A 49,978-nucleotide genomic window follows, 5' to 3' on the forward strand; every position below is an offset into this window, starting at 1 on the left:
AGGACCACGGCAGAATTCTGACTTTTTCTGGTTAGGACTGTAATAAATGGTTAAATTGCCGGCGGCAAAATAATCTTCTCGCTCGCGCCACCACCATTCTAAACACTGAATTAATAAAATAATTTGTTGTAGATGTAGGTTACTTTCCAAAGGGGGTTCATCACTCCAAAATTCGCCTTCTGGGAAGATTATCTCAGGGTTTACATGGGACTCGACTAGGGGTAAGCTTTCAGCGATAGTCATGGTTTGTCCAACAGAGATAGGTTGATAATTAATTAGGGTCTGCTGAAAAAGTTTTTCCTGGGGGTAGGAGTCAGGAGTTAGGAGTCAGGAGTCAGTAGCCGGTCGTTTCAGGCTTTGTTGCCCTTGTTTTTTGTACCAAGCGATGTACCACAAGAAGGATAATGCAAGGTTTTTGAAAGTCCCAATCCTATTTTCGCAGCATGAACATCGGACTTTAACAGGTCAAAAGCCTTATTTTAAAAGGTTTTTACCATTATTCAGCAAACCCTAATTATAAATTACAGTGTTTCTCATAGAAATGAAGTACGGCGGTATTTGTCATCATCTCTAGACTACCCCGAAAACCAGAGACTTTTGACCTCACCTAACCCGCACCGCTGCCCAATAAAAATAAACTTAACAGGGTGCCACCATTCCAGAGACTATGAACCAACATCGAGGATAATAAATTTTTCGAGCGGGTGTAAACAAAGCCAAGAACACAACCTAGGACGGTTAAAGGCAGCACTTCTGACAAATTTTGGTGAGCAAGGGCGAAAATCAAACTACTAAGAGCAATAGCACCCCAGACAGGCAGATAACGAGTCAAAGAAGCTAGTAAAAAGCCGCGAAAGACAATTTCCTCGAAAAAAGGAGCGGCAAGGGAAGCAGTAAAGCCAAAACAGATTAAAGCGAAGGTATTCTGGGATTCTAGGGCTAAAGTCAGCAGCGGGTTACTGCCTCCTTGTCCTTGCCAAATTAGTTGATTGAGCAAAGAAACGATAATAACCAGGGGTAAAGCGACAAAATAGCCGGCTAATCCCCAGAGAAACCAAGGACTAAAGAGTTTAAAACGAAACCAATCGGGAGGTAAAGGGCGAAAAGGCTTAATCGCTAGGTATAAAACCGATAAACTGCTCACTGTTAAGGCTAAATAACTAACTACAACGTATATTGCTTTAGCTTCTAGATTGAATTTTTCGGGATTGAGACTCAAGAAACTCGATAAAATCCCGAAAATTACCGGTAAAACAATTTGTCCGACGAAAAAGAAACCGATAATTATTCCCCACCAGAGGGTTTCTCCTCCCCACTTAGTTTGCCAAGCGAGACTATCATCTAAAAAGAGCAGCGATCGCTGTTGGCGGAGCAGCCACTGCACTAATAAAAAGATCAACAGCACAACACCGATTAAACCGCCGATAAGAGGCAAAAAAGCCAATAAAATTAGTTTAATTAAGGCATTAGCCGCCACTTCACTCTGTTCTTCCTCTAAAGCGAGTAAATCCTCTTGACGATTTTCGAGACTATATAATTTTTCCAGAATGGTATAACGAAACCATCCTTGAAAATTGCGCTCGATTCTCGCTTCAGCATCGGCAGCAATTTCGGGGGGTTCACTGTACAATCCCTCTAACAGCAGCGCATTTTGTAAAATAGCAGGTTTATAGTTCTCAAATGCTGATTTTTCCTTGATGTCTTGCCAGATTTGCCGTGCCGAATCCAAGTCACCTTGACTAGCTTGAATGAGACTTAATTTTAGCTCTAAATCTTTTAAGGAATTGATGTCGCGCTCAAGAGATTTTTTTTGTTCGGGATTAACTGCTGATTTTTCTAGTTCGGTGATTGTTTTTTTGGCACTTTTCTGGGCTGATAAATACTGTTTCTTGGCAGTGGTATAAGGATCTTCACCAATCAGGGAAGTTTGAATTAATTTAAGATTAGCAAATTCTTCGCTATTAGGATCAGCATCGCTGCTTAGAGTCGTGGCTTGTAGATTGAGATTGGTTTGATATAGTTGAATATTCGATTGGATTTGGGGCTGATTAACACTAGAAATTAAAGCTGTAACTACTGGAGTTAAGGCAATAATTGTTAAGACAAAAGCGAGTGCTTGTTTGAGACTTTGCCAGGGGAGTTTTTTTGAGAAATTATCGAACATGAAAATAGTTAAGTGGGAGTTAGGGGTTAGGTGTTGGGGTTTTAGGGTGTTAGGGTTTTAGTTGAAATTCCCCTATTCCCTATAGGTAGGTATTAAAAATTGTCAGATACCCCCCTTATCAAGGGGGGATTAAGGGGGTATCTATCTTCAATTTAATTATAACTACTTACCCTAATTATTAACTAACTACTTGAGAAAAAAGATTTTCGTATTGATCCAAAGTCTTTTCAAAGGCATAATTTTCCTCCGCGTATTGTCGTCCCTTTTCTCCTAGTATAGTTGCTAAATCTGGGTTTTTATATAGCTTTAAAATAGCCGTAGCTAATGCCTCTGGATCTTCAGGAGTAACCACCAAACCACCACCACTGCGCTCGATCGCCCTAGCAGCAGTTCCATCGGCGGGAACAGAAGCAATAATAGCACGACCACTAGCTAATAATAGCTGAATTTTGGACGGCATATTAAAGGAAATAACGTTATGTTTTTGCATCACCATACCCACATCGGCGGCTGCCAACATTTCCGGTAATTTTTCCCGGGGTTGAAAGGGTAATAAAAGCACATTACTGGCCCCCTGTTGTTGGCGATACTTTTCTAGGCGATCGAGTGCTTCTTTTTTACCAACAATTACCACTTTAATCTCAGGGATGTCAGCTAAGTAAACTGCAGCATCGATCAGGGTTTCTAGGGGTTGGGTTAGGGCAATATTGCCAGAATATAAAACAACAAACTTGCCCTCAAGATGATTTTCTTGGCGAAAATAATTATGGTTTTTCGGCAGAGGTTTAATAAAGCTGACATCGACCCAATTAGGAATTTCAATAATTTTCTCACTCGGCACATTTTTAGTTAAGAGATTTTTGGTAAAACCATCGGCAATAACTGAGATTTTGCTGGCAGTTTTGTAGGCAAATTTTTCGAGACGACTAAAAACCTTAATCATTTTCTGATTAGTTAATAATCCCACATGAACTGCCGCATCGGGCAAAATATCCTGTAAATTTAGAATAATCGGCACCCCATATAATTTACTCAATAAAGCGGCGGGAACGCAAACGGGTAATCCGGGGACAGTTAAGAAAATTAGATCTGGTTTTTCACCTTTAAGAGCCTGAAAGAAACTCAAAAAAACAAAGCTCAACTCAAAGAAAATTCGATTTTTTAAACTTCTTTGGGGGCGGGCCCAAACGTAGGAACGTTGAATTTTAACACCATTTCGTTCTTCTTCTAGATAGATTTTTCCTCGGTATTCGGGATCGATTTCACTATTAGGATACCAAGGAAAAGCCGTCAAAACCCTGACTTGATGACCTCTTTTAACCAATCCTTCCGCCAATTCTGTCATCAGGGGAGCGATGCCGATCGGTTCGGGATAATAGTTATAAGAATAGAGCAAAATTCGCATAGGGAGGGCAATTTGGTTGGGCGATTCAGTTTCATGATTTTATCAATAGTTACTGGTTTTTTGACAAATCGGATGCGCTTTTGTCAGGGATTACCCTAGAAAGAGGTGAGGATTAGCGGTGAGAGATGCGGAAAAAAAGGGAAATTGGCTAATAAATTAATCCTCAAAACCCATAACTATTACCCTTTACTCCGGCCTAAATACTGACCCTTATTTTTCGCGTACCCGGTGGCCGATATCACGACGATAATAGATACCCTCAAAGTGTATCCTTTTCACCGATTGATAGGCAAGTTCGATCGCCTGATTAAAATTAGACCCCATAGCGGTGACACCCAAGACGCGGCCGCCATCGGTGAAGATATCGCCGTGTTTTAAAACCGTGCCGGCGTGGAAAACGAGCGCCCCTGCGGTTTCAGCGGTCTTAATTCCAGTGATTAACTGGCCCTTTTCGTAGTGGTCGGGATAACCGGCAGACGCAGCCACTACACAAACGGCACTACCGGAGCGCCATTGTAAAGAGGGAAAATCAGTTAATTTTTGTTGAGCGCAAGCCAGCAGCAGCGGTGCCAGGGGAGTTTCCAGTAGGGGTAAAACCGCTTGGGTTTCGGGATCGCCAAAACGACAGTTAAATTCGAGAACTTTTGGCTCTCCGGCGGGGGAAATCATTAAACCGGCGTAGAGGACTCCCCGATAGTCAATGCCGCGTTTTTGTAGGGTGGCGACAATGGGGGCGAGGATGTCTCGGTCCACCGCTTCGATAATGGCGGCGGTGGCTATGGGTGCGGGGGCATAAACTCCCATACCGCCGGTATTTTTGCCGGTATCACCTTCACCGATGCGCTTGTGATCTTGGGCGGGTAGCAGGGAACGAAAACTGATCCCATCGGTGAGGGTGAGGATAGACACTTCTTCCCCTTCTAGGAATTCTTCCACCACGACTTTAGTAAAGCCACTGGTAAACAGATCATCGATCGCTTCTAGGGCTGTATCTACGGTTTCGGCGACAATTACCCCTTTTCCTGCGGCTAATCCGTCGGCTTTCACCACGATGGGCGCTCCTTGCTCTCGGATATAAGTTTTTGCTAATTCTGCATCGGTAAAGGTTTCCGAGGCGGCGGTGATCACTCCGGCTTCGCTCATTAATTCTTTGGCCCAGGATTTGCTCGATTCAATTAAGGCCCCGGTTTGTGTGGGACCAAAAACGGCAATTTCTTGGGACAGAAGATGATCGGTAATACCGAGGGAGAGGGGATATTCTGGCCCGACAACCACCAGATCGACGCAATTTTCTCGGGCAAAGCGGCTAATTTCGGCAAAATCCTCCATTGCTAGGGGGATATTTTCACATTGAGGTAAAATTGCCGTTCCCCCATTACCCGGAATACAGAACAGTTGTTCAACTTCGGGTGATTGCAGCAGTTTCCAAGCCAAGGCGTGTTCTCGACCACCACTGCCGATAACGATAATTTTCACGGATAAACGCAGCCTAAATGACGATGGTTTAATTATCCCCTAGCTCCGGGGTGTCATTGCCTAGAAGTTGAGATTACTTAACTTTTTAATCCTCGCTCCCCACCTGTTGAGCAATAACCCTTACCCTAGTCCTACGGAGGTGATCAGATAACTGCTGTAAAGGAGTCAATTGTGATTAGATAGTAGATGCTCCCTTCTTAGGCTGTCCCTATTTTGGGTCATTCTACTGCATTGAGTTGGCTCTCTCGGACATTGGCTGAAAAATATTCACAATATTAGATTATGGGCGCAAGCAGTTCGATAAACTCACTGACCACCTTGCGTCCCTACATTGCACCTCGTGCGATTGAGAGGGCCAAGAAAAATCGATTTTATCTGATCTAAGTCCCCGTTAACCCTCAATCTATCTTCTAGATTATCCAGAATTTACTCTAAGTATTTTTATTGTCTATGCCCTGTCATTTATCCCTCAATCAACTAGCTCAATTATTATCCTTGCAAGATAAGGTTGACATAAGTTTTAGTCCCGATAGTTTAGTATCTGGCATTAATACCGATAGCCGTAGTATTGAGTCAGGTCAAGCATTTTTAGCCTTAAAAGGTGATAATTTTAATGGTCATGATTTTATCGATATGGCTATCGAAAGAGGAGCGGCGACCTTGATTGTTGATCAGCCAGTTTCGGTAAATTCCTCTAGTAATATTCCTGTATTCCCAGTCCAGAATACCCTAGAAACCTATCAGCAATTAGGCCATTGGTGGCGGAATCAATTTACTATACCCGTGATTGCTATTACAGGATCGGTGGGAAAAACCACCACTAAAGAATTAATCGCCTCCGTATTAGCAACCCGGGGAAAGGTACACAAAACCCTGGCTAATTATAACAATGAGATCGGAGTGCCGAAAACTCTCCTCGAACTGGATGAAACTCACGATAGTGCCGTAATCGAGATGGGAATGCGGGGACGGGGAGAAATTGCCCTGCTGGCTCAAATCGCCCAACCGACGATCGCAGTGATTACTAATGTGGGAACCGCTCACATCGGTCGTTTAGGGTCGGAAGCAGCGATCGCAGAGGCGAAATGCGAGTTATTGGCCGAGTCTCCTTCTGGTAGTATCGCTGTTCTTAACTACGATCACCCTTTACTTACCGAAACAGCTAAACAGGTATGGCAGGGGGAAACAATTACCTATGGCTTCTCTGGCGGCGATATAGTCGGAGAATTACTGGATTTAACTACTTTACGAGTCAATGGACTAGATTTTAACTTACCTTTATCCGGTCGTCATCATGCTTTAAATTTTATGGCGGCCTTGGCCGTAGCGAAAATTTTAGGCATCGATTGGACTTCTTTGCAACAGGGAATTAAGGTTAATTTACCCAGTGGTCGGGCTAAACGTTACCAATTAGCAACCGATATCCTACTCCTCGATGAAACCTATAACGCTGGTCTAGAATCAATGTTAGCGGCCTTAGATTTACTAAAAGCTACCCCTGGCCAGCGTCATATTGCTGTTTTAGGCACGATGAAGGAGTTAGGGTCTTTTTCGGAGCAATTACATCGTCAAGTGGGTGAGAGGGTGCAAAAACTAGGCATAGATCGCTTGTTTGTCTTGGTGGACGACCCCGAAGCTAAGTTTATTGCTGAGTCCGCTACTGGAGTCAATTGCGAATGTTTTCAAACTCACGCAGATTTAATTAATCGTTTAAAGGAAGTGATCGATTCAGGCGATCGCATTTTATGCAAGGCTTCCCATTCCGTCGGTTTAAATCGGGTGGTGGAGGAGTTAATCAGTGATAAGCTCTTCGTAATTTAAATTGCCTGTTGAGATGAGGCAAGAGGCAACAGGCAAGAGGCAACAGTAAAGGGATTGGGGGAGATTCGGCTAATCTAAGAATAAGCGGTTTAAATACGTCTTAGCTGATTGGGGGTTAGGGAATAGGTGTTAGAGAATAGAGCTTTTTTTAGCAAGAATAGCCGATTAAAAACTGTTTTTTCGGGGATTTTAGTCCTAGTTTTCTTTTTTTCGGCCGCTCAAGTCTCTTTTGCTCAAGAATCGAGACGACTGGAGACTTATCTCCCAGATCTCAGTGGTTTAGCTTGGGTAGAAGCGGATATTTTTCTAGGGGTTCACGATGCCAAAAATAAGGGCAAAAACAGTGATCCATCTCAACCAAGACTGAGTCTTTTACAGCTACCTACGCAGGAAAAACCCCTATTATGGCAGGTTTTAAGGGTAGATTGGCCAAATCCAGAGGGATTGAGTAACGATCTCGAAAGTATTACTTCTATCCCAGAAACTAATTTATTTTTGTTGGCTGAAAGTGGCGAGAAAAAACCTTTTCAAAGACTGTTTTTAGCAGCATACAACCAGCAACAAGTCAAGATAGTTGAGCAAATAAATTGGCCGATCGCGGTGGAAAATGTAGAGGCGATCGCTGTTAGTCGGCAAGGCGATCGTTATCTATTTATCTACGCAGAACGGGCCGATAGTCAAGAGAGTACAAAAATTCGCTGGACGGATATCTCCTTCAATCCCTTAAAATTCGGGGAATTTCAGTCGGTAACTTTTCGGAGTCCTTTTGGTAGCGGTAAAAATATTCGCCTCATCTCCGATTTAGCCGTAGATAAGCAAGGTAATATCTACATAGCTTCCGCTGACGATCCAGATAGTGCGGGAGTGTTTAGAAGTGCTGTTTACCGTATTGGTCAAGTTACAGCCGATAATAGCCTAATTATTGCCCCTAATCCCCAAAAAATTGCAGAAATCGACGGCTCCAAAGTGGAAGCGGTGACTACCAGAGAATCTCCTAGAGGTAAAGTAGAAGTCTTTATCGGTACAGATGATGAGAATTATGGCGGTTTTATGCGACCTTTGCTCTTAGATAATTAGCTATCGGTCGTCAGTATTCTCCGAGTAAGGAGTCGGTCGTCAGGAGATTATTTTTATTTATTCTTCCCACTTCATAATTCATAATTCATAATTCATAATTCATACTTTGTGCTTTTTGTCAAAAAAACTTTTTTTTTGCAATAAAACTACACAAAAAAAAGATCATCGTTATGGGTGAAATTGACTCATTTACCTGTCTTGATTAGGATCACCTTCTAGGTGTGGTAAGGGTTTCAACCGTTGCTGCCCAAAAAAGCACAAAACAACCCATTATGAAATTCAGTAAAATCGCTGTAACTAGCATAACATCGTTGTTAAATAAAAATCTTTCTCAATTAATTCTTAAGAATTTGTAAATATTGCGGAATATTAATTTAAATATTCTCAAGTTTTGGGATTCAATCAATAGTTTTTGCTTATCTTTGTCCAACATTGGGTTAGGAGACAGTATTCAGGAGCTAGGGTGGTCCACTCCCCACTCCCCCACTACCCCACTTCATAATTCATAATTCATAATTCATAATTCCCACTCCCCGCAACCCCTATTTTCCGTCTAAACTTTTGTATAGGGATAGTCTGGGAAAGTATGGATAACTCTTAGACTAATTAATTCGGGACTCACATCACAATATAGACTATGGCTTACTATTGGTTTAAAGCATTTCACCTGATTGGGGTAGTTGTTTGGTTTGCGGGACTATTTTATTTAGTACGTTTGTTTGTCTATCATGCGGAGGCAGCAACACAAACCGAACCCGCACAAGCTATTCTGAAAGCACAATACGAGATCATGGAGAAGCGACTCTACAATATCATTACCACACCGGGGATGATTGTCACCGTGGCCATGGCGATCGGTTTAATCTCCACAGAACCGGAAATTTTAAAATCGGGATGGTTACATATTAAATTATCCTTTGTGGCTCTTTTACTGCTCTATCATTTCTACTGTGGTCGCATCATGAAAAAGCTAGAAAAAGGAGAATGTAATTGGACGGGACAGCAATTTCGGGCCTTAAATGAAGCACCAACCCTGTTATTGGTAGTTATTGTCCTTTTGGCAGTATTTAAGAATCAATTACCCCTCGATTTGACCACTTGGTTAATTGTAGCTTTAGTGGTATTAATGGCAGTGACAATACAACTTTATGCTAAAAAACGTCGCAAAGATCAAGAAAAACTTCAGCAAAATACTCTCCAAAAAGAAGAAGTAGCGACCATGTAAATTATCCTAATCCTTGCCTAGGTTTCTAGGATAACAGTTAAAAGTGGTTTGACAGCTGTGGGATGGTCTTTTTAGTCCATCCCAATTGTATAGGTAGCAACCTTTAGTCTTTATATTTTTAGCTTTCTGCTATTTTTGAGCTTAAATCTCAAGGCTATAATCAGCAAGGGAGATTGATTAATTACCCAAATTTAATTAGATACCAGTTTTTAGCCGATAACAATTTTTACTTATCTATTATGAATAGTTGCTGGATAGATTGGGAAAAAATAACTAGAGATTTTCTGAGTTCTCGCAAGCTCAAGCAAGTGGCTGAATTGCGAGGATTCTATCGAGTTAATCCCTCTGGTATTCCTAGGATTCCTCCCGATTTGGAATTGAGAGACTACCAAAATACGGCGATTATCAGTTGGTTTCGTAATCGGGGACGAGGAACTTTAAAAATGGCCACCGGCAGTGGTAAAACTATTACTGCTTTAGCTATTGCTATGGAACTTTACCAAGCGATAGAACTGCAAGTATTATTAGTAATTTGCCCCTATCGTCACCTAGTCAATCAATGGCAACGAGAAGCGGAAAAATTTAATCTTAAACCGATTTTAGCCTACGAAAGTGTCCATACATGGCAAAGTCAACTAGCCACAGAATTATATAATGTGCAAGCGGGTAATCAAAAATTTGTCACTATTTTAACTACTAACTCAACTTTTATTAGCGAGGGGTTTCAATCACAAATAAAATTTTTTCCCGATAAAACTTTAATCGTTGGTGATGAAGCACATAATTTAGGTTCCCCCCGATTAGAGGAATTATTACCCCGTTCTTTAGGTCTAAGATTGGCTTTATCCGCCACTCCTGAAAGATATTTTGATGAGGAAGGAACTGACGCTATTCTTGATTATTTTGGACAAATTCTACAACCAGAATTTACCCTAGCTGATGCTATTAACAAAGGAGCTTTAGTCAATTATTTTTATTATCCAGTCTTGGTTGAGTTAACCGACGGTGAGGCTTTATTATACGCAAAATTAACCCAAAGAATCGGCTGGACTTTGCAGAAAAATAGTAATTTAAACGGCAATGAAAATTTAACAGCACTATTAATGCAAAGATCGCGATTAATTGGTTCAGCGAGTAATAAATTACAGGCTTTACAACAACTGATGCAAGAGCGTTTAGATACGGATCATACTTTATTTTATTGTGGGGATGGTTATGTAGAAAATTATACGGCTAATTATCGTCGTCAGGTAGAGGCTGTTACTCATTTATTGGGCAATCAATTAGGTTATCGAGTTGCTACCTACACCGCAGAAACTTCTCTAGAAGAACGAGAAAAAATTCGCCAACAATTTGAGGAGGGTTATCTACAAGGATTAGTGGCAATTAGATGTTTAGATGAGGGAGTAGATCTGCCATCAATTCAAAACGCGGTGATTCTGGCTAGTAGTGGTAATCCTCGACAATTTATTCAGCGTCGCGGGCGAATATTGCGCCCCCATCCCGATAAAAAACAGGCCACTTTATTTGATATGATTGTTATGCCACCCACCTTAGATCGAGAAACCTGGGAAGTAGAAAGGAATTTATTACGCAAGGAATTAAAACGCTTTCTAGAGTTTGCTCAATTAGCTATTAATGCTGAAGAAGCTGAGACTAAATTAGGGGAGATTCAAGATAGATATTGTCTTTTGTCTAATTAAAACTTGAAAAGTTAAATCTTGGCAGCTTTTATGCTAGAATAGAGGTTAGTCAAGAATTGATCGCCGAGAAAAATTAACCCAACTGGATAGCGATCAATAAAGTTGTATAATTTTCCTTCCTCTACTTCTAAACTTCTATGCCTCCCCGTCAACAACCCCGCCGCATTGCTCGAGAACTTGCCCTTTTGAGTTTAAGTCAGATTAAAGGTAATCCTGAAAACCTGGAACAGCAAACTTTAAACGATTTAATTTTAGTCGCAGTTAGAACCTTAACCGTCGAAATTCAAGAAACCTTAGAAACTGCCGCTGCTGAAATTAGTCGTGGTAATGAACGGATTCTCGCTAGTGATACTAAGGCAACAAATCTAAAAAGCGCCCAAACTATGGTAAAAGAGGCAATTTCTCTTACCCACAATGCCATTAATCGTTTAGGAACCGTGATAGATTTTCCCGAAATTGTCCAGTTATCCAGTCAGTACGAAGTGCGGGAATATGCCCTAGAATTAATCGGTACAGTCTATCGTCGTCGTGCGGAAATCGAACAGGAATTAACCAGCGCTTTAGTGGATTGGCAACTACATCGTTTACCAAGAATCGATCGAGATATCCTGCAAATTGCCGTGGCAGAAATGCTCTATCTCGATATACCTCAAAAAGTAGCAATTAATGAGGCGATCGAATTAGCAAAACGTTATTCTGATGATGAAGGTTATCGCTTTATTAATGGCGTTCTCCGACGGGTAACGAATAAGCTAAACGAAGCAGAAAAAGCCGTATCCACCCAGAGTTAAACTCGAAAGAAATTAATACTACAATCACCACATTTTATAGGGAAATTTCTGTAAATTGATATTGTAGTATCGCTCATCTCCCGTGACTTCTTCGCCGATCCAATCGGGCATAGTAATGACTTGCTCCTCTTGTTCTAACTCAATTTCAGCCATAATCAAACCTTGATTATCCCCCAAAAATTCATCAACTTCCCAAGTTAAATTATCCAGAGAAATGCGATGACGAATCTTTTCGACTAAAGGTTTTTTACAGAGGTTTTCTAACATGAGTGCCGCATCTTCTAGGGGAATTACATACTCGAATTCCTGACGACTAATGCCCTCAGTCTTGCCTTTAATGGTTAAATAACCCCGATCTCCAACTACACGAACTCGCACAGTTGTCAATCCATCTTGGGTAGGAATATATCCCTGACGATACAACTTGCCCGCAGCCAGCGATCGCCAGTGATCCCCTTTAACCAGAAACTTCCGTTCAATTTCAACAGTCATAGGTTTTTGATTAAGCCGTAACCACGGCAGCCCCCTGGGTTCCTAGTTGAATTAACTCGATCTTGTAGCCATTAGGATCTTCCACGAAAGCAATCACCGTAGAACCGTGTTTCATCGGGCCCGGCTCCCTGGTAACATTACCACCAAGAACTTTAATTTTCTCACAGGTGCTATAGATATCATCCACGCCTAGGGCAATATGACCGTAAGCATTACCGACTTCATAGCGATCAACTCCCCAATTATAGGTCAGTTCGATGACAGCATGATTAGCTTCATCGCCATAACCGACGAAAGCGAGGGTAAATTGACCATTGGGATAGTCTTTCTGGCGCAATAACTTCATTCCTAGCACATCGCAGTAAAATTGTAGAGATTCCTGCAAGTTATTGACCCGGAGCATGGTGTGTAAGAGACGCATGATTATTTAGATGACATCGATCGAAAAATTACTCATCCTTGATTGTAACCAGTCCTTGGGCCTTCTTATCTCCTTGAGGGTCAACAATTATACTAATACAAATGTACGAAATTAGCTGTAAAACCACTTACTCCCATAATAGCTGTGAACAAAATCAACTCTCTGGCAACGCCTAAATCACTATCTAGAAGATTTTCTTGGTCTATTCTGTATTCAGTGGTGAAGTTAGTTAGGTCAAGACAGTCTCGATCGCGAGTTTTCTAGGGGAATTGTCAAGGCAGTAGGTAGTAGCAAATTTTCAGTGGTTTCCGAAAAACACCTTTTGACTTGACTGACTGGTGGTTTAATAAAATCTCTGTGACTGCAATAAATGCCAAATATTTAGGGGAGTACAGAACAGAGAAATTGGCACGGGTTAAAGCTATGCGTTTTTATTTAGGGTGCATCAATCACCTAGGCAGTTTACGGAAAAAATCCGCTCGGTTGGTTCGACAAGCTCACCAACCAGTTCGACAAGCAGGTTTCACGATTACAGAAGTTTTACTGGCAAGTTCCATGATGCTGATTGTCATCTCGGTGGCGGGAATTGGTGTGATTAACTTGCTCAGAAGTAACTATCGAGCTAATGCCGATAGTGAAATCCAAAATAATCTTAATCGTACTCTAGAGTTTGTTTCAGATGAAGTGAGACGAGCAAGAATTATCGCTGAGACTCAAGCTGCGATCACGAGTACTCAAGTACCCACAGGAGCGCGAGCAGTTCTAGCTTTCCGAATTCCCGACCCCAGCAGTCCAGGTCTGCTGCTCCCCAACCAGATCGTTTACTATACCAAAGGCCCTGAAAATAGCTTAACCGGTCCGCGAGTCTTGTGGCGTTATGGTCCAAACTTGGACGCTAATGGCAACTACATCACCCCCGCAGATGTTGCTACTTGGCAACATTCCCCTGTCACCGATATGTTAGCAGCGGCTGCTAATAACCCCAATTGTCCCACGAGTTTTACCCGAATCCCCGCCCTTGGCAATGTGGACGATTTTTATACCTGTGTTCGCGCGGGTGGTAATCAAGTGATTTTGAATGCCAAAGCTCAGGTAGAGATGACTACTGTGACTAATGGAAATAGGGATAAAGTTGACTACTCTGTCAGCACCAGAGTTGCCACCAGAGCTACCAATGAAATATTTGTCCTCGAATCCCCCTCAGGGAGTACCAACCCAACTCTACCCATTGTTACCATGCCGGCAAATGTTACAGCTAAAGTTATTCAAGGAAATTGTGCATCCTGTACTGTTGCTGCCGGTCGCCTGAATAATATTCCGCCAGGAGTAGCTATACCTTCAACTGATCAGGGAACAACTATTCAGGGAATTTCTGGAGACGCTATTGTAGTCGCCGTCAATCCGACACTGACTAATCGCTCTTCGACCCCTCCAGATCAAGTAGATGTATATACCTCTGATAGCAGCGATTCACCCAGAAATCTTGATAATAACCAAGTTTTATTCGTGTTTACGAGTCCGCCAAACTCCTATCAGGTTTTAGTAACTATTACCCCTCGCTAAACTTATGGCAATAAGCTGGAACCTTGATGTTATCCTCCTTAGTTAACCCGATTCCTTCTCGGAAATCATCGCCAAATCCCCTTAACTAGATCCTAGGCTAAAAAGCCTAACTTAAACAGCGAATTGCCTCCAATAAACCCCTCGCTTTGTTGAGGGTTTCTTCATACTCTTTCTCCGGCTCAGAATCAGCTACTAACCCTGCTCCCGCTTGCACGGAAACCAGATAATTTTGATTACCTTGGGGACGAACAATCATAGTACGAATTGTGATGGCACTATTTAACTGTCCCTCGAAATCGTAGTAACCATAAACCCCTGAATAGGGACCACGACGACAGGGTTCTAATTCATGAATAATTTCCATGGCGCGAATTTTCGGGGCCCCACTGACGGTTCCCGCCGGAAAACAAGCTTTTAATAAATCCCAAGCACTTTTATTGGTTGCTAAATCCCCCACCACATTACTGACAATGTGCATAACGTGGGAATAACGTTCAATTATCATTAATTCGTCTACTTTGACCGTACCTCGATCGCACACCCGGCCTAGATCATTTCTCCCCAAATCCACTAACATAATATGCTCGGCAATTTCTTTGGGATCTTGCAATAAATCCGTGGCTAAAGCTTGATCTTCACTCAAGTTTTGTCCCCGGCGACGGGTGCCAGCAATTGGTCTGACCGTAGCTTTTATTTTACCTAATTCGTCCCGTTCTGCCTTAACCATCACTTCAGGACTAGAGCCAATAATCTGCCAATCCTTAAAGTTATAAAAAGCCATGTAGGGAGAAGGATTAATCAGACGCAGGGAACGATATAAATCGAAGGGATGACCCTGATAATTGGCATTTAAACGCTGGGAAATAACCACCTGAAAAATATCCCCCGCTTTGATATAATCCTTGGCTTTTAGGACATTTTGACAGAATTTTTCCTGAGTTGTATTGCTTTCATAGACTAATTCTTTCCCCTGACCAACCGGTAATAATTCCAGAGTTTTGGCATTAGTTGGTAAGGGTAATCGTAACTTGAGAACTAACTGGGTCACTCGATCGCAGGCTGCTTGATAAGCGGCCGCTAAATCGGGATTTTTACCCCGGATATCGGCATAAGCGATCGCCCAGATTTTCCGTTTAACTTGATCGAAAATAATTAGATTATCCACCTGCATCCAAATACCATCCGGTAGATCGGCATCGGTAGCGGGATAAATAGGCACTCGCGGTTCGATCCAATTAATTAATTCATAACCCCAAAAACCAAATAAACCCCCTATTCCGGCGGGTAATTGCGGCAATTTAACCGGCACAATCGGGGCTAAACATTGGGTTAAAATCTCGAAAGGATCCCCCGAAAAAATCTCTTGAGAACCATCGCGAAAAGTTTGGGTAGTGGTGTTTCCCCGCGCTTCTAATACCCAGACGGGATCGCCTCCTAAAAAGCTGTAGCGTCCCAAGGTTTCGCCCCCTTCCACCGACTCTAATAAAAAATTGTAGGCTTGATCGGCACAAATTTTATACCAGGCCGAAACGGGCGTTTCTAGGTCAGCGATCCATTCTTGATAGACAGGAATAAAGTTACCTTGACCAGCGAGTTGACGAAAGCGATCGAAGTCGGGGAAGATCATATTTTGATGGTTCAGGAAACGGAAGGAATTATGAATTATGAATTATGAATTATAAATTATGAATTATGAAGGAGTGGGGAAGTGGGGAAGTGGGGAAGTGGGGAAGTTGTCTCATCACCCTAACACCCTAACACCCCCCGCAACGCGCACGCAGTGACCACCCTATCTCCTGAATACTGACTCTTGACTCCTAACCCCACGAAAAACTTTTTGCCGCAAACCCTAACTAGCAATTGATTGCCGATTGCTATAAGAGAAATCGAGAGTCAGAAGTTAAATCTTGGGGCTAAATAGCTTCTAAATCTAACTCCCCACTCTCGATTTTAGGGATTATTTATGCTTCGTAGGGAGTGACACCAGAGAACTTAATTGTCGCCGGTTCCGGGTTTTTGCCGATATTGCGGTCTTTTTTGCCGAAAAATTCACGACCGGCGTTAACTTTTTCGGGGAAGACACCATCAGCAGGGTGGAGATACTGCACTTCACCACTGGGGTAAATCCGATAGATTTTGTAATCTTCGATTTTGGGCTTGAATTTCGTCCGCAATTGGGTACCAAGAGCGAGCGCGTGTTCTTTGCGGGCCAAATAGAGGAGATTTTCGCCTTCGTTCATGATAGCGGCGCCACCGGTGGGCATTTCAAAGACTTGTTCTTTGCTGCTTGTCCAGGTGATGGCGTACTTTTCTTCCAGATCGGCTTTGGCGAGTAAACCGCCCGTGCTGCCACCGAACTTAGGAGCTTTTCCAGAAAGTTCTGTCATAGGGTTTTGTTCTCTCTACAAAAATAAAGAAAAGGGGTTTTAGGGAATCCTATCACTGACACCCCCTCTCTCTAGTAGTCTTGTCAAGAACTGTAACATTATTTTGTACTAGACTATAGAACTAAGCTGCTGGCCGATCGCCAACTTGTCTAGGAATCGGCCACCACTTTAATCGATCGCCCGTCGGGAAATTTGCCAACTTAAAAAAATTACCGGAATTAATCCCACTAGGACAATGGCCAGGGCTGGTGCCGCCGCTTCCACCAAACGTTCATCGCTGGCGTATTGATAAACGCGCACCGCTAGGGTATCAAAATTAAAAGGTCTTAAGACCAAAGTAGCCGGTAATTCCTTCATCACATCGACAAAAACTAACATAGCCGCCGTCAATAATCCCCCCGACAAAAGAGGAATATGCACTTTAATTAAAGTGGCACCAGTGCCATAGCCAAGACTGCGGGAAGCATCATCTAAACTAGGTTTAATTTTACTTAAACTCGATTCTAATGTGGAAAAAGCTACGGCTAAAAACCGGACAATATAGGCAAAAATCAGACAGAAAATCGTGCCGCTCAGAATTAAATTGATATTTAATCCTTGATTGAAAAAGTTATCTAATTTCCCGAGAGGAATTAAAACCCCCACGGCGATAACAATGCCGGGGATAGCGTAACCAGCGGCCGCAATCCGCACGGAAAGCTTAAGAGTTTTATTCGGATTAAGTCTTTCCCCGTAGGCGAGAATTAAAGCTAAAACTACCGCAATAATTGCGCTTAAACTAGCCAGAAAAAAACTGTTTACCGATAAACTAAAAAAGTCATTATTAAAAGTTTCTTGGGCGTGATTAAAGGCTAGATATGCCAAATAGAAAGCGGGGGCAATAAACCCCAGAAATACTGGCAAAAAACAGGAGATTATTGCCAAAAAACTGCGAACAAATCCTAGTTCATACTTAGTCGGTGACTGGAAACGATTGGTCATTTCATAGTAACGAGCTTGACGACGGGAGGATTGTTCAAGGAAAACTAAAACGAGGATAAATACCATTAAAACTGTGGATAACTGCCCCGCCGCTATGCGATCGCCCATACCGAACCAAGTATTATAAATCCCCGTGGTAAAAGCATTAATTCCGAAATACTGCACCGTACCAAAATCGTTCAGAGTTTCCATTAAAGCTAGAGCCAATCCCGCCATAATTGCCGGTCTTGTTAGGGGTAAAGCGACAGTAAAAAAACTGCGCCAAGGATTACATCCCAGGGAGCGACTTGCCTCCACTGTGCAGACAGATTGTTCTAAAAAACCGACCCTTGCTAACAGATAAACGTAGGGATAAAGCACCAGTATTAACATCAGAATCCCCCCCCAAAGAGAACGAATATTAGGAAACCAATAATCCTCGACACTATCCCAACCGAAAACACTTCTTAAGAAGGTCTGCACCGGACCAAAATAGTCCATCATATTGGTATAAGTATAGGCCAAGAGATAGGCAGGAGCAGCCAGGGGTAGTAATAATAACCATTGAAATTGTTGACAACCGGGAAATTGACACATCGTTGTTAACCAAGCGGTCCCGACACCGATGATTAAAACGCCGCTGCCCACCCCGCACATTAACCAAAAAGAATTAACTAGATAATCCCCGAGAACAGTTTCGATCAGATGTTGCCAGACTTGACTAGAATTAGTTAATAAACTACTGGCCACCGATAAAATCGGCAGGGAAACAAGCAGGGCAATTAGTAAAACTGCCATCGTCCATCCCTGTCTAAAAAAAGAGCGAGATTCTTTCAGCAAAAACATTTTTAATAAGATTGTTAAAGCAATTTTTAGAGAACTAGGAGATGATCTACAGCAGTACTAGGTTATTGGCTCCTAAAAATTAGGATTTCTGTAACAGCTTGCGGTAGTCAAACACGCGAATGAGCGTCCCTTTTTTCGGTAAATCGGCGGCACGAATCCGTAATTTATTGTCCCCGATTAAACGGATATTTTTATCTTTGACTAACTTGAGAAACTCATCTACAGAGACCAATTCACAGGCATTTTTATCGGCGGCACTGGTGAAGTATTGCGTCGGGACAGCTATTCGCGGTTGTAAAACTTCGATCGCCTGTTTTGCTTCTTGGGGATTATAATTTTTTGGACCACCCCCCACGGGAATAAAAGCTAAATCCGGCGAACCTAGGAGAATTCTTTGTTCTAATTCGATTGCGGCCGCTGCCCCCCCTAAATGGACAATACTAATCCCCGCTTGGGCCCAACGCCAGGCCACATTCATGCCGAAACGTTGCCCCCCCATGCGATCATGGGCGATACTAATGCCCTGGAATTTTAATTTACCCAGATCATAGGCCCCCGGCTCAAACAAAATTTTCGGATTACCTGGTAAATTCTCGGCCGCCCCTTCATCCCAGAGTTGACTACTAATTAAAACGATATCTGCTTCTACTTTTGGCAAAGGAAAACCCGCCGTACAACCAATTGCCCGGAAGGGATTAACGAGGACTCTTTGCCCTCCTCCGGTGAATAAAAAGCAACTATGACCCAACCATTGAACTAAGAGGGAATTATCGGGTTTTTTGGGGGAAGTGGGGTTAGTGGGTTTCGGTTTAGTTTCCGCTAAAACTGAGCTTACTGCCACGGTTAAGAAACTTGCCCCCGCCGATAAGATAAAATCTCGCCTTTTCATAAATGTAGATGCAGAATTAATCAAGTTAAGGTTAATTTCAGGGGTTGGGGATTAGCAAACACTAGAGGGATCGGAGAAAGTTTCTTAAAAGTTCCTTGCCGGCAGTGGTTAAAATACTTTCGGGATGAAATTGTACTCCTTGAATGTGGGGGTAATCCCGATGACGGACCCCCATGACCGTGCCATCTTCCACCCAGGCCGTGATCTCTAAATTATCCGGCATAGTTGAGCGCTCGATCACTAAACTATGGTAACGGGTGGCAGTAAAAGGATTTTCTAACCCTTGAAATACCCCTTCATTGTTGTGATAGATTGGCGAAGTTTTGCCGTGCATCAAGACCGGGGCCGAGACCACATCCCCTCCGAATACCTGACCGATACTTTGATGACCGAGACAGACTCCCAAAATCGGCAAATGGGGGCCAAATTTAGCGATTAATTCCAGAGATATGCCCGCATCGACCGGACGACCAGGACCGGGGGAAATGACAATCCCATCCGGCCGCATTTGTTCGATTGTGGCCAAGTCTATTTTATCATTACGATAGACCTCGATCGGCACGGCGATCGGGAACTCGGAGGCTAATTCTCCCAAATACTGGACCAAATTGTAGGTAAAACTATCATAGTTATCGATGACGATTATCAAGAGTCTCTCTCCTTTCTCTAGCCTCGCTCAGTATTTTTATTCTACATCCCTACTGTCTCGATCGAGATAGCTGGAGTGTAGGGGGTAGGCTATTTTTGAGCCGTCAGCTAGAATCTGCCCGGAATTGCTAATTACAGCCTAAACTATCTCTGGTGGCCACTCCTGTGACGGGATTAATGCCATCGGCCCGTTCACACATTAACTTGACCTGATAGTTATCAATGACCGCGTTAGTGAAATCAGCCCCGGTAATAATTGTGTCATAAAAACGGCTGCGACTAGCGATCGCATCGGTAAAAATAGTATTGGTTAAATCGGCAAAATCGAGGGTGACTCTATCTACCAAAGATGCGGTTAAATCGGCCCCTTTTAAGTTAGCTTTTAAGAGGACAGCCTCGGTGAGAATACTATAGGATAAATCGGCCCCTTCTAGGTTAACTCCCCGCATCGCGGCAGCGGCGAAAACTCCTCCGCGCAAATCTTGATGGGAAAAATCCCGATCTTGCAGCTGGGCAAAACTATAGTTAATCGTTTTATCTTGGGCCAAGGCCACCGGACGGGACGCGAAAAGTAGCCAAAGAATCGCCAGCAAAATAATTAAAACCAGACTGAAAAAATTTTTCAACATTGTTACTGTTGAGCGTCGAGAAACTGGGCCACATCATCACCCACCCGAATAGTTAGGTCTGAGTCTAAAGCACCAGTGGAGGATGATTCTACTTTACCGATTCCCAATTGATTTTTCAAGAGGTTAGCGGACTGAATATCACCTTTTTGGGCAATAATTGCCGTGGTTTCTAGCTTTTGGGAGGAGTCATCGCTAATATAAACATTTGTATAGCCCCGTTTGGCCAGATAATCACGAGTACGACGGGCTAAACCTTTGGTATGGGTGGCATTTTGAATGGCAATCCGCAGACTATAAACGGAGGTTTCTCCCCCCGCATAGTTATCGGTAAAATTGTTAGCCACAATGGTTCTGATTTCGCGACGGTTCAAAATCCAATAACTGCGACCATCGTATTCCTCAAGGCTATTAAACCGGCCGGGGAGTAGGATCATTCTCAAGTCATCCTGTTTAATTTCCCGGCCAAAATTAGCGATAGCCAGCATTTCCTCGACGGTTAAATTCGTATCGATATGTTGTTGTAAAACCTGTACTGCTTTCGGGAGACTGGGGAGAATTGTCGGACTAAAAATCTTTTGTTGTAGTGCTTTTAATAAAATTTGTTGTCTTTGTACGCGACCGACATCGCCGTATTGGGGGTTACGAAAACGGGCAAATTGTTCGGCTTGGTCGCCGTTGAGATTTTGCCAACCCTCTTGTAAATCAATTTCTAATTTTTGGGTGACATCTTTATGATACATTCGTTCGGGTACATAAACCTCTACACCCCCGACTAAATCGACTAATTCCTTAAAGGCATCGGTAGTCACCCGCACATAGCGATCAACGGTGACATCCCCTAAAGTATTACTGACCACTTCCGCCGCTAGAGTCGGTCCACCGTGAACATTGGCATCGTTAATTTTAGTGAAACCGTGGCCGGGGATTCTGACACGGCTATCGCGAGGGATAGACAGCATTCTCACGGTTTTATCGCTAGGATCGAAGCGCACTAGGAGCATGGTATCGCTGCGACCTTTAAATACATCGTCGCTGTTTTTGGCATCTAAAACTCGATCGATGCCCATAACTAAAATATTAACAGGACGAGAAAGCTGCTGATTGATTAAGCTATTCCAAGCTTGAGCCTCAAGGATGTCTGTTTGGGTGGGAAAAGTCGTTTTTTGGAAGATAGCCCCAATTGGTGCGGGTAAGGGACTAATTAAGGCGACGGCAGCCCCGAGAGTAGCGGAAACTAGGGCTGTAAAACTGAGGGTTATTCCCCAAAATAAGCCCTTTTGCAGGGGAGATGCTTTTTTAAAACCGGACATGACTGAACTGACCACCGTGACGGTATTTTCTGAGTTTTGGCTGTATTCTTGCTTTTCAAACCGCCCGGAAACATTGGCCATAGACTAACCTCAACATCTGATTAAAAGCTTACTCTAGGAGGTGACTGCTGATCCCTAGAATCTATCTCTAGCCCAAAAGTTCCAGATATTGGCCACCCCCCTCTCGCCGGCTATTGTAACATATTGTTAAGGAACTGGCTATCCTAGACCTGTTGTAAAAATTAAAAATTGTTGTTAGGGTTAGGGATCAGTAGCCAGTAGCCAGTAGTCAGGAGAGTTAAGATAGAAGATAGATTTTGCCTTCGATCCCCCCTTAATCCCCCCTTGATAAGGGGGGTATCTGACAATTTTTAACACCTACCTACTTAATAGTCAATTAAATACTCTATTTACCGATTTTATGCCATTTAATCCTTATTTTTGCGGTTTTTGAACCCTGAAAAGTTAATTAGGCAAGAGGAATTTGAGGGATTCAGTTCGGTTATAGATTATATCTGTAACCAAGAATTAAGAGAGGTGGAAACTTGAAGATAACAGAACTAAGGTTATTCTCCTTGTTTTTATTCCTTAGCTTTTGGCTAGTCTGGCAGTTTTTTTTGTCAATATAATTCCGATCTATTTTTTATGAAAATCATCTCTCTTACCCCATCATCCACCCAAGAATATCTCTGTAAAAGAGACTTAAATCTCTACAATTCTCCCAGTTGTCAAGAGTTAGCTACCCAAGCACAACAGGGAAGACAATTAAAATTTATTTCCCTAGAAATTACCGAAAAAGGGCTACAAATTCAGCTAAGGGAAGATAATTATTTAGCTTGGTTATGCGGAGAAGATTTAGATGCAATTGCGGTGGCCACCACAGCTTATCAAAAAATTCCTCTAACTCGTTCAGACATAGAAAAACATATTCCTGAGATTATCACTTTTACTCAGGAAGCAAGGAACCGTACCAATCATTATCTCTGGGGTGGAACCCTTGCACCTAATTACGATTGTTCAGGATTAATCCAGGCTGCTTTTGCCACTTTTGGCATTTGGTTGCCGAGGGATTCCTATCAACAGGAGGCTTTTTGTCAAAAAATAAACCGAGAGGAATTACTACCGGGAGATTTAATTTTCTTTGGTGATAAAAGAGTTAATCATGTGGCTTTATATCTAGGGAATAATCAATATATCCACAGTTCAGGAAAAGAAACAGGTAACAATGGTATCGCTATAAATCTCCTCACCGATGATCAGGATAGCGTTAGTCGTCATTATTATCAAAAATTATGGAGTTTCGGTCGAGTTATGCACAATTAATCAGTTATCAGTGGTAATTATGAATTATGAATTATGAATTATGAATTATGAAGTGGGAAGAATAGATAAAAATAATCTCCTGACTCCTGACTCCTAACTCCTAACTCCTGACTCCTAACTCCTGTCTCCTGTCTCCTCACTCTCCCCCATAGATAATCATGTTAGAAAACATCTCCCTAAGCGGTCTATCAATTCGTCGTCACATAGGAGTATTGACGTTAACTATAGCAGTTATCATCATCGGTCTTTTTTTTCTAAATCGTTTACAAGTAGATTTGCTTCCTTCTATCACTTATCCCCGCATTAGTTTAAGGATGAATGTCCCTGGAGTGTCCCCGGAAGTCATTCTCGAAGAAGTAACTAAACCCCTAGAAGAAGGAATGAGTGCCACCGAGGGAGTAGTGCAAGTTTATTCAGAAACTCGCGAGGGGAGGATGCGAGTAGATTTATTTTTTCAACCGGGGGGAGATTTAAATGTCGCTTTAAACGAAGCTACCGAAAGTTTTAATCGTGTCCGACAAAATTTACCCGATATTATTGAGGAACCGCGCTTAAACAAATTTGAACCCTCTCGTTTACCCGTCTATGAATTCGCTCTCGTTTCCGATACCCTACCCCTAAAAGATTTAAGATTATTTGCTGATGAAGAATTAGGGAGAGAATTGGGGTTTGTGGAAGGAGTGGCAGTGGTGGACGTGATTGGGGGAGTTAGAGAAGAAATTCAAGTTAATATTGACCTGCAGCGATTACAATCTTTAGGAGTGGGATTAAATCAGGTTTTAGACACCCTAAAAAGACGCAATCAGGACATCTCTGGGGGCCGACTAGAGGGAGAAACCGGGGAACCTTTAACCCGCGCGGTGGGGAAATTTAAAAACGTAGCGGATATCCAAGATTTAGCACTGACCGATAGTAATAATCCCGAAGAAAAAATCTATCTGCGGGATGTGGCCAGAGTTATCGATGGGATAGAAGAACAAAGAATTTTTGTCACCCTAAATGGAAAAAATGCCGTGAGGGTTAGCGTCCAAAAACAACCGAATGCGAACACGATTGCTGTGGTAGAAGGGGTCAAAAAACGCATTACAGAATTAAAAAAATCCGGGTTAATGACCGGGGGAATACAAGTAGTCACCACTACCGATGAGTCTGTATTTATCCAAAACGCGGTCAATAACGTGATTTCTTCGGGACTAGCGGGGACAATTTTAGCAGGATTGACTGTATTCGTCTTTCTCGGTTCCCTGCGACAGACTTTTATCATTACCCTAGCGATTCCTCTTTCTACCCTCGTCGCAATTATCTGTATGAAGTTATTTGGGTTATCGATAAATGTGTTTAGTTTGGGAGGATTGGCCCTAGGGGTGGGCATCGTGGTGGATAATTCCATTGTCATGCTGGAAAATATTGCCCTTAAAGTTAATCAAAACCAAAATAAGCGAGATTTTTTAGAAATTGCCCGGAATAGCAGCCAAGAGGTAGAATCTGCTTTAGTGGCCTCCACTGCGACTAATCTCGTTTCTATCCTGCCATTTTTACTACTGGGTGGTTTTATTTCCCTGCTGTTTAACGAGATTATCCTCACTATCAGTTTTGCTGTGGCCGCTTCTCTCCTCTGTGCGTTAACCGTTGTTCCCATGTTGGCCAGTCGTTTGTTAAATATGCGGGTTTCTAGTGGTATTCAGCGATTTTGGCTCTTAAGAGTCTTTAGTCAACGTCTAGAAGGTTTAACCATCCTCTACGGTCGTTTTTTAGCTAAAATCATCCACTACAGAATACCTGTTATCCTGCTGGCCTTTTTAATTTTAGGGGGAAGTAGTTTCTATCTCTGGCAATATATCCCCCAGGAAGTCTTTAGTCGTATTCAAACCGGACAGGTGAACGTTTTTGCTCAATTTCCCCCTGGTACCAATTTAAATACTAACCGTCAGGTGATGCGGGAAGTAGAAAAGATTCTATTATCACAGCCGGAAACTGAGTATGTTTTTACTACCAGTGGCGGTTCTCTTTTTGGCACAACTACCAATGAAAATATTTTGCGCGCTTCTAGTACGATTAGTCTCAAAAAAGGCACTAATACGGAAGCCTATATCGAACGCATGAGCAAAGCACTAGAGCAATTAAACCTCGTTAACGTGCGTTTGCGTCTCACCCCCGGTCAAGTGCGCGGTATTATTCTTAATAACTCTCCCTCTGTCGGTGCCGATGTGGATGTGATGTTACAGGGACGAGATGGGAAAACTCTAGAGCAAGCTGGTGAAGAAATCCTCGGTATTCTCGATGAAAAAGTCCCTAGTGCGCGTTTTCGTGCCGATGCTGACCCCAGACAACCAGAAATTCAGATTAAACCCGATTGGACACGCTTAAATAGTTTGGGATTGAGTACCCTGGAAGTGGGACAAACGCTACGGACCGCTATTCAAGGATCGATCCCCACCCAACTGCAACGGGGAGAAAGATTAATCGATATCCGGGTGCAATTAGACCCCAACTCGCGGCAAAAAATTAGTGACATATCACAAATACCTATTTTTGTCAATAGACAAGAAGACTTAAAATTAGCAGATATAGCCCGGATTGAAGCGGGAAAAACCCCCGGGGTCATCCAGAGAATTAATCAGCGTCAAGTTTTTATTATTATCGGCAGTTTAGTCGAAGGGGCGAAATTAAGTGACGCACTCGCGGGAGTACAATCGGTTTTAAATTCCACTCCCTTACCCGATGGTATCAGCATTTTACCCAGTGCTGCCGCCACGTCTAATCAAGAAATTCAGGGTTCTTTGGGTTTATTAGCGGGTTTATCGGTATTTTTAGTCTTTGTGGTCATGGCCGTGCAGTATAACTCGCTCATAGACCCTTTGGTGATTATGTTAACCGTTCCTTTGGCCCTAGCGGGGGGAATTTTCGGACTATATTGGACAAAAACCCCGATTAATGCCATTGTCATCGTCGGGGTGGTGTTATTGGTGGGGATTGTGGTTAATAATGCGATTATTATGGTGGAATTAGCCAATCAATTGCGGCAAGAATTCGGTTTTACCCGGCTACAAGCTATTTTAAAGGCCGCTCCCCAACGTTTACGACCGATTTTAATGACTACCGTGACCACGGTTTTAGGTTTATTTCCCCTCGCTTTAGGATTGGGAGAGGGGGGAGAATTCCTGCAACCTTTAGGAATTGTCGTTTTTTCGGGTTTGTCTTTAGCAACGCTGTTAACTCTGTTTATTATTCCCTGTTTTTACGTTTTATTCTCTAAAAAATAATCTTCTTGGGAATTATGAATTATGAATTATGAATTATGAAGTGGGATAAAAATAATCTCTCGACTCCTGACTCGGAGAATACTGTCTCCTGAATACTGTCTCCCGACTCCCGACTCCCGACTCGGAGAATACTGTCTCCCGACTCGGAGAATACTGACTCCTGACTCGGAGAATACTGTCTCCTAACCCAATGTTGGCTAAAGATAAGCAAAAATTATTGATTGACTCCAAAAACTTGAGAATATTTAAATTAACATTCCGCAATATTTATAAATTCTTAAGAATTAATTGAGAAAGATTTTTATTTAACAACGATGTTACGCTGGTTACAGCGATTTGATAGAATTTCATAATGGGTTATTTTATGCTTTTTTAGGCAGCAATGGCTGAAACCCTTGCCACACCTAGAAGGTGATCCTAATTAAGACGGGTAAATCAGTCAATTTCACCCACAACGATGATCTTTTTTTTGTGTAGTTTTATTGCAAAGAAAAAGTTTTTTTGACAAAAACCACAAAGTATGATATATGACCAACGTATTTCTGGCTGCCAGTAGTTATTGTAGAGAAGGGAGCAGGGAAGTATTTTCAGTGATCAGTAAACAGTGAACTGAAAACTCGCATCTGATAACTGATAACTGATAACTGATAACTGACTCCTGGCCCCTAACCCGACAAAAAACTTTTTGCCGCAAACCCTAAGTTAAATAAGCGATAGTTACCCCCGAACCGCCCTCATTTTGGGGTGCTAATTGAAAGCGTTTTACCTGGGGATGACGGGATAAAAAATCGTGAACACCCTGACGTAATTTCCCCGTACCTTTACCGTGAATAATCCATAATATGCCCGATGGGGTGGCGCGGGTGATCGCCTGTTCGATATCCGTTTCTGACTCTGCCACCCTGGAACCGCGAATATCGACAGTATTATTAGCAGTACGAATTAAAGGAGTCTCCTGGGGTTTTGTGGGAGTTTGGGGCAAATTTTTGGCAGGTTTTGGCGCAGTTTCCACTTTTTGACCATCCAAAGACTCAATCTGGTCTAAGGGTAGGGTCATCTTCATCATACCGAAACGCAGGGAAATCTCCTCTGATTCCGGTGAAATTGCTAAAACTTCGGCAGTTTGTCCCAAATTGGGCAAGCGTACCCTTTCCCCCACTTGCGGACGATAATTAACCTTAGTTTTTTCCGTTTTTGGTAATAACCTTTCTGCGATCGCAGTTAATTCCTCTGTGGCTTTTTGGGCATCTTTACCGGTTTTTGTTCCCGCTTGCAATCGACGAATAACATCATTAATCTCTGCTTTTGCCGATAATAAAGCTTTTTGTATCTCCTGCTCCTGATAACGCTTTAATTCTCGCTCTCTCTCCTGTAGAGAATTGGCCCGCGTGGACACCTCTGTATAAAATTTCTCCGTTTGTTGGAGTAATTGACTAGCTTCTTGAGCTTTTGACTCCTGTTCCCGTCTTTGCGCTTCCAAACCGGCAATTACTTGATTTATCTCCTCCGATAACCCCCCCAGATGATTTCTCGCTTCGGCCACAATTTCGGGACTTAATCCCAAACGCTGGGCAATAGTTAAAGCATTAGAACGCCCCGGAATGCCCCATAATAGTCGATAAGTGGGGGAAAGAGTGCGATCATCAAACTCTACCGAGGCATTTTCAAAGCGAGAATCTCGATACTTTAACGCTTTTAATTCCCCGTAGTGAGTGGTAGCCACCGTCAGTAAACTATGATCAGCGAGGTATTGTAAAATAGCGATCGCTAAAGGACTTCCCTCGGCCGGATCCGTACCTGCTCCCACCTCATCGAGTAAAACCAAGGAACGAGAATTTAAAGCCGCTAAAATGCGGACAATCCGGCGAATGTGACCCGAAAAAGTCGATAAACTCTGTTGCAAAGACTGTTCATCCCCGATATCGGCTAAAACCTGATCGAACCAGGGTATCTCTACCGGTTCCCGCGCTGGAATAAACAGGCCCGCTTTCGCCATTAAAGCCGCTAATCCGAGGGTTTTTAAAGTAACGGTTTTTCCGCCGGTATTTGGTCCGGTGATGGCAACAACGCGAATTTCTGGGGTAATCTGCACATTTATTGGTACGACCTCCCCCCCCTGTTCGTGGTGTTTTTGCCACCAGAGCAAAGGATGACGCAAATTCCGTAAAGTAATCGTTTCTGAACCATCGATAAAGTGGGGGGGATTACCCTCTAACCATAAACTGTAACGGGCCCTGGCGGTGGCCAGATCGAGCCTAGTAGCGATCGCTAGTAAATATTCTAAGTCCTCAAAGGCTTCGGCGATCAGATTACTTAACTGCCGCAGGATTTTTTCTTCTTCGATTTGTTCCTGACGACGATATTGCCGCAGTTGATTGCCTTGGTCAACGATAGAGTGAGGTTCAATGTAAAAAGTCGCCCCTGTGCTGGAAGTATCGTGAATTATCCCCGGTATTTGCTCTTTTTGCGCTGCTTTGACGGGAATCACCCAGCGCTCGCTTCTTTGGGTAATGACCGCTTCTTGGATGGCACCGCCCTGTTTTTGCATGATATCCTGTAATTTGCGGTAAATTCGCTCTCTAATCACCTTCATTTGTCCCCGAATTTCGCGTAATTGGGGACTAGCGCGATCGGATATCCGGCCATCTTCATCGATACAACGGTGTATTTCCTGTTCTATCTCTGGATAGGTGCGAATTTCGGCTACTAACTCTTTTAAAACCGGTATATCTTCCTGTTCGTCAATTAAACGCCGTAAACGTCGCACTCCGGCCAAAGTCGTGGCAATATTTAAAAGTTCCTGTCCCGATAATAACCCCCCCAGATGCGCTCTTTCTAGGGCATCGCCGATGTCGCTAATCCCATCAAAGGAAAGACGACTATCTAATTTTTGTTCTAAACTATAAACTTCTTTGGTTTGGCAGAGTAGGTTTAAACTTTCCTCTTTGCTTTCTGGTAAGGGCAATTGACGAATCGCGATCGCACCTAGTTTAGTCGCTGCAAAAGTAGCTAGGTGTTGACATAGCCGCGGCCATTCCAATAATTCTAGGGTTTCGTCTTGAATCAATTTTGTAGTTTTTTATAATACGCTTTGTATTTCTAGTCTAACCGGATTTGGCCCGATTTTTACAGGAGTCATTTCAGTCAACAGTAATCAGTCATCAGTAATCAGGGAAAAGACAGCACTGTTACTCGCACCTAATACCTGTCACTTAACAATCCCACCAATCTGTTGACCATCTAAATTACTCGTTAAGACTGCACTGGAGTGCCGGAGTTGGAAGCAGGGAGAGGAAGTTCGAGCATTTGTACTAAAATTTTTAATACGCAGTTTAAATTCAGTACAGCTTATAATATTAGGTCGAGTTCTACTGATAACTGATAACTGATCACTGATAACTGTATCTAAATTCCTTTCTGGAGAGAGAATTGCACCTGTTTAAATTCTTGTTTTAAACGTTGTTTGAGTTTGTCGGGGATGGGACGGGAACCGTAGGCGGTATAATAACCAGCTAGAGAGTTTAAGGCTGTTTGCATAGTAGTGAAAGAACGCAAACCCCCGGATTTTTTATCTCGTCGGTAGAGGGAGATGTAATCGTTGATTTGTTCCTTTGCTTGCGACTCAACTGCCGCTTTATTCGGGTCATCTTTGACTAAATCAAGGGCTGTGGTTAAAGTTTCAATCACCGTCAGGGTATCTTTTCCGTAATTGCCGGTTAACCCCGAACTACTAGAACAACCCATCAATCCGATGACCAGGACGAGAACCAAAGCTAATAAGCGAGAAATGTAAGGTTTTAGAGACATATTTTCAACACCATAAGTTAATCCCAAGTCACCTTATCCTATCAGGAAACTGTGACCAGTTCCCCATGAGAGTCAACTGGCTGCAAAAATCAGGGGTCAAACAGGGGGCAAAGAGCCAAAATATAGGCTTTTTTGGCGGCAAAAGCCCTATTTTTGCCCAAAACTTAGATGCCATTAACCCGAAGTGAGTTGATTTTGGACTAATTCCGGCCGCGATAAGGCACTGGTTACGGTTTCAGGGTCGATCGAGATTGGACTTTGCGATCGATTGATCTAGAAGATAAAAATTCTTCGTTGCTTTCGTCCTGTTTTGAAAGAAAGAAAGTTACATTTTGTAATCTTTGGGCTGCTCAAGCTGGAACTAGGGTGAAATGGGCAGTTTGACGGTAAAGCTTGTTCCCTTATCCACTTGGCTGTCTAGGGCGATTTCGCCGCGGTGGAGTTCGACGCATTTTTTAACCACTGCTAACCCCAATCCCGTGCCGATAATATTTTCCACATTCTGACCCCGATAAAAGGGTTCATAGATCTTACCTCTATCTTCCTCGGCAATGCCGATCCCGTGATCCCGGACTTGAAAAACAATGCGATCGCTATCTTTCCACAAAATCAAACTAATCCCTGCTCCCGTGGGGGAATATTTAATCGCATTTAAGAGTAAATTACTTAAAATCGAGTAGAGCAGTTTCTCATCTAGATAAGGACGGATCATCAATCCCTGACTGACAAATTTAATCGGGGTATTATTTTTATTGATAAATTGAAAATCTTCGACTAAATTTAAACAAAAAGCTTCAATATCGAGCGGCTCTAACTGACAACTGAGATTTCCAGACTCTGCCCTTGTTAAAATCAAAATATCTGTTAAGAATTGATTCATTAGCTTGACAGAAGACTGGATTCTATATAGGTTTTTTCTGCTCGACTTATCTGCATCTTTTAAACCATTTTCTAATAACTGCGAGGCAGAAAAAATAACGGTTAAAGGGGTTCTAAACTCATGGGATATCATGGAAAAAAGCTGAATTTTTAGATCAAAAAGTTCTTTTTCCTGTAGTAATAATCGGTGAATTTCCTCACTTTTTTGTCGCCGTTTCTCTTGCCAAAAAACTAAAAAATAAACTCCGCAAATAATCCCAAAACTGATAAAAGTTCCCAGTAACCCCAACAGAGAATTTTCGCGGATACTATCCCTAGAACTAGCGATGCTACTTCTTAAATTCCTTTTCTGACTAGCTTGTAAATAGGTAAGAAGATTTTGAAACTTATCCCGGATATCGACACTTTTAACCGTGATTGCATTTTGAGAAATATCATCGGATCGATCGGATTTATAGGTGGCGATCGATTGATTAAATAGAGCAATTCGCCGATACATTAAATCCCCGATCTCAGTCACCATTTCCTGCTCGAAATCTGTGCCGTTTTCTAATTGTTTAGCCAGGAGTTGCCAGTTAGATTTCATCAAAGCGATCGCCCGACGATGACGGCTTAATTCCCTAGGGCTGCCAGTTTTGATATAATCCCGTCTTCCCGATTCGGCCACCGCCATGTTAGCGTAAAGATTAGCGAGATTATCGATGATCTCGTAGGTAACTTCCACCTCAGCAGCGCGCTGACGCAGGACGAGGGTATTGCGATAGGAAACTAGGCTAATAGTTCCCATCAATAAGACAGTTAGCCCGAAACCTCCCGCGATCCATTTTCCTTGTTTGAGCCAATTCATCAGGAGTTAACCGACGCTATTTCCAGCTTACTCTATCTCTAGACCATGCGAATTTTAGTAGTAGAAGATGATATGCAACTAGCCGAGATTTTGCGAGAGGCCTTGAGCGAGCGACAATACGTTGTCGATGTGGCTAGAGACGGAGAAGAAGGCTGGAATTGGCTAGAATTAGGCAAATATGACCTTTTAGTTCTCGATGTCACCCTGCCCAAATTAAGCGGAACTTTGCTCTGTCAACGTCTGCGACGAGCGGAATCCCATCATCCCGTCTCTGCTAATGCCACCGTTCCCGTCCTATTATTAACCGCAAGGGATACGGTAATCGATAAAATTGACGGATTAGACGCAGGGGCCGATGATTATGTCACTAAACCCTTCGATTTGGGCGAATTAATGGCGCGGATTCGGGCCTTGATCCGACGCGGCAGCAGCACCAGCAGTGTTTTATTATCTTGGGGGGGTTTGCAGTTAAATCCCAGTACCCACGAGGCTAGTTATAACGGTCAATTTCTTTCCCTCACCCCCAAGGAATTCGCTCTCTTAGAATTACTTGTTACCCATGGGCGCCGGGTCTTAAGTCGATCGGGTATTATTGAGCGAGTTTGGTCTTTGGACGATTCTCCGGCCGAGGAAACCGTTACTTCCCATATTCGCGGTCTTCGTCACAAGCTAAAATCCCTCGGTGCGCCGGAAGACTTTATTGAAACCGTTCACGGTCTTGGTTATCGTTTAAAGTAATATCTGCCTTGGGACAGTAGACAAAATCATTTCTGCACGAAATCTGCACGAAGTTTGCAGCGGGGTTCCATAATCACCCGTTAAATTAGAAAGTTAGACAGGTGCAGGGCTTCTAGACAATCAGAGCGGTCAAACCTGTGACTCTCCTCTCCTAAAAGGGGCTGCTTGAAATGATTTATACGCGATTTGACTATCACGGCTGGCAGATTGAATTGATCCTAGAAATGCAGGGTTATTCTTTTCAATGTTGGCGAGTGGATGGCAGGGAAGGAATTAGCGATTGCCTAGTTTATGCCACCTCTGAACAAGCTTTAGCGGCTGCCCGACACCGGGCGGATCTAGAGTCCGCTTGTCTTGCTCTACTGCGATTTCTCAATGATATCGGCGGCCGGAATTATTATCTCAGCCGCGATGATCGCGATGCTCTTAGCCAGTCAATTTTAGAATATGCCCGTCTAGGTGATGTTTTCTAATTTCTTCCCCAGAAGTTTTCCCCCCATTGAGAATCATTCTCGCTCCAATTTATTGAGGGTTGGCTGAATATTTGGACTTCCCCGTTGACAAAAGGCAATAATACCATTTTTCTAAAGTAATAGCAGAGATGGTTAATTACCCTCACAACCAACCCCTCTCCCAAAAAGGGAAAGGCGTGTAGGATGCCTGCCACAAATAAAGAAAAATGGGATGAGCAACTCACATAAAGTTCATTTTGTCAAGGATTGTTAAGAAGTGCTTACCCTGATTGACTTAGCTGTTCAAATAGTTTTATATATAAAGATAAGGGCTGACCTAGCGATGTCTTTTAGTTGCGGAACTTAAGCACCTCATAAAGTTGTTCCTCCTGCCAACCCGCTATCTAATTCGGACTCCTTGTACAGCAAGTCTTTCATGGGTTTTCTGCACCACTGAGGATATTTATGACAGCTTCAGAAATCGCACGATTAATTATACGCATTGAAGAAACCGTTAATCCAGATAGTGAATATTACGGCAAGCTTGTCAAATGGTGGGAACAAGATAGGGAACTTTGGCATTACGGAATTGGCTTATCAAATACACACTTCTTTAACATAGGAACGATAGAAGCTAAGGAACTGCAAATACTAAAACGACATGATATTATCGAACATGATATTATCGAACATCGCAATCTTGATATCAGAGGAGTTCCTGGGATTTATTCGCCCTTCGAAAGTGATGAGATTATTGAACGACTAAAGTATTCCTTAAGATGGTTGAATGATTTGCCAAAAAATTCATCGAAAAAAAAAATAAATGGCAAAGCTCTGGCTTTTCTGATATTCACTGATGACGAAGCTGGAACAGACAAAGATAGTGAACCAATTGATATAGATTTTGCCAGCTATCTGAAGCAGCAATCACCGCAACTTAAACATAATATAATTAGAGATTTCTTCGAGAAAGGAAAAAATTGGGTATATATATTCTTGGCTATATTTTGGTTTTTGATAGTCGTTGCCATTGCTTTGATAAGCGGTGAATTTGGAAGTTATCAACCCTGGATAAAATGGTTGGGGGCGTTAATCTCGCTTAGTATATTGCTTGTAATCATCATATCAAACTGGATATCAAATTTTAAATGGTCTGGCTTCCAGAAAAAAAGTTTCTGGGATTGGTTACAATTATTGATTGTCCCTTCGATGTTAGCTTTTGGTGCTTTCTATTTAAGTTATGCTTCTGAAACTAGAGACAAGCAAATAGCTAAGGATGGAGAACAGCAAGAACTTTTAAAAGATTATTTTTCCAAAATGCAAACTTTAATTGTAGAGACAAAAAAATCAAAAGATTCTCAACCAAAAATTGTAGAGACAAAAAAATCAGTAGAGACAACAAAATCAAAAGATTCTCAACCAAATCCAGATGGAGCGCCATTGTTACCAGAGTTTATCCCTATCGCCGAAGCGTTAACCTTCGCTGTTTTAGATCAATTAGATGGAAAACGTAAGGGTAAGGTCATCACTTATCTAGCTGATTCAAAATTAATAACTGCGAACATCAAAGATAAAGATTCCAAACCAGTAATTGACTTAAAAAACGCTAATCTCAAAGAAATAGAAATAGATAACCTTGACATGAATGGGCAACTAATTGATAAAGATACTATACAGGGAGTAATAATCAGAGGTGCTGATATGACAAATGCTAATTTAAAGAAGGTATACTTAACATATTCAGACCTAACGGGATCAGATTTGAGTAATGCTACTCTGACAACTGTTGATTTGACTGGTGCTAAAATGGAAAGTGTAAAACTCATCGAGACTGATATTAAAGATATAACAATTTCGCCACAGACTGATTTAAATAATGCGTGTTATCTTGAAGGACAAGAACCTCAAGTTCAACAAAATAACAAAGACAAATCTTCAAAATTGTCATTATTGCAACTATTAAAAAATAACAACAATGACTCAAAAATGCTGCCCATTAAATCTGGGGAAGATTGTAAACGACCATTATCCGAAGACGAAAAAGGCTAAAAGCTATGCAATATTACTACCGTTTTATCCTGACTATTTTAACGTTAAGTATAAGTTTTGCTGACTTAGCATCTTCTCAAAATAAATCTAATAATCCTTCCTTTGGGGTTGTTTATAGTTCAGATAGAGACATTCAACAAGCAAAATGGGAAACAGATCAACTTGCGGGAAGATTGTCTCAATATCAAAACCAAGCCAAGTTATTTAAACGGAGAAACTGGTATGTCGGTGTTATTGTATTTCCCAGTGAATCAGATGCTAAGGAATCTCTACCGATAATCGAGGATACATATTCTCGAGGCTCTTTTTTCGTTAATCTTCAAGAGTGGTGTCGTCCCGACTGGAATAAAAATACAGAAGTATTAAAAGGTGTAAGTTATTATGACTGTAGGAGAGGAGAAATTATACTGGGTAGAACTGGAGCAATTATAACTAATAAATTTAGTACGATCAAGGATGCTAAATCCGATCTAGAAAAGCTCAAAAAAAATCCCTTTCAAAAACAACAGCACAATTTAACAATTTTTAAGCGCGGAGATTCTTATTTTACAGCCGTGATTAATTACGCTAATAAAGAGGAGGCTAAGAAAAACATACCGAATGGCAAAAAATTTCGTGATGTCGATATTAAAGATTGGTGTAACCCTGGTGGTGATCCTAAAAGTGGTTATCTTACAAAAGATGATTACATACAATGTCAAAACAAGTAATATCAATTACTGAATATTAACTTCGAGATATTGAGGTCGATAAGTACGAACGTAATTCAACACCTGGTCGAGATCCGCTCGGTTGGTCAGGGCGATACACCCTGATGTGCCGTCTTCGCCATTGGGTTTTTCAAAGGACGGATCGTAGTGAATGCCCAAAGCTGAACGATGAGTCCGAAACAAAGGCTGTATGGGGAGGAAACGATCTCCTGCTTCTGGAATTGTTCCTGGAACAGGCTCTCTGGCTACCCGATATTTCCCGTCTGGCAAGGGTGCTTCTGTCCCGGCTTGATGGCGATTATAATTCTGAGTATGCGCCCGTCCGGCGACGGTCATGTAAGCGGCGATTAACTGCCCGTTACCGTAAAGGCTGAGTTGGTAAAGTGGATTGCCTAGCTTATTGGTCAATCCTGTGGGGGTTAGTGTCATGTAATTGTCCTGCGTAGTTGAGGCCGTTTCAGGACTACAGACAACGAAAGCGAGACACAGGAGAAAAAGCAGCGCTAATTGCTTAAGCGGATTTGGGCCGCGACAACGATTCTTGAAAAATTCCGCCATATCGTTTAAAACTTTGAGCATATAATGATTTTATTTTCAAGCCAGTTTCGGTAATAGAATCCTGACAGTGGTTCCATTACTGGGGATAATAGCAATTTCGATCGAGCTACCGTGTAGTTCCACGCATTTCTGCGCTACCACCAAACCCAACCCTTTCCCAGGGAGGTGACGGACATTTTTATATAACTGTTTTTGATCTTCTCTGCTTGGAGAAATTGCGTTAAAATTAACGATCATAACGATCAATAAAAAATTTTTATGGTTGTAACTGTTAATAATTCCCTGACAATAAGGGAATTTCTGCAATTACCAGAAACTAAACCCCCCAAGGAATTTATTGACGGTCAAATTATTCCTAAACCCATGCCCCAGGGTAAACATAGCACCATTCAAGGTGATTTAGTTCCAGCTATTAACGCTAGTCTAAAACCCCAACGAATTGCCCGTGCCTATCCTGAATTGCGTTGTACTTTTGGCAGTCGTTCTCTAGTTCCTGATGTTTCAGTTTTTCTCTGGGAAAATATTCCCCGCGATGGCGAGGGAAAAGTATTAAATACTTTTGCGATCGCTCCTGACTGGTTGATTGAAATTCTCTCTCCCGATCAAAATCAGACTAAAGTTGTTAAAAATATCCTTTATTGTCTGGATCACGGCACTCAAATGGGTTGGTTAATCGACCCTGAAGAAGAAATTATCTTTGTTTATTTTAGTGATCGAACTATCGCTATTTTTGAATCAGAAAATGCTCTTTTACCCGTCCCCGCTTTTGCGACGAATTTTCAAATCACCCTCGGTCAATTATTTGACTGGTTAAGAGGTTAACGGATTATCAGTTACCAGTTATCAGTTACCAGTTATCAGATATGAGTTTTTAGTTTTCACATTTGGGTTATCAGTTCACTGATTACTGTTTGCTGTTTACTGATTACTGATCACTGATTACTGATCACTGATTACTGTTCACTGTTTAGCCGACACTTTGAAACAATTGTGACCAATCGAGATTGGGAGCATCTGAGGGAGCAACAATTTCGATAATTTTATTGTTAGCGGCGGGATAAAATAGGGATTCTACGCAAACCGAGGCCACTTTCGTGCGGGGAATACTGCCCTCAGATAGGGTATCGGCGGATGACATTTTAATGGCATTAAGATTATCCTCGTTTTTAAGGCCGCCGGGGCGCACGATCGTGTAGGTTAGTCCACTATTGATTAAATAGTCCTCCGCTTGTTTTTTCCAGAATAAAATTAACCAAAAGAGATTGAGGGGATGGAAAAAGTTCGACACACAGAGGGAAGTAACGAGAACAAAATGTTCGATTCCTTTCTTTTTGGCCGCATCGATGAGATTTTTAGTTCCCAAGTAGTCCACTAACAAAGGTTCCGTGGGATTAAAGCTCGGTCTGGCTCCCGTGGCGCATAGCAAAACGCTACAATCAGCGATGAGTGCCTCTAACTTATCGGCCTGTTGGACATCTCCGACGACGATTTCCACCCCTGCTGGCAAAATTTCCGCCGCTTTCTCGCGGTTTCTCACCAAAGCGCGTACGGGAATCTGACGTTCGACTAATTGGGCAACGATTCTCCGTCCCGTTTCCCCTGTGGCTCCTGCTACAAATGCTTTCATCGCTTCTTAACCAAATAGTTTTTAACAATACGTTACACTAATCTCAATTCTACAAATTTCCCCGATCCTTTGGCGGTTAATCCCCAAATTTTTCTAACACTATCATTTTCCAGGTTTATAAGTCATGCAGTGTCCCCCCATTAACTCCCTAGCTCGCGAATCTGTAGAAGTCAAAGAAGACAATCAATTTCTCGGTTTTCAAACCCATTTTGCCGGATCTATGGATATGTATAGCAATCAGGACACGGTTGCCGATTATCTCCGCGCTCACGAAGGTTGGTTTTGTCGTTGTGCCGAACCGATGAAAACTCTGCCCTTCGGTGACAATGGTTATATTATCACCATCGGTAAATATGGAGCTTTTGGCTATGAACTGGAGCCGAAAATCGCTGTGGTTCTCGATCTGCCGGTCAATGGAGTCTATCATACTCGCAGTGTCCCCATTCCCGATCAACGGTTTTTGGGCTATCTAGTGGATTATCAAGCAATTATGAAACTAGAGGAAATGCCGCTATCTTCTCCTAGTCAGGAAATTGAGGCAATTTTTCGGCAACAGGGACGGGATATTCCAGAGGTTATCACCCAAGTCACCTGGGAACTGCATATGGATGTTATGGTTAAGTTTCCCAAGTTTATTTATAAGATTCCCCGTCCCATTCTTCAAAAAACCGGCGATAAACTATTGACGCAAATTGTTCGCCAAGTTTCCCCCCGCTTAACCTACAAAGTTCAAGAGGATTTTCACTCTAGCTTCAATTTACCCCTACCCCCTGCCTCCAGTCGTCTTTTCTATCGTCTCGACTCCTGCGAGGGTGGGTTACTTGCCTAGGGTTTGGGGAGTCTGTCAACAGTAAGCAGTAGAGCTTGCTGATGGGAAACCAAGCAAAAATAAAGATTTGCTAACGGTGCTGGTCAGTCTAAGCTAGAATTATTAAGAAATGTTTACTTGTAAAAATAAACCTAAGACTACTTCAATATTTTATGTCTCTGCCTATCCGTAACGTTGCTATCATTGCTCACGTTGACCACGGGAAAACCACCCTCGTCGATGCACTCCTCAAACAGTCGGGAATCTTTCGAGAAGGGGAAGATGTACCCACCTGCGTCATGGATTCCAATGACCTCGAAAGAGAACGCGGTATCACCATTCTGGCCAAAAACACCGCCGTTCGTTACCAAGACACCCTGATTAACATCGTCGATACTCCCGGTCACGCCGACTTTGGTGGCGAAGTGGAACGGGTTTTAGGTATGGTGGACGGTTGTATCCTGATTGTCGATGCTAACGAGGGGCCGATGCCCCAAACCCGTTTTGTGCTGAAAAAAGCCCTAGAAAAGGGATTAAGACCAATTGTCGTCGTTAATAAAATCGATCGCCCTAACGTCGATCCTAACCTAGCCGTGGACAAAGTTTTCGATCTGTTTGTGGAACTGGGTGCCGATGACGACCAGTGTGATTTTACTACTCTGTTCGCTTCCGGGATGCAAGGATTCGCCAAAGAAAGCCTCGAAGATGAAGACAAAGATATGCAGCCCCTGTTTGAGGCGATTTTACACCACGTTCCACCACCGGCCGGGGACGTTAACAAACCCCTACAGCTGCAAGTAACCACCCTCGATTACTCGGAATACTTAGGACGCATCGTTATCGGCCGCATCCATAACGGCGTAATTAAAGCCGGTCAACAGGCTGCTTTAGTAAAGGATACGGGCGCGGTTGTCAAGGGTAAAATAACAAAACTTCTTGGTTTTGAAGGCCTTAAACGGGTGGAACTAAACGAGGCCAGCGCCGGTAATATCGTTGCTGTGGCCGGTTTTGCCGACGCTAACATCGGGGAAACGGTAACTTTAGCCGATGACCCGCAAGCTTTACCCCTAATTAAAGTCGATGAACCGACCCTACAAATGACCTTCTCGGTGAACGATTCTCCCTTCGCCGGTCAGGAAGGCACTTTTGTCACCTCGCGGCAAATTCGCGATCGTCTGATGCGAGAATTAGAAACTAACGTCGCCCTGCGGGTGGAAGAAAGTGATTCCGCCGAGAAATTCCTAGTTTCGGGACGGGGAGAACTGCATTTAGGTATTCTCATCGAAACCATGCGTCGGGAAGGCTACGAATTCCAAGTATCGCAGCCGCAGGTTATCTATCGGGAAATAAACGGTCAACCCTGCGAACCCTACGAATACCTCGTTTTAGATGTACCCGAAGAAGCGGTGGGTTCCAGTATCGAACGTCTCGGCCAACGGAAAGGGGAAATGCAGGATATGCAGACGGGCAGCAATGGCCGCACTCAATTGGAATTCGTGATTCCGGCCCGGGGTTTAATCGGTTTCCGGGGCGAATTTATCCGTCTCAGTCGCGGTGAGGGGATTATGAACCATAGTTTTCTCGAATATCGTCCTTTCTCCGGGGAATTAGCCACCCGTTACAATGGCGTGATTACTGCCTTTGAGGAAGGAGTCGCCACTTTCTACGCCCTCAAAAACGCCGAGGACCGGGGAGTATTTTTTATTACTCCTGGGACAAAAGTGTATAAAAACATGATTATCGGCGAAAGCAACCGGCCTCAGGACGTGGAGATCAATATCTGCAAAACTAAACAGTTAACTAACCATCGTTCCGCCACCGGGGATGAATTAGTTCAGTTACAATCCCCCGTGGATATGAGTCTCGAACGCGCCCTCGAATACATTGGACCAGATGAGTTGGTGGAAATTACCCCGAAATCGATCCGTCTGCGTAAATTACCGGTGAAAAAGTTAGCCAAACGTTAATCGGTTTTGACAAAATCCGGCGGCAATTTGGCCATGGCAATTGCCGCTAAAAGGGGCAGCAATGGCTCGAAGATGATCGGTAATTGGTTATGATTGAGATCTAACAAAGAAATCCACTCAGATTTTCAACAAAACTGAGATGATAGAAAAAAGTGCCTTGAGTTTGAGGGTAAAGAATCTGCTGTGAGCTATTCTGCTACTTTGATGCGACATCCGATGTTTCCCGCCGCGTCGGACAGCAATCGTCTTCGTCTCTTTTCGGGATCCGCTAATGTCTCTCTTGCCCAAGAGGTAGCCCGTTATCTGGGCATGGATGTGGGTCCGATGATTCGTAAACGTTTCGCCGATGGTGAATTGTACATCCAGATTCAGGAATCGATCCGGGGCTGTGATGTCTATTTAATTCAACCCTGTTGCAATCCCGTCAACGATCATTTGATGGAATTGTTGATCATGATTGATGCCTGTCGTCGTGCTTCTGCCCGACAAATTACCGCCGTAATTCCCTATTATGGTTATGCTCGCGCCGATCGCAAAACCGCCGGCCGGGAATCGATCGCTGCTAAACTGGTGGCTAATCTGATCACGGAAGCGGGGGCAAGTCGCGTGTTGGCCATGGATTTGCATTCGTCCCAAATTCAAGGTTATTTCGATATTCCCTTCGATCACGTTTACGGTTCCCCAGTGGTGGTGGACTATCTTCTCAGTAAACAATTACCCGATATCGTCGTCGTCTCTCCCGATGTAGGTGGGGTGGCCAGGGCGCGGGCTTTTGCCAAAAAACTCAGTGATGCTCCCCTAGCAATTATTGATAAACGCCGGCAAACCCATAATGTGGCGGAAGTGATGAACTTGATCGGCGATGTTAAGGATAAAACGGCGGTTTTAGTCGATGATATGATCGATACGGCTGGTACGATCGCTCAAGGGGCGCAGTTACTGAAAGCCAAGGGGGCGCGACAGGTTTATGCTTGTGCCACCCATCCGGTTTTTTCTGGTCCTGCGATCGAGCGTTTATCCAGTGGCATAGTCGAGGAAGTGATCGTTACTAACACGATTCCCGTCCCCCAAGAACATTTTTTCCCGCAACTGAAAGTCTTGCCGGTTGCCCCGATTCTGGGTGAGGCCATATGGCGCATCCATGAGGACAATTCCGTGAGTAATATGTTCAAATAGATGGCCGAATCCCCCTAGTTTTAGGGGGAATTTTTATATTTATTTTGTTGACATTAATTCTGATTTATGGCAGCGTCGGGGTTGTCAAGTCCTCCCAGACGATTGAAGGGCCAAAAACGCACCACGGCGCGACCGATTAAGTTTTCCCGGGGAACAAAGCCCCAAGCGTGGGAATCATAACTATTATTGCGATTATCACCCAAAACCAGATATTGATCGGGGGGAACTGTCACCGGTCCGTAAGTATAATTAGGTTCTTCGGCGATATACTTTTCCGCTAAAACTTTACCGTTGACGTGAACTAGACCGTTTTTGACTTCCACCTTATCCCCCGGCAGTCCAATCACCCGTTTAATAAAAGCATCCCGAAAATTTTGAGCTTTCAGAGCGGCTGTCGGACTAAAAACCACTATATCACCCCGTTCTGGCTTCTGAAAATGATAGCTAACTTTCTCGATAATTAGGCGATCATTAATCTGGAGAGTGGGTTCCATGGAAGAAGAGGGAATATAACGGGCCTCAGCCACAAAAGTGCGGATGCCAAAGGCCAAAATTCCAGCCGTGACAATGGTTTTAACTGCTTCTAGCCAAGGATTTTCTTGGGGTACGGGAGGGGGAGAAGGTTTTTCGGATTTATGGTTCAAGCTTTCAGCCATAGAATTTTAACTTTTGAGAAGGATTAAGCTAATACGCTCTTTAATTTTCTAGTTTAGTGATATTAACACCGTAGATAATATTTTAAGACAATCTCCCTACATCTACCGGATCACTGTTACTTTTTCAAGGCATCATTATGCCACCTAAAGGGGAATTTCCTCGGGGGTGGAGAACGGTAAGATTAGTCTATCAAAAAGGACAGTTTTTCGCCGCTATTAAAGGAAAAGCGTTAGAATTCAACAATTAGACACCTATCTCCCTTAAAAGTCTCTTCTCCGTCACTACTTAGACCTATGTTTGCACAAATTCCCGAACGATCAATGCACTATCTGCGATGGGTTGTTACCATCGCTTGGTTAATTCTGATATTTTCTCTGTTTTTTGACCCTATTTCGGCAAAATTAACCGATCCTAAGAATTTTGCTAGTCCCCTGAGAGTTGATCCCGATGTGTGCATTAAAGTCCAGGGAGTTTGCCTACCCCAATCCTCCTATCAGTTAGGTGCGCCGATTTTTTGGGGAATAGTGGTTCCTAGTGGCATTTTTATCTTATTAGTATTCGGTCACGAACTCTGGCGGCGTATTTGTCCTTTATCCTTTCTTTCTCAAATACCACGCGCTTTGGGTAAACAGCGTCAGAAAAAACAGACCGATAAATCGGGGAAAGTCCGATCTGAAATCTATAAAGTGCCGAAAAACTCTTGGTTAGCTCGGAATTATCTCTATCTACAATTAAGTCTGTTATTGTTGGGTTTATGCGGACGGATTCTCTTTTATAATTCCGATCGCTTAGTCTTGGGTAGCTTTTTAATCTTTACTATTCTAGCGGCGATCTTTGTGGGTTACTGGTATGGGGGCAAATCTTGGTGTAACTATTTCTGTCCCATGAGTCCGGTTCAAAGGATTTACGGTGAACCGAGGGGTTTACTGAATAGTACCGCTCACGAAGACAGTCGCGGTGGCATTACTCAATCTATGTGTCGTATTGTCCATGAAGATGGTAGCGAACAAAGTGCCTGTGTTGCCTGTCAGAGTCCCTGTATCGATATCGATGCGGAAAGGTCCTATTGGGAGGGGATTAATAACAGCGATCGCCAATGGCTTTATTACGGTTATTTTGGCTTAGTTTTTGGCTATTTTATCTATTATTACCTTTATGCTGGCAATTGGGACTATTATTTCTCTGGAGCTTGGGCGCACGACGAAAATCAACTAGAATCCCTCTTTAAACCGGGTTTTTATCTTGCCGGTCAGGCAATTGCGATTCCGAAGTTGGTAGCTGTTCCCTTAACTTTGGCAATCTGCACTTTTTTGGGTTACTTTCTCGGTAAAAAAGTTGAAAATGCCTATAAAGTCTATAGAATCCGTAAAAAGTCGCCTTTAACTACGGAAATTATCCGTCATCGAGTCTTTACCGTCGGAACTTTTCTGATTTTCAATTTCTTCTTTATTTTCGCTGGTCGTCCTTTTATTAATCTTTTGCCAAAATTTTGGCATTATTTCGCTAGTATTTTACTGGCGGTTTTGAGTAGTTTATGGTTATATCGCACTTGGATGCGGGATCCCAGTCGTTACCAACGGGAAGGACTAGCGGGAAGATTGCGTAAACAGTTGGGTAAACTGGGTCTCGATACAGCTAAATATCTCGATGGGCGATCGCTGGAAGCTTTGCACGCGGATGAGGTGTATGTATTGGCCAAGATACTGCCAGATTTCACCCACCAGAAGCGTTTAAAAGCCTATAAAGCCGTGTTAAAAGAGGCTTTGGAGGAGGGATATACTGACTTCGGCCACAGCCTCGAAATCCTCCAACAAATGCGCTTAGAGTTGACGATTACCGAGGCGGAACATCAGGCAATTCTAACAGAGTTGGGTGTGGAATCGGCCGAACTTCTCGATCCGGAAAAGCAGTATAGTCGCGAGGATTGGTTACGTTTGCAGAGTTATCGCGATGCTTTGTTGGAAAGTCTGTTGGTGACTTGGAAAAAAGACCCTGATCGCAAGGTGGGGTCGGAATTGCTGGAAGTGTTAACCGGTAAGAGTTCCAGGGAGGCGATCGAGCATTTATTGACGGAATTGCCGGCCGCGGAAACGGGAACTGTCGAGTCTTTGCGTCGGGAGTACGGAGTTACTGGTCAGGAGGAGGAAACGATTCTCCATCGTCCTCTGGCCCATCAATTATGGCAAAATATCGCCCGCGCTTTTCAGGTCTTCGATCGTCTATCTTTTAGTAGTGACAGCGATCGTGATCAACAGGAAAGAATTTTATTGGAAAGATTCCAGCTATTCGATAGTGATAGCTCTGGACAAATTAGTCTTGAGGAGTTAAAAGCTTGTCTTCAGGCGATCGAACCGGGGGTGACAGACAAGGAAATCGAAGCTATGTTACAACAGGCCGATACAAGTCGCGATAATCAGATTAGTTTTCCGGAATTTCGCGATCTACTCCACCAATTCCATAAATAAACTGTCGGCAACTATTGCGTCGGTCATGAATTCCAAGACATTAGGATTCTGATAGCAAATTATACCAATTCTCCAAAGTCTGACTACAGAAGTTTAATCCCCCTAAATCCCCCTTAAAAAGGGTGACTTAAATTCGATGTGTAGTTTTCATTTAGAGAAATGGTATTAAATTGTATTCAGTGCAAATAGAGAATCAAGTTAGCTGTCACCTTGATGGTGGGAGCTTTTTCTTTTTTTAGCCAATACAGTGCTTCTGTTCCCCCCTAAAAGGTTACGGTTAATTAGTTGGGCTGAAAGATTAAGTAGCTGGTTATAATTAAATTAAAAATGGATTTTAGGTTCGATCCCCCCTGAGTCCCCCCTTGATAAGGGGGGTGCCGATCCCCCCTGCCCCCCTTGATAAGGGGGGTGCCGATAGGCGGGGGGATCCCCCTTAATAAGGGGGGCATCTGATAATTTTTAACGCCTACCTACTTAAGCCAAATAATTGAATCTAAATCAATCTGATTGCCTTCAGTAAGTAGCTTTCGTATCAGTTCAATATAATTAAAATTACTCTCGAATAAAACAAAACGTCTATCTAAAGAAGCGGCCGCTAGTCCCACGGTTCCTGAACCAGCAAAGGGGTCTAAAACCACATCACCTTTAAAAGAGTAATAATTAATCACTTTTTCTGCCAATTCTACGGGAAAAGCGGCGGGATGTTTTGAGTTAGTGACTGGGTTAATCTTCCAAACATTAGTGCGTTCATAACCATCGGCAATTTTTGAGGCTTTTACTACTTCTTGATCGGGATGATTGCGAATATGCCAATCGATGAGTAAATCTGTGTGTTTACGATAGACTAAAACGTATTCAGTCACCGGCACGGTTTTGTATTGGAGAGGGTTTCGATCGGCGGCAAATCTGCGCCCTCTACCAGTTGCCCACCCTGCTCCCTCTGGTTTTAGCCAAATAATATCATCAATAAAGTCGTAACCTTCTTCAATAAAAATTCGATGCAAATCAAAGGGAACAGCAATACGTTTAGAAGCTTGATTACGCGAAGCGCGACGCAACAGCACGGGAGAAATATTAATGACAAAAAAACGTCCTTCACTCAAAACTCGATGACATTTTCTGATCACCTGTCGCAGCTTCAATAGATAGCTTTCGTATTCTTCAAATTCCGAATATTCCGGACGAGCATTAAAATAGGGTGGTGAGGTAAAGATTAAATCAACACTTTCTGCGGGCATTTCCTCTAAAAGTTCGCTACAATCACCAAATCCGATGGTATTTCTCAGAGAGGAAAGCTTATATTCTTTTTTAGTTTTCTTGGGGGTTTCTAATTTAGATTCATCCTGTTTTAACAGACGAGCGATAATAATTTCAGTCCGGGTTGTCCTATCGGCTAAAATTTCGGTGGTGTAGGCATCGATCACCACTTCCCCAACGGTTTTTTTCTGTTCATTACATAAAGGAACTCGCCAAATATGATATCTGTCATCCACTTCTGGTAAACCTAATTTAATCGCATTAACTAAATTTATTTCCCGCAACCAATTAAGGACAATTTCTTTAGCTTCTGCCACCGTGCGAAGCAGATAACCGCGCTTGTCCGATACCAGTTCTTTTTCCATGTCATTACTCTAGTTCTCTCTAGAATTCTAGCTGATTATTATCCAAAAAACTAGGAGAGTCTCAAGATAGAAATTGGCCACCTTTTAAAAATTCCACATTTCTAACACTTTTCCTGTAATTGTTTGATTTAACCAGAAAGTATTATGACTGAGGGAGTGAAGATTATTTGCTGTTACTTTCCAGCTTGCTTGGGGATGAAAAAGAATTGCTTCTGCGGGATTACCGGGGTTGAGAGATGCCGGTTTTTGTTGTAAACAATGACAGGGATTGAGACTAAGCGCTTGCCACAATTGTAAAGCTGATAATTGTCCGGTTATTACTAATTTTTCCCAGAGTAGCGGTAAAGCTAATTCTAACCCGATCGCGCCGGGGGGTGCTTCTGCAAAAGAGACGGTTTTTTCTTCGTAGGTATAGGGACGATGATCGATCGCGATTGCATCGATAATTCCCTCCTTAATTGCCGCAATTAACGCCTTGCGATCGCTTTCGTTGCCCAAGGGTGGAGCGAGGTGTAAACTGGGATGATAGCTGGCGATCGATCCTGTATTTAAGAGGAGATGCAACCACGTCACACTAGCGGTTATCGGCAATCCCCGCATTTTTGCCTCGCGAATTAATTCCACTCCTCGACGGGTAGAAATTCGCATTAGGTGAACAGGTGTATTAATTTCGCCGACGATTTCTAAAATTGTGGCTAAAGCAGTGGTTTCAGAAATAGCAGGATCTCCGGGTAAACCTAAGCGAATCGAGGTTTCTCCCTCACGCATGACTCCATTACCCTTTAATTGCTGATTTACCGGGGAAAGGGCGATATTTTTACCGAAGGGTTTTAGGTATTCCAATAAGTGCCGCAACAGTCCCAAATCTTCCAGTCCGCGATTATCGGTAAAACCCACCGCTACAGGCATTAAATCGGCTAATTCGGTCATTTTTTGCCCTTGTCTTCCTAGGGTGAGACTTGCCCAAAAATGCAGACGAGTCGATTTTGAGTCAAAAAACTCTTGACTTTTTTGCTGTAATGTGCTAATGATTGCGGGGTGATCGAGGGGGGGGAGAGTATTGGGGAGAATTGCCAACCGGGTGCAGCCTCCGGCCGTGGCCGCTTTGAGCAAAGATGCGAGGGTTTCTCGGTCTTCGTGGCCAGGTTCCCCAGAATGACTGTAGAGATCGACTAATCCGGGGGCAAAAATACAGTTTTGACCGGAAATATAGTTACTATTTTCTCTTGGGGGAAGCTGAGATTCGATCGCTTTAATTACCCCCTCCTCAATCCAGACATCGGCAATGCGATCGGTTTGTGTCAGGGGGTCAAGGACTCTAACCTGTTCTATAATTGTCGAGGATTGGCTATTCACGCAGACTAATTAAAACGTCATTTTTTCCTCTGGCAGTATATCACGTTAAGTAAAAAGTAAAAAAGCTGAGTTGTCGGTTAGCTTGGGGGACGATAAGTTAGAATATTGATCGACTACGGTTTTAATCTTTATTTTAATTGGCCGATCCATCCTAGGGAGAATTGATAGCCGAATCATGCAGTTAGAACTTTTTACTTTTAATCATCTCGAAGAATTTAATCGGGGAACCCCGCGATTAGTTTCGTTTCGAGATTTAGTGCCAGAAATCACCAGCACCAGTTATCTAACCCATGGCATCTATTATTATCCTGCCAAATTTATTCCCCAAGTGGTGAGATTTTGTCTTGATAATTACAGTAAAAAGGATGATTGGATTATCGATCCTTTTGCGGGTTCAGGTACGGTGGGTTTAGAGGCTAAACTTTGTCAAAGAAATGCGGTTTTAACTGACCTGAATTATCTTTTAAACCATATTATACCGATTAAGATTACAGAACACCAAGAACCATTGAGTTACTCGGAGTTAGATAAAAAAATCTTAGAAGTTTTTGCCAGCAAGGATAAATTTATCCCTCAGTGGTCAAATTTAAACTATTGGTATCCAGAGGAGATTTTAGCAGTTTTGCAGAAACTTTGGGCAGGTCAAAAAAGTCTAGAACCTGATTTGTATTCCCAGATCATTCAAGCGGTTTTAGTGAAAGTTAGTAAACAGTTTTCCTATGCAGAACATACCAAACCTAAATTATTTCAATCGAAATACAAAAAATCAGATATACAAGAACTATTACAAAGAGATTGGCAAGAGGAATTAAAACGAACGATTAAAGAGATGAGTTTTGAAACTTTAACCAGCGTCAATCAATATATTACCGTAACTTGGCGCAATTATAATCGGGTGCTTTTTTATGGAGGAGTAGATAGTGCCACTTTTGAGATCGATCAAAATCTAGAGTTAGATTGTTTAATTAGTTCACCCCCCTATCTGCAAGCACAGGAATATATCAGAACAGCAAAACTAGATTTATATTGGTTAGGATATACAGAAAAAGAAGTACAAAAAATATCTAAGCTAGAAATTCCCTACCGACAGGCTACCAGATTAATCGAAACTGAAACCTTAAATCGAGTGAGATCAAGTTTAGAAAAAGAGAATTTACATAAAATACTCGATTCCTACTTTTGTCACACCATCAACGCTTTAGAAAATGCCACCAGAAAATTAAAACAAGCTGGCAAAGCTTGCATTTTTGTCGGTAATCCAAAAGTGGATGGAGTGGAAGTAGAAACTTGGCGAATATTAAAGGAATATTTTCAGGAAAATGGCTTTATTTTTAATACCGTCTTTGAGGATAGAATTAAAACCAGACAATTATTCAAATCTCGCAAGAATAAAAATCCTGATGGCATGAAATCCGAATATTTACTAATTTTAGAGAAAAGGTAGGTCTAGTTTAGTCAAATCGAATAGAAAAAATATCAACAACTTCCCAAAAATAGCACTGATTCGCAAGGTTAAAACATCGATAAATCTACAGTGAAATAGCTAAAGGCTGAGGACTGATTGCTAACTGCTGTAACAAATTTAGTTTATAATTAATTATCAACCTATCTCTGTTGGAAAACCATGACTATCGCTCAAAGCTTACCCCTAGTCGAGTCTCATGTCAACCCTGAGATAATCTTCCCAGAAGGCGAATTTTGGAGTGATGAACCACCCTTGGAAAGCAACCTACATCTACAACAAATTATTTTATTAATTCAGTGTTTAGAATGGTGGTGGCGCGAGCGAGAAGATTATTTTGCCGCCGGCAATTTAACCATTTATTACAGTCCTAACCAGAAAAAGTCAGAATTCTGCCGTGGTCCT

Annotated in this window: 39 protein-coding genes and 2 pseudogenes; 19 read left to right on the forward strand and 22 right to left on the reverse strand. The window is 42.7% G+C overall.

Annotated elements, in window-relative coordinates:
• The 4 genes and pseudogenes from IM475_RS15860 to purD all read right to left on the reverse strand — a co-directional run.
• Positions 1 to 243: pseudogene (locus tag IM475_RS15860) on the reverse strand (Uma2 family endonuclease); the annotation flags it as partial.
• Between the two features lie 364 nt (positions 244 to 607).
• A complete protein-coding gene (locus tag IM475_RS15865; RefSeq protein ID WP_287728202.1) occupies positions 608 to 2,164 on the reverse strand; it encodes a CPBP family intramembrane glutamic endopeptidase in 1,557 nt (518 codons plus the stop codon).
• Between the two features lie 178 nt (positions 2,165 to 2,342).
• Positions 2,343 to 3,569 carry a glycosyltransferase family 4 protein gene (locus IM475_RS15870; RefSeq protein ID WP_287728203.1) on the reverse strand — a complete coding sequence of 409 codons (1,227 nt, stop codon included), beginning with the start codon at positions 3,567 to 3,569 and terminating at the stop codon, positions 2,343 to 2,345.
• A gap of 210 nt (positions 3,570 to 3,779) precedes the next feature.
• Positions 3,780 to 5,045: a phosphoribosylamine--glycine ligase gene (purD, locus tag IM475_RS15875; RefSeq protein ID WP_287728205.1), complete on the reverse strand. Its 1,266-nt coding sequence runs from the start codon at positions 5,043 to 5,045 to the stop codon at positions 3,780 to 3,782.
• A gap of 450 nt (positions 5,046 to 5,495) precedes the next feature.
• Between purD and IM475_RS15880 the strand changes: the two genes are divergently transcribed.
• The 5 genes from IM475_RS15880 to nusB all read left to right on the forward strand — a co-directional run bounded on the left by IM475_RS15880 (position 5,496) and on the right by nusB (position 11,662).
• Positions 5,496 to 6,866 carry a UDP-N-acetylmuramoyl-tripeptide--D-alanyl-D-alanine ligase gene (locus IM475_RS15880; protein WP_287728206.1) on the forward strand — a complete coding sequence of 457 codons (1,371 nt, stop codon included), beginning with the start codon at positions 5,496 to 5,498 and terminating at the stop codon, positions 6,864 to 6,866.
• Positions 6,867 to 6,992: 126 nt separating this feature from the next.
• Entirely contained in the window at positions 6,993 to 7,943 is a 951-nt protein-coding gene (locus IM475_RS15885; RefSeq protein WP_287728208.1) for a hypothetical protein, read from the forward strand.
• Positions 7,944 to 8,580: 637 nt separating this feature from the next.
• On the forward strand, positions 8,581 to 9,168 hold the full coding sequence (gene hemJ / locus IM475_RS15890; RefSeq protein WP_046660950.1) for a protoporphyrinogen oxidase HemJ: 588 nt from the start codon (positions 8,581 to 8,583) through the stop codon (positions 9,166 to 9,168).
• A 239-nt stretch (positions 9,169 to 9,407) separates the two neighbouring features.
• Complete coding sequence (locus IM475_RS15895; RefSeq protein ID WP_287728210.1) at positions 9,408 to 10,871, forward strand: DNA phosphorothioation system restriction enzyme; 1,464 nt, start codon at positions 9,408 to 9,410, stop codon at positions 10,869 to 10,871.
• Between the two features lie 137 nt (positions 10,872 to 11,008).
• The gene (gene nusB, locus IM475_RS15900) at positions 11,009 to 11,662 is read left to right on the forward strand and encodes a transcription antitermination factor NusB (RefSeq protein WP_002768645.1); all 654 of its coding nucleotides are present in this window, start codon (positions 11,009 to 11,011) and stop codon (positions 11,660 to 11,662) included.
• 24 nt (positions 11,663 to 11,686) lie between these two features.
• Here nusB and IM475_RS15905 read toward each other — a convergent pair whose 3' ends face one another.
• Together IM475_RS15905 and gloA are read right to left on the reverse strand one after the other, a co-directional pair.
• Positions 11,687 to 12,154, reverse strand: a complete 468-nt coding sequence (locus tag IM475_RS15905) for a CYTH domain-containing protein (RefSeq protein ID WP_287728212.1) — start codon at positions 12,152 to 12,154, stop codon at positions 11,687 to 11,689.
• 10 nt (positions 12,155 to 12,164) lie between these two features.
• Positions 12,165 to 12,575 (reverse strand): lactoylglutathione lyase, encoded by a 411-nt coding sequence (gloA, locus tag IM475_RS15910; protein ID WP_287728214.1) that lies wholly within the window; start codon positions 12,573 to 12,575, stop codon positions 12,165 to 12,167.
• 423 nt (positions 12,576 to 12,998) lie between these two features.
• Here gloA and IM475_RS15915 point away from each other — a divergent pair, with 423 nt between their 5' ends.
• Complete coding sequence (locus IM475_RS15915) at positions 12,999 to 14,138, forward strand: PulJ/GspJ family protein (protein ID WP_287728244.1); 1,140 nt, start codon at positions 12,999 to 13,001, stop codon at positions 14,136 to 14,138.
• Positions 14,139 to 14,244: 106 nt separating this feature from the next.
• Here the strand turns inward: IM475_RS15915 and trpE are convergent, their stop codons facing one another.
• The 7 genes from trpE to IM475_RS15950 all read right to left on the reverse strand — a co-directional run bounded on the left by trpE (position 14,245) and on the right by IM475_RS15950 (position 21,888).
• Positions 14,245 to 15,765 carry an anthranilate synthase component I gene (trpE, locus tag IM475_RS15920; protein WP_287728215.1) on the reverse strand — a complete coding sequence of 507 codons (1,521 nt, stop codon included), beginning with the start codon at positions 15,763 to 15,765 and terminating at the stop codon, positions 14,245 to 14,247.
• A 334-nt stretch (positions 15,766 to 16,099) separates the two neighbouring features.
• A complete protein-coding gene (locus IM475_RS15925; RefSeq protein WP_045358736.1) occupies positions 16,100 to 16,525 on the reverse strand; it encodes a photosystem I reaction center subunit II PsaD in 426 nt (141 codons plus the stop codon).
• Between the two features lie 168 nt (positions 16,526 to 16,693).
• Entirely contained in the window at positions 16,694 to 18,331 is a 1,638-nt protein-coding gene (locus IM475_RS15930) for an ABC transporter permease (protein WP_287659953.1), read from the reverse strand.
• 79 nt (positions 18,332 to 18,410) lie between these two features.
• On the reverse strand, positions 18,411 to 19,220 hold the full coding sequence (locus IM475_RS15935; protein ID WP_287659952.1) for an MBL fold metallo-hydrolase: 810 nt from the start codon (positions 19,218 to 19,220) through the stop codon (positions 18,411 to 18,413).
• 61 nt (positions 19,221 to 19,281) lie between these two features.
• On the reverse strand, positions 19,282 to 19,869 hold the full coding sequence (locus tag IM475_RS15940) for an anthranilate synthase component II (RefSeq protein ID WP_287659951.1): 588 nt from the start codon (positions 19,867 to 19,869) through the stop codon (positions 19,282 to 19,284).
• 127 nt (positions 19,870 to 19,996) lie between these two features.
• Entirely contained in the window at positions 19,997 to 20,497 is a 501-nt protein-coding gene (locus tag IM475_RS15945) for a pentapeptide repeat-containing protein (protein ID WP_287728216.1), read from the reverse strand.
• 2 nt (positions 20,498 to 20,499) lie between these two features.
• Entirely contained in the window at positions 20,500 to 21,888 is a 1,389-nt protein-coding gene (locus IM475_RS15950) for an LCP family protein (RefSeq protein ID WP_287728218.1), read from the reverse strand.
• A 564-nt stretch (positions 21,889 to 22,452) separates the two neighbouring features.
• Between IM475_RS15950 and IM475_RS15955 the strand changes: the two genes are divergently transcribed.
• Positions 22,453 to 23,130: a C40 family peptidase gene (locus IM475_RS15955; RefSeq protein ID WP_287728219.1), complete on the forward strand. Its 678-nt coding sequence runs from the start codon at positions 22,453 to 22,455 to the stop codon at positions 23,128 to 23,130.
• Between the two features lie 158 nt (positions 23,131 to 23,288).
• Positions 23,289 to 26,393, forward strand: a complete 3,105-nt coding sequence (locus tag IM475_RS15960; protein WP_287728221.1) for an efflux RND transporter permease subunit — start codon at positions 23,289 to 23,291, stop codon at positions 26,391 to 26,393.
• Between the two features lie 697 nt (positions 26,394 to 27,090).
• On the opposite strand, the gene IM475_RS15965 is transcribed toward IM475_RS15960, so the two are convergent.
• The 3 genes from IM475_RS15965 to IM475_RS15975 all read right to left on the reverse strand — a co-directional run bounded on the left by IM475_RS15965 (position 27,091) and on the right by IM475_RS15975 (position 31,926).
• Positions 27,091 to 29,460 (reverse strand): endonuclease MutS2, encoded by a 2,370-nt coding sequence (locus tag IM475_RS15965; RefSeq protein ID WP_287728222.1) that lies wholly within the window; start codon positions 29,458 to 29,460, stop codon positions 27,091 to 27,093.
• Between the two features lie 338 nt (positions 29,461 to 29,798).
• The gene (psb27, locus tag IM475_RS15970; protein ID WP_002783154.1) at positions 29,799 to 30,200 is read right to left on the reverse strand and encodes a photosystem II protein Psb27; all 402 of its coding nucleotides are present in this window, start codon (positions 30,198 to 30,200) and stop codon (positions 29,799 to 29,801) included.
• 361 nt (positions 30,201 to 30,561) lie between these two features.
• Complete coding sequence (locus IM475_RS15975) at positions 30,562 to 31,926, reverse strand: sensor histidine kinase (RefSeq protein WP_287728223.1); 1,365 nt, start codon at positions 31,924 to 31,926, stop codon at positions 30,562 to 30,564.
• 45 nt (positions 31,927 to 31,971) lie between these two features.
• Between IM475_RS15975 and IM475_RS15980 the strand changes: the two genes are divergently transcribed.
• The 4 genes from IM475_RS15980 to IM475_RS15995 all read left to right on the forward strand — a co-directional run bounded on the left by IM475_RS15980 (position 31,972) and on the right by IM475_RS15995 (position 35,875).
• Positions 31,972 to 32,664, forward strand: coding sequence for a response regulator transcription factor (locus IM475_RS15980; protein ID WP_002801205.1), 693 nt, complete (start codon positions 31,972 to 31,974; stop codon positions 32,662 to 32,664).
• A 170-nt stretch (positions 32,665 to 32,834) separates the two neighbouring features.
• Positions 32,835 to 33,137 (forward strand): hypothetical protein, encoded by a 303-nt coding sequence (locus IM475_RS15985; protein WP_287728225.1) that lies wholly within the window; start codon positions 32,835 to 32,837, stop codon positions 33,135 to 33,137.
• Positions 33,138 to 33,581: 444 nt separating this feature from the next.
• Positions 33,582 to 35,165 carry a pentapeptide repeat-containing protein gene (locus IM475_RS15990; RefSeq protein ID WP_287728227.1) on the forward strand — a complete coding sequence of 528 codons (1,584 nt, stop codon included), beginning with the start codon at positions 33,582 to 33,584 and terminating at the stop codon, positions 35,163 to 35,165.
• Between the two features lie 5 nt (positions 35,166 to 35,170).
• A complete protein-coding gene (locus IM475_RS15995; RefSeq protein ID WP_287728228.1) occupies positions 35,171 to 35,875 on the forward strand; it encodes a hypothetical protein in 705 nt (234 codons plus the stop codon).
• Between the two features lie 6 nt (positions 35,876 to 35,881).
• On the opposite strand, the gene IM475_RS16000 is transcribed toward IM475_RS15995, so the two are convergent.
• Together IM475_RS16000 and IM475_RS16005 are read right to left on the reverse strand one after the other, a co-directional pair.
• Positions 35,882 to 36,454 (reverse strand): L,D-transpeptidase, encoded by a 573-nt coding sequence (locus IM475_RS16000; protein ID WP_072319544.1) that lies wholly within the window; start codon positions 36,452 to 36,454, stop codon positions 35,882 to 35,884.
• A 15-nt stretch (positions 36,455 to 36,469) separates the two neighbouring features.
• Complete coding sequence (locus IM475_RS16005; RefSeq protein ID WP_287728229.1) at positions 36,470 to 36,670, reverse strand: ATP-binding protein; 201 nt, start codon at positions 36,668 to 36,670, stop codon at positions 36,470 to 36,472.
• A gap of 21 nt (positions 36,671 to 36,691) precedes the next feature.
• On the opposite strand from IM475_RS16005, the gene IM475_RS16010 reads away from it, so the two are divergent.
• Entirely contained in the window at positions 36,692 to 37,255 is a 564-nt protein-coding gene (locus IM475_RS16010; RefSeq protein WP_287728231.1) for a Uma2 family endonuclease, read from the forward strand.
• Between the two features lie 145 nt (positions 37,256 to 37,400).
• Here the strand turns inward: IM475_RS16010 and IM475_RS16015 are convergent, their stop codons facing one another.
• The gene (locus tag IM475_RS16015) at positions 37,401 to 38,060 is read right to left on the reverse strand and encodes an SDR family oxidoreductase (protein ID WP_287728232.1); all 660 of its coding nucleotides are present in this window, start codon (positions 38,058 to 38,060) and stop codon (positions 37,401 to 37,403) included.
• A 124-nt stretch (positions 38,061 to 38,184) separates the two neighbouring features.
• Here IM475_RS16015 and IM475_RS16020 point away from each other — a divergent pair, with 124 nt between their 5' ends.
• The 3 genes from IM475_RS16020 (at position 38,185) to IM475_RS16030 (ending at position 42,011) form a co-directional block, all read left to right on the forward strand.
• Positions 38,185 to 38,889, forward strand: coding sequence for a DUF1997 domain-containing protein (locus IM475_RS16020; RefSeq protein WP_287728233.1), 705 nt, complete (start codon positions 38,185 to 38,187; stop codon positions 38,887 to 38,889).
• Between the two features lie 152 nt (positions 38,890 to 39,041).
• On the forward strand, positions 39,042 to 40,835 hold the full coding sequence (gene typA, locus IM475_RS16025; RefSeq protein WP_002796752.1) for a translational GTPase TypA: 1,794 nt from the start codon (positions 39,042 to 39,044) through the stop codon (positions 40,833 to 40,835).
• A 204-nt stretch (positions 40,836 to 41,039) separates the two neighbouring features.
• The gene (locus IM475_RS16030; RefSeq protein WP_172456653.1) at positions 41,040 to 42,011 is read left to right on the forward strand and encodes a ribose-phosphate pyrophosphokinase; all 972 of its coding nucleotides are present in this window, start codon (positions 41,040 to 41,042) and stop codon (positions 42,009 to 42,011) included.
• A 53-nt stretch (positions 42,012 to 42,064) separates the two neighbouring features.
• On the opposite strand, the gene lepB is transcribed toward IM475_RS16030, so the two are convergent.
• Complete coding sequence (lepB, locus tag IM475_RS16035) at positions 42,065 to 42,667, reverse strand: signal peptidase I (protein WP_287728235.1); 603 nt, start codon at positions 42,665 to 42,667, stop codon at positions 42,065 to 42,067.
• A gap of 294 nt (positions 42,668 to 42,961) precedes the next feature.
• On the opposite strand from lepB, the gene IM475_RS16040 reads away from it, so the two are divergent.
• Positions 42,962 to 45,133, forward strand: a complete 2,172-nt coding sequence (locus IM475_RS16040) for an EF-hand domain-containing protein (RefSeq protein ID WP_287728236.1) — start codon at positions 42,962 to 42,964, stop codon at positions 45,131 to 45,133.
• A gap of 470 nt (positions 45,134 to 45,603) precedes the next feature.
• Here the strand turns inward: IM475_RS16040 and IM475_RS16045 are convergent, their stop codons facing one another.
• Both IM475_RS16045 and IM475_RS16050 read right to left on the reverse strand, forming a co-directional pair.
• A complete protein-coding gene (locus IM475_RS16045; protein ID WP_287728237.1) occupies positions 45,604 to 46,755 on the reverse strand; it encodes a DNA-methyltransferase in 1,152 nt (383 codons plus the stop codon).
• A gap of 84 nt (positions 46,756 to 46,839) precedes the next feature.
• Positions 46,840 to 48,111, reverse strand: a complete 1,272-nt coding sequence (locus IM475_RS16050; RefSeq protein WP_287728239.1) for a dihydroorotase — start codon at positions 48,109 to 48,111, stop codon at positions 46,840 to 46,842.
• Between the two features lie 175 nt (positions 48,112 to 48,286).
• Here IM475_RS16050 and IM475_RS16055 point away from each other — a divergent pair, with 175 nt between their 5' ends.
• Both IM475_RS16055 and IM475_RS16060 read left to right on the forward strand, forming a co-directional pair.
• Positions 48,287 to 49,555, forward strand: coding sequence for a DNA methyltransferase (locus IM475_RS16055; protein WP_287728240.1), 1,269 nt, complete (start codon positions 48,287 to 48,289; stop codon positions 49,553 to 49,555).
• Positions 49,556 to 49,735: 180 nt separating this feature from the next.
• Positions 49,736 to 49,978: pseudogene (locus IM475_RS16060) on the forward strand (Uma2 family endonuclease); the annotation flags it as partial.

Source organism: Microcystis sp. M061S2 (assembly GCF_020245605.1).
GTDB lineage: Bacteria > Cyanobacteriota > Cyanobacteriia > Cyanobacteriales > Microcystaceae > Microcystis.

Excerpts from the sequence above, each read along its gene's own strand:
- IM475_RS15865 (WP_287728202.1), bottom strand. The coding sequence starts at position 2,164 with ATGTTCGATAATTTCTCAAAAAAACTCCCCTGGCAAAGTCTCAAACAA.
- IM475_RS15870 (WP_287728203.1), bottom strand. The coding sequence starts at position 3,569 with ATGCGAATTTTGCTCTATTCTTATAACTATTATCCCGAACCGATCGGC.
- IM475_RS15880 (WP_287728206.1), top strand. The coding sequence starts at position 5,496 with ATGCCCTGTCATTTATCCCTCAATCAACTAGCTCAATTATTATCCTTG.
- hemJ (WP_046660950.1), top strand. The coding sequence starts at position 8,581 with ATGGCTTACTATTGGTTTAAAGCATTTCACCTGATTGGGGTAGTTGTT.
- IM475_RS15895 (WP_287728210.1), top strand. The coding sequence starts at position 9,408 with ATGAATAGTTGCTGGATAGATTGGGAAAAAATAACTAGAGATTTTCTG.
- nusB (WP_002768645.1), top strand. The coding sequence starts at position 11,009 with ATGCCTCCCCGTCAACAACCCCGCCGCATTGCTCGAGAACTTGCCCTT.
- IM475_RS15905 (WP_287728212.1), bottom strand. The coding sequence starts at position 12,154 with ATGACTGTTGAAATTGAACGGAAGTTTCTGGTTAAAGGGGATCACTGG.
- gloA (WP_287728214.1), bottom strand. The coding sequence starts at position 12,575 with ATGCGTCTCTTACACACCATGCTCCGGGTCAATAACTTGCAGGAATCT.
- IM475_RS15915 (WP_287728244.1), top strand. The coding sequence starts at position 12,999 with ATGCGTTTTTATTTAGGGTGCATCAATCACCTAGGCAGTTTACGGAAA.
- trpE (WP_287728215.1), bottom strand. The coding sequence starts at position 15,765 with ATGATCTTCCCCGACTTCGATCGCTTTCGTCAACTCGCTGGTCAAGGT.
- IM475_RS15925 (WP_045358736.1), bottom strand. The coding sequence starts at position 16,525 with ATGACAGAACTTTCTGGAAAAGCTCCTAAGTTCGGTGGCAGCACGGGC.
- IM475_RS15930 (WP_287659953.1), bottom strand. The coding sequence starts at position 18,331 with ATGTTTTTGCTGAAAGAATCTCGCTCTTTTTTTAGACAGGGATGGACG.
- IM475_RS15935 (WP_287659952.1), bottom strand. The coding sequence starts at position 19,220 with ATGAAAAGGCGAGATTTTATCTTATCGGCGGGGGCAAGTTTCTTAACC.
- IM475_RS15945 (WP_287728216.1), bottom strand. The coding sequence starts at position 20,497 with ATGTTGAAAAATTTTTTCAGTCTGGTTTTAATTATTTTGCTGGCGATT.
- IM475_RS15950 (WP_287728218.1), bottom strand. The coding sequence starts at position 21,888 with ATGGCCAATGTTTCCGGGCGGTTTGAAAAGCAAGAATACAGCCAAAAC.
- IM475_RS15955 (WP_287728219.1), top strand. The coding sequence starts at position 22,453 with ATGAAAATCATCTCTCTTACCCCATCATCCACCCAAGAATATCTCTGT.
- IM475_RS15960 (WP_287728221.1), top strand. The coding sequence starts at position 23,289 with ATGTTAGAAAACATCTCCCTAAGCGGTCTATCAATTCGTCGTCACATA.
- psb27 (WP_002783154.1), bottom strand. The coding sequence starts at position 30,200 with ATGTCTCTAAAACCTTACATTTCTCGCTTATTAGCTTTGGTTCTCGTC.
- IM475_RS15975 (WP_287728223.1), bottom strand. The coding sequence starts at position 31,926 with ATGAATTGGCTCAAACAAGGAAAATGGATCGCGGGAGGTTTCGGGCTA.
- IM475_RS15980 (WP_002801205.1), top strand. The coding sequence starts at position 31,972 with ATGCGAATTTTAGTAGTAGAAGATGATATGCAACTAGCCGAGATTTTG.
- IM475_RS15985 (WP_287728225.1), top strand. The coding sequence starts at position 32,835 with ATGATTTATACGCGATTTGACTATCACGGCTGGCAGATTGAATTGATC.
- IM475_RS15990 (WP_287728227.1), top strand. The coding sequence starts at position 33,582 with ATGACAGCTTCAGAAATCGCACGATTAATTATACGCATTGAAGAAACC.
- IM475_RS15995 (WP_287728228.1), top strand. The coding sequence starts at position 35,171 with ATGCAATATTACTACCGTTTTATCCTGACTATTTTAACGTTAAGTATA.
- IM475_RS16000 (WP_072319544.1), bottom strand. The coding sequence starts at position 36,454 with ATGCTCAAAGTTTTAAACGATATGGCGGAATTTTTCAAGAATCGTTGT.
- IM475_RS16005 (WP_287728229.1), bottom strand. The coding sequence starts at position 36,670 with ATGATCGTTAATTTTAACGCAATTTCTCCAAGCAGAGAAGATCAAAAA.
- IM475_RS16010 (WP_287728231.1), top strand. The coding sequence starts at position 36,692 with ATGGTTGTAACTGTTAATAATTCCCTGACAATAAGGGAATTTCTGCAA.
- IM475_RS16015 (WP_287728232.1), bottom strand. The coding sequence starts at position 38,060 with ATGAAAGCATTTGTAGCAGGAGCCACAGGGGAAACGGGACGGAGAATC.
- IM475_RS16020 (WP_287728233.1), top strand. The coding sequence starts at position 38,185 with ATGCAGTGTCCCCCCATTAACTCCCTAGCTCGCGAATCTGTAGAAGTC.
- typA (WP_002796752.1), top strand. The coding sequence starts at position 39,042 with ATGTCTCTGCCTATCCGTAACGTTGCTATCATTGCTCACGTTGACCAC.
- IM475_RS16030 (WP_172456653.1), top strand. The coding sequence starts at position 41,040 with ATGCGACATCCGATGTTTCCCGCCGCGTCGGACAGCAATCGTCTTCGT.
- lepB (WP_287728235.1), bottom strand. The coding sequence starts at position 42,667 with ATGGCTGAAAGCTTGAACCATAAATCCGAAAAACCTTCTCCCCCTCCC.
- IM475_RS16040 (WP_287728236.1), top strand. The coding sequence starts at position 42,962 with ATGTTTGCACAAATTCCCGAACGATCAATGCACTATCTGCGATGGGTT.
- IM475_RS16045 (WP_287728237.1), bottom strand. The coding sequence starts at position 46,755 with ATGGAAAAAGAACTGGTATCGGACAAGCGCGGTTATCTGCTTCGCACG.
- IM475_RS16055 (WP_287728240.1), top strand. The coding sequence starts at position 48,287 with ATGCAGTTAGAACTTTTTACTTTTAATCATCTCGAAGAATTTAATCGG.